This window comes from Plantibacter sp. CFBP 8798 (assembly GCF_014841195.1).
Taxonomy (GTDB): Bacteria; Actinomycetota; Actinomycetes; order Actinomycetales; family Microbacteriaceae; genus Plantibacter; species Plantibacter auratus.
In genome coordinates this window covers 1-54,735 of sequence record NZ_JACYTS010000002.1, presented here as the reverse complement: position 1 = coordinate 54,735, position 54,735 = coordinate 1, and the positions used below count along the sequence as shown (strand labels likewise).

The window sequence follows — 54,735 nt, the reverse complement described above, 5'->3', positions numbered from 1 at the left end:
TTCGCGAGCAGCAGGAGCGACTCGACGAGCCCCTGCATCCTGGCGCCCTCCTCGAGGACCGTCGAGGACAGCTCGGCCGGATCGACCCGGTCCGGGTGGAGCGCCGCCACCTCGGCGTACTGCCTGATCACCGCGAGCGGTGAGCGGAGCTCGTGCGAGGCGTCCGACACGAACCGCCGCTGCGCCGTCTGGGCGTCCTCGAGCCGCTCGAGCATGCCGTTCATCGTCCCGGCGAGGCGACCGATCTCGTCGCCCGTGGCGGGGACCGCGATCCGTCGGTGCAGCTCGCCCGCCCCCAGCTCAGAGACCTCGCGCCGGATCCGCTCCACCGGCGCCAGCGCACGCCCGACGAGCAGCCAGGTCAGCCCGCCGACGAGGGCGACGAGCACGGGCACCGCGATGAGGAGGAGCATCGACACGAGTCCGACGGCGTCGTCGGTCTCCTCGAGAGAGCGGCCCGCGAAGACGACGAGGTCACGGCCGTCGACGTCGACGTCCTCGCTGGCGAACAACACCGGCTCGTCGTCGACGACCGAGACGAACACGTCACCGTCCGGGATCGGCGTCGGGAGCTCGATCTCGTCGTCCGTCCGGTCCACGACACGGCCGTCCTCGACCAGGACCAGGAGCCGACCGTCGTCCTCGGGCAGCGTCGTCGCGTCCGCCGCGACCAGCTGCGCCGAGGCGCTCTCCGCCTCGGCCGATGCGCTCTGTTCGACGCCGGAACGGAGCGCTGCTGAGAAGAGGCCGACGAACGCCACGGAGCCGACCCCGAGGAACAGTCCGACCGCGAGCACCGATCCCAGTGCCGCGCGGGCTCGGACCGAACGCCACAGCCGCTGTCGGGGCGCGACCGTTCCGTGCGGCCCGCCGTCAGCCACGTCCGCCCGCCAACCGGTATCCGAACCCACGCACCGTCTCGATCGAAGCCCGCTCGAAGGGGCGGTCCACCTTGTTGCGGAGATGCCCGACGTAGACCTCGACGATGTTGGGATCGCCCTCGAAGTCGTCGTCCCACACGTTCTGCAGCACCTCGCGCTTCGACACCACCTCGCCGCCGCGTCGCATGAGGAACTCGAGGACCGCGAACTCGCGCGAGGTCAAGTCGATCGGGACGTCGCCCCGGTGGACCTGCTTCGACGCCGGGTCGAGCCGCAGTTCGCCGACCTCGAGCACCGCCGGCCGCTCCCGCGATCCACGTCGGACGAGTGAGCGGATCCGCGCGACGAGCACCGCGAAGGAGAAGGGTTTGCTCAGGAAGTCGTCGGCACCGGTGTCGAGGGCTTCGACCTGGTCCCAGTCGCCGTCCTTCGCCGTGAGCATGAGGATCGGGGTCCAGTCGCCCGCGTCGCGGAGCTGCTGACAGACGCGGTAGCCGCTGAGGCCCGGCATCATGATGTCGAGGATGATCGCGTCGTAGCGGTGTTCTCCGGCCATCCAGAGTCCGTCGACGCCGTTCGCCGCGACGTCCACGGCGAAGCCCTCCGCCTCGAGTCCCCTCCGAACGCCGTCGGCGAGTCGCACCTCATCGTCCACGACGAGTATCCGCATCCGGTGCGACCTCCAGGCTCCGTGCCGGTCGACGGTCGAGCGGCGCGTCCCAGTCTGGCGCGGACAAGCTGAAGCAGCGCTGAAGCGGGACGGTCCGGCGTGGACCCCCGTACGCTGGAGCGGTGCCAGTCCCCGCCGCCGCCGACCCGTGGGAGCAGTCCCTCGACGCGACGGACACGGCACCGGCGCGTCGCAGACTCCCCCTCTACGAGGCCGGCGCGATCCCCGTGCCGTTCGTCATCCGCGGCAACACCGAGCGGATCGCGCGGGACACACACTGGGACGAGCACTCCCACCCCACGCACGAGCTCCTGTGGAACGATCGCGGCGCATCCACCGCGACCGTCGGCGAGCGCGTCTGGACCGTGACCCCGCACCACGGTCTCTGGATCCCGGCCGGTGTCCGCCACACCGGATGGACCCCGGCCGGCACCTGGCAGCGGGCCGCGATGTTCAGCGTCGACCGCATCCCCGCGATCTCCGAGCAGCCGACCGCGGTGGAAGTGACGCCCTTGCTGCGTCTCCTGCTCGACCGGCTCGGCGACGCCGAGCTCGAGGACCGCGCGCGTGCCACCACCGAGGCGGCCATCGTGGACGTGCTGGAGCCGGCCGAGCACGAGCTGCTCCTCCGACTCCCCCGGTCGGCGCTCCTGACACCCATCGCCGAGCGGATGCGCACGAACCCGTCCGACACGACCTCGCTCGCCGAATGGGCCACCCGGCTGGGCGTGAGCACGCGGACGGTGACGCGCGCCTTCGAATCCGAGACCGGGTTGGGGTTCACCCGGTGGGTCGCCGCCGCGCGAGCTCAGCACGCGATCACCCGACTGACGGCGGGTGACAGCATCGACGAGGTCTCGACCGCAGTCGGGTACCGCTCGTCAACGGCGTTCGGGACCGCGTTCCGCCGCGTCACCGGCATGAGCCCCGGGCGATTCCGGAACCGCTGAGGACGGATCGATGCACCCGCGATCGGTTGTCCGATTCGCGAAGGAACACGTCGGATCCGCTCGATTGCGTCAGGGTGGGATGCCAGCTAACTTTGGTTAGGCAATCCTTCATCATCCCCTCCTCGCGTGTGACGCCGGCCGTTCACGGCCGCCATGCCGACCCCTCGACGACGTCCTCCGACGCCGTCGTTCGTCGTGCCCGCACGCAGGTGTCAGCCAGCAGCACCCGAAAGGACCCCATGCAGCGCGCATCACGTCTCGTCGCCCTCTCCACGGCGGCGTTCCTCACCATCGGCCTCGCGGCCTGCTCGTCGTCATCGGCCGAAGAAGGCACCGGCAGTGGCGACGGCTTCACGCCGATCACGATCGAGCACGCCCTCGGCACCACGACGATCGACGCCAAGCCGGAGCGCGTCGCCACCGTGAACTGGGCGAACCACGAGGTTCCACTGGCCCTCGGCATCGTGCCCGTCGGGATGGCCGCTGCGAACTTCGGTGACGACGACGGCGATGGCATGCTCCCCTGGGTCGAGGAGAAACTCGAAGCGCTCGACGCCGAGACCCCGGTGCTCTTCGACGAGACCGACGGGATCGACTTCGAGGCCGTCGCCGACACGAACCCCGACGTCATCCTCGCCGCCTACTCGGGGCTCACGCAGGAGGACTACGACACCCTCACCGAGATCGCCCCCGTCGTGGCCTACCCGGAGACCGCCTGGGGCACGTCCTGGCGCGACACCATCCTCTTCAACAGCGAGGCGATGGGCATGGCCGACGAGGGCGAAGCACTCGTGACGCAGCTCGAGGACGAGATCAGCGACGCGGCGGCGGCGTACCCGCAGCTCGAGGGCAAGACCGCGATGTTCCTCACCCACGTGGACACCAGTGATCTCAGCGAGGTCAGCTACTACACGACCCACGACACCCGCACCGCGTTCTTCGAGGACCTCGGCCTCGCGTTCCCCGAGAGCGTCGCGACGGCCTCCGCCGAGACCGAGTTGTTCTCCCTGACGCAGAGCGCCGAACAGGCCGACGCGTTCAGCGACGTCGACATCATCGTGACGTACGGCGGCGACGAGCTCATCGCGGCACTCGAGGCCGACCCGCTGCTGTCGCAGATGCCCGCCGTCGCGAACGGCGCCATCGTCGCCCTCCCCGGCACCAGCCCCCTCGGAACCGCCGCCAACCCGACGCCGCTCTCGATCTCCTGGATCCTCGACGACTACCTGAAGCTGCTCGCGCAGGCGGCTGACCAGGCGGCGTGATCACCGGTACCGCCACCCCACCCGCCTCGGGTGTCGCCGTCGTGCGACGCCCGAGGCGGGTTCGTGGGCTCTGGCTCCTCGTCGCGGCCCTCGTCCTCCTCGCCGCGATGCACCTCTCCGTCACCGTCGGATCGCGTGACGTGGAGTGGTCCGCCGTGCTCGGCGCCTTCTCGGGCGGCGTGGACGGGTTCGATCAGGCCGCGGTGGCCAAGCGCATCCCGAGGACGCTCCTCGCCGTCCTCGCCGGTGCCGCCCTCGGCGTCTCGGGAGCCGTCATGCAGGGCGTCACCCGGAACCCGTTGGCCGACCCCGGCATCCTCGGGATCAACCTCGGCGCCTCCCTCGCCGTCGTGACCGGTCTCGCATACTTCGGGCTCGCAGCGGCGAGCACCACCATCTGGGTCGCGATCATCGGCGCCGGAGCGACGGCCGTCTTCGTGTACACGGTCGGCTCGCTCGGCCGAGGTGGCGCGACACCGCTCAAGCTCGCTCTCGCGGGCGCCGCGACGTCCGCCGCGCTCGCCTCCGTCATCACTGCCGTCGTGCTGCCCCGCGGCGACATCTCGAGCAGTGTGCGGTCCTGGCAGATCGGTGGCGTCGGTGGTGCCACCGTCGTCCAACTCGAGCAGGTGCTGCCGTTCCTGGTCGTCGGGTTCCTCGTCTGCCTGCTGTCCGCACGCGGTCTCAACTCCCTCGCGCTCGGCGACGAGCTCGCCGCCGGCCTCGGTGAACGCGTCGCCATCGCACGCGGTGCGGCGGCCCTCGGTTCGGTGGTGCTCTGCGGGGCGGCGACCGCGGTCACCGGTCCCATCGGCTTCGTCGGGCTCGTCGTGCCGCATGCCTGTCGGCTCATCGTCGGCGTCGACCACCGGTGGCTCCTCCCCTTCTCAGCCGTCGTCGGGGCGATCCTCCTCACCGTCGCCGACGTCCTCGGCCGCATCGTCGCCCGCCCCGCGGAGATCGACGTGGGCATCATCACCGCGTTGATCGGCGCTCCGATCTTCATCGCGATCGTCCGTCGGCAGAAGGTGAGCGCCCTGTGACCGAGCGCCAACCCGTCGCGGCGCCCGGCCTCGGTGGACGGACGCCCTCGACCCTCGACCGCGTTGTCGGTGGACGCCGGGGGCGCCGCCGTCGCCGGGTCGCCGTCATGACCACCCTCGCCGCACTCATCGTCGCGGTCTTCCTGATCTCCCTGATGGTGGGCAACACCTTCTATCCGCCGAGCGACGTCGTGCGTGTCGTCCTCGGTCAGGACGTGCCGGGCGCCTCCTTCACCGTCGGACGGTTGCGGCTCCCCCGGGCGGTCCTCGCGGTCATCGCCGGGGCTTCGTTCGGTCTGGCCGGCGTCACCTTCCAGACGATGCTGCGGAACCCCCTCGCGAGTCCGGACATCATCGGCATCAGCGCCGGGTCGAGCGCGGCCGCCGCATTCGCGATCGTCACCCTCTCCCTCGGCGCGACCGAGGTGTCGGTCTTCGCCATCGTCGTCGGCCTCGCCGTCGCGGTCCTCGTGTACGTCCTCGCCTACCGCGGCGGCGTCGCCGGAACGCGACTCATCCTGATCGGCATCGGTGTCGCCGCCATGCTCGACAGTGTGACGACGTACATCCTGTCGCGGGCAGCCCAGTGGGACCTGCAGGAGGCGACCCGGTGGCTGACCGGCAGTCTCAACGGGACGAGCTGGTCGCAGGTCGGTCCGGTCGTCGTCGCGCTGCTCGTGCTCGGCCCCGTCCTCCTCGCCCAGTCCAGGAACCTCGCCGCGACCCGACTCGGCGACGACACCGCCGCCGCACTCGGCGTCCGCGTCGACCGGACCCGCCTGATCGTGATCGTCGCGGCAGTCGGCCTCATCGCGTTCGCGACAGCGGCGTCGGGCCCCATCGCGTTCGTCGCGTTCCTCTCCGGCCCCATCGCCTCGCGGATCGTCGGACGCGGCGGGTCGATGCTCATGCCCGCCGCGCTCGTGGGCGCCCTCCTCGTCCTCGTTGCCGATCTCACCGGGCAGTACCTCCTCGGCGCGCGCTACCCCGTCGGCGTCGTGACCGGAGTGCTCGGGGCACCGTTCCTGATCTGGCTCATCATCCGCACCAACCGCGCCGGTGGCTCGCTGTGACCGGCACGCCACCCGACCATCCCGGAGGCACCCTGTGACCACGGAACACCAGCTCCTCGTCGAGCGACTCGCACTCGGCTACGGCGACCGGACCGTCATCGACGGACTCGACCTCCTCGTTCCGCCCGGCCGGGTGACGGCGATCGTCGGCGCGAACGCCTGTGGCAAGTCGACGCTGCTGCGTTCGATGTCCCGCCTACTGACGCCTCGGAGCGGCCGCGTCGTCCTCGACGGTAAGGACGTGCACCGATTGCCGGCGAAGCAGCTGGCACGCACGCTCGGCCTGCTCCCCCAGTCGCCCATCGCACCGGAGGGGATCACGGTCGCCGACCTCGTCGGGCGAGGCAGACACCCGCACCAGGGCTTCCTCTCTCGTTGGAGCACCGAGGACGACGTCGCGGTCGCTGCGGCGCTCGACGCCACCGAGACGAGCGAGCTCGCGGACCGGCACGTCGACGAGCTGTCCGGCGGACAACGTCAGCGCGTGTGGATCGCGATGGCGCTCGCGCAGCAGACCGACCTGCTCCTCCTCGACGAACCGACCACCTTCCTCGACGTGAGCCATCAGGTGGAGGTGCTCGACCTCCTCACCGACCTCAACCGTTCCCGCGGGACGACCATCATCATGGTGCTGCACGACCTGAACCTCGCCGCACGTTACGCAGACCACCTCATCGCCCTTGCCGGTGGGCGCCTCCATGCGGCGGGGACACCCCACGAGGTGCTGACGGAGTCGACGGTGCGCGCGGTGTTCGGACTGCAGAACCAGGTCATCACCGACCCGACCTCGGGCAAGCCGCTCATGCTGCCGATCGGCCGTCACCACGTGACGGTCTGAACGGGGGCGTCACCGTCGACCGCGTCTAGGCTGGGCGCATGGGTGATGAGGACCGCAGGAAGCGAGCCGCCGAGCAGGAGGCCCGGGCTCTGCGGGCGCTCGAGTCCATCAGGAACGGCGGCGATCTCGGCAAGGAGACCCTCGACCTCTCGAACGAGTACTCCGACGGACTGCGCACCCGCGTCGCAACGTGGTTCCGTGGCGCGAGGCGCCGGAAGGACTGAGCGCCGTCAGTCCGCCTGCTCCGGGTGCACCGGGTAGTGGCTCGTGATGGAGACGCGGTTGAAGGCGTTGATGACGATCGCCAGCCACCGGACCGCGGCGATCTGACCGTTCGTGAGCGTCGACAGGTCGTCGTCCGGCAGTCGCCGGCGATGCTGCACGTCCGCGATGAGGGTGACGTCCTCGGTGATCGCGAGTGCGGCCTGCTCCACCGGGCTGAAGTACTCGCTGTCGCGCCAGGCGGACAGGATGGCGAGGCGTTCCGTGGTCTCGCCGAGCGCGATCGCGTCAGCGACGTGGAGACGCAGGCAGTACGCGCAACCGTTGATCTGCGAGGCCCGGATCCGGATCAGCTCGATGAGCCGCTTGTCGATGCCGGCGTCGAGAGCCGCGCGACCCGCGGCGCGGCCGGTCTCGACGAGCGCCTGATAGACCTCGGGTGATTCCTTGTCGAGCCAGACGTCGGCGCTCATGGGGTTCCTCTCGTCACTGGGCGGGTGCGGTCCCGCAGACCACTCCTCCAACGCTAACGCGCGTGGCGGGAGGACGTCAGCGTGGACGGTCTCGGTGATGCGTCACCGCGGCGGGATGTCCTGGCGCGTGACCGGCTCCGCCGGTGCGTCGCCGTGGGGTCGCAGTTCCACCCGACGACTGCCGCAGGCGGCGCACCGGAGGTAGCGCAGCGACCCCTCCGAGGTGGTGTGCGCCGACTCCGTCGCCCAGATGTGGCGGCAGGCGTCGACGGCGTTCGGCGCCGGTTCGGAGGACTGCGGGGGTGCGTCGAGGAGGGTCATGACTCCACCATGATGTAATGGCGTTATGCATCTCAACCCTTACGGCTCGTACGCCGTCCTCCTGGCCGCTTCGCTGGCGAACGACTGGCCCGACGACCGGGACGCCATCGTCGCCCGGACCCGGGAGCACGGAATGACGATGCCCTTCACCGAGGTCCCCCATGACCACGCCCGCGTCCGCCGGGTCGTCGACGAGTGGCTGACCGTCGTCGACGCGGCAGACGATCAGGCCAGGGCGGCCGCGCTCAACCGTCAGATGGCCGCTGCGGCCGCGTTCCCGCGGCTGACGGACCATGACGGCGAGGGGTGGCACCTGCACTACCGCGACGAGCACCAGGCGCTCCCCGAGGTCCTCGGCGCGGTGATCAGCGTCGGGACCGCCCTCCACCTGACGACGAGGGGGATGCAGCGTCTCGGTCGGTGTGCCGCGGGGACCGAACCCGGCGACACCTGCCGGCGGGTCGTCGTCGACGTCACCCGCAACGGTCGTCAGCGCTACTGCTCGGTGCGGTGCGCCAACCGGTCGGGCGTCCGCAGGCACCGCGCACGCGCGGGCGGCTCAGGCCGCTGATCGGGCGTCGGGCAACAGGAACCAGACGCTCGCTCCCCCGAGCCCCGACTCGTCGATCTCGATCCGGCCACCGTGCGCCTCGACGATGCGTCGACAGGTCGAGAGGCCGATGCCGAGGCCGGCGACCTCGCTCCCCGCCGCGCGTTCCATGAGGTCGAAGACGCGCTCACGCTGCTCCGGAGCGACACCAGGACCGTTGTCCTCGACCGCGACCAGCACCCCGGCGGAGACCCGCTCGGCCTGCACCAGCACGTGCGGGACGACTCCGGCAGCCGCACTGAACTTCACCGCGTTCGCGATCAGGTTCTGCAGCAGCGCGCCCAGCAGCGTCTCGTCGCCATGCACCTGGAAGGGCGTGTCGACGTCGACGGTCGCGCCGGTCGAGGTGATGGTCGCATCGAGGTCCTCGACCACCGAGGACACGAGCGGCCCGAGGTCGATCGGGGCGCGTCGCGGACGGGCGCCACCGATCCGGGCGAAGTCGAGCAGGTCGGTGATCATCGCCGCCATGCGGTCGGCGGCGGACTCGGCTCGCGCGAGCGCCTTCGCCGCGTGCGGCGCGTTCGCCATCTCCGGGCTGTCGGTCGCGAGCTCGAGGAACCCGGAGACCGCCATGAGCGGGTTGCGCAGGTCGTGGCTCACCTGGCCGGCGAACTGGGCGAGCTGCTCGTTGGACTGGCCGAGCTCGTAGGTGAGGCGGAGCAGCTCGAGGACGTCGACGACCTGCCTCGCGAGGAGGTCGAGCGCCTTGCCCTGTTCCGGAGTCAGCTCACGGACACGGTCGTCGAAGATGCACAGGGTGCCGATCGGGACGCCGGCGGGGGTGACGAGCGGGCTCGATGCGTAGAAGCGGACGTTGGCGAGCTCACCGGTGACGAAGGGGTTCGCCGCGAAGCGCGGGTCCTCACGAGCGTCTCGGACGATCGTCCGCACCTGCTGTTGGAACACGACCGCGCACATCGAGTCCTCACGCGAGCAGCTCGCTGGTTCCAACCCGACTGCAGCGATCTGGTGCTGGAACCGGTCGTCGATGATGTTGATGACGGCGGTCGGCACGCCGCACATCGCCGCGGCGAGGTGGACGAGGCTCTCGAGGTCCGTCTCGGGCGGACGACCGACGACCTGGTATTCGGCGATCGCGGAGCGCCTCGTGATGTCCTCTGCGGTGATCACGCGCGCCCTTTCGTCGTCGGAATCCGGAACGTGTCCATGCTACCCATCCAGGGCACATGCGCTGCCCCGACTGTCGGATACGTCCGGGATGTCCCACTCGCCACCCGGACGGTCGACCGTCGCTCAGGCGAGCTGCAGGCGCCTCCAGGCGAGTTCGGCGAGCACCGCGGCCTGCAGGTCCAGGACGTCGTCATCGAACACCGCGCGTTCGGAGTGCAGGGCGACGGAGCCCTCGTCCGGGGCGGCACCGACGAAGACGAGCGTGCCGGGGACCTCGTCGAGGATGTAGGCGAAGTCCTCCGACGCCATCGACGGCACCTCCTGGCGGACGACCCGGCCTGGCCCCACGAGTGCGTCGAGCGTGCTGAGGACGAACCGCGTCTCCTCCGGGTCGTTGACGGTGACGGGGTAGGACGCGATGAACGTCGACTCGAGGGTGCAGCCGTGCGCCTCGGCGATCGCGGTCAGCAGCTCAGGCAGCTGCTCGCGCACCGTCTCGAGCGTCGCCTTCGACAGCGTGCGGATGTTCGCCTCCAGGCTGACGGCTGAGGCGAGCACGTTGCTGGCCTCGGAGTCGCTACTCAGCCGGGTGATGGAGATGACGGCCTGGTCGGTGGCCGGGAGCCGACGGGCCGCGAGGGTCTGCACGGCGAGGATGAGGTGTGCGGCGACCGGCACCGGGTCGACGGCGAGGTGCGGGAAGGCCGCGTGACCGCCCGTCCCGCGGAGGGTGAGCTGCAACGCGTTGGCACTCGCCATCATCGCGCCCTCCCGCGTGACGAGCTGCCCGCGTGGGGTGCTGCAGTCGACGTGCAGCGCGTACGCCGCGACGGGTCGTTCTCCGGCGATGTCGAGCAGGCCTTCCTCGAGCATGAGCCGCGCGCCGGCCTGGCCCTCCTCCCCGGGCTGGAACATGAACACGACCGTGCCGGCGAGGTCGGCGCGACGGGCGACGAGCAGGCGGACGGCGCCGAGGAGACCCGCCATGTGGAGATCGTGGCCGCAGGCGTGCATGGCCCCGGAGGTCGACGCGAACGGCAGCCCGGTCGCCTCGGTGACCGGCAGACCGTCCATGTCGGCACGGAGCAACACGGTGGGGCCGGGGGCACCGCCCCGGAGGACGGCGACGACCGAGGAGAGCCCGGTGCCCGTCGTGACCTCCAGGCCGAGCCCCTCGAGTTCGCGCAGGATGATCCCCTGGGTCGTGGGCAGGTCGAGGCCGACCTCGACGGCCTGGTGCAGTTCGCGTCGGACGGCGATCAGCGCGTCGCGCAACGCGGTCGCATCCTCCTGGAAGCCGGTCATGAGCGGGCCCCCTCGTCCTGCGGCGAGCGCCGGTACACCTGCTCGCCGCGGATCCACGTCTCGGCCACCCGGACGGTGGCGATCTCGTCGGCGGGGACGGAGAAGACGTCGCGGTCGAGGACGGCGAAGCTGCCGTCGTATCCCGTGGCGATCCGGCCGACGCTGTCGAGCGGCGAGAGCAGGCCGGCTCGTCCCGTGTACAGCAGGAGCGCCTGGGCGACGCTGATGGCTTCCTCGGGGACGAAGTCGGCGCCGTTGTAGGCCTGGCGTCGGACGGCGGCCTCGACGGAGAGCATGACGTCGTCGGCGCCGCTCCAGGCGGTGGCCGGGCGGTCGGAGGAGAGCGCGAGCGGCCCGATGGTGCGGAACAACCGGGCGATCGGGTAGGCGTCGGGGACCTGTTCGGCGCGCAAGGCGAGCTCGTAGCCGTCGTATTCGGCGAAGAAGAACACGGTGTGGGTGGCGATCCCGAACGTCATGCGCGCGGAGCGGACCCGTTCGGCGTACTCCTCGCTGATGATGGTCGCGTGCTCGATGCGGACGGAGGGGATGCCCTCGAGCCAGGGCTCCTGGTCTTCGAAGAGGCTCGCGACGCGGTCGAGGGCGCGGTCGCCCATGGCGTGCACCGCGAGCTGGACGCCGTTGCGGCGAGCCCAGGCGCCGGCTGCGAGGACGTCGTCGTCCTCGACGAGTCGGAGTCCGTGGTCGCAGGATTCGGGATACGGTTCGGCGACCCAGGCGGTGCGGTTCGAGTAGGCCCTGTCGAGGACGACCTTCACCCCGCCGATGCGGATCCGCCCCTCGCGATCGTCCGGAGTGAGCTCGGCGAGTGGCGCGGAGGGGTCCCAGCCCGGGTAGAGGGCGACGCGGGTGCGGAGCCCCTTGGCGGCAGCGGCGCGGAAGGCGTCGAGGGGGTCGTGCAGTCGGTTGGACAGCAGGTCGCACACGGCGACGATCCCTCGCGAGGCCAGTTCCTCGCCGATCGCGACGAGCGAGGCGACCTGCTCGTCGCGTTCGGGCACCGGGATGAACCTGGCGACCGCGTCGACCGCGGCGATCTCGGTAAGGATGCCGTTCGGCTCGCCATCCGGTCCGCGTTCGAAACGCGCACCGGACGGGTCGGGCGTGGTGGCCGTGATGCCTGCGAGGCGGAGCGCCGCGGTGTTGCAGACGGCGGAGTGGGCGTCGCAGCGCCAGACGAGGACGGGGCGTTCGGTGGACACCGCGTCGAGGTCGGCCGTGGTCGGCATCCGTCCCTCGGGGAACTTCGTGTCGTCGAACCCGCGGCCGAGCACCCAGGCGCTCGGCACGGTCAGCGTCGCCTGGTGCTCTCGCAGCCGCTCCACGAGTCCGTCGATGGAGACCACCGACGGCGGGAAGCACTCGGCGGCAACGGCGGTGGCGGCCATGAGCGCCGGGTGGGTGTGGCTGTCCATGAGGCCGGGGAGCACGGTGCGTCCGCCGAGGTCGACCGAGGGTTCTCCCGCGACCGCGGACGCCTCCCCCACCCAGTCGAAGCGGCCGTCGACGATGCGGAACGCGGAGGCGAAGCCCGTCTCGTCAGTGCCGGTGAACACCCGGGCGTTCGTGAAGAGCTGCGAGCGGGTCGGCGTCGCGGTGGGTTGCGGTGTCACGGTGGGGGTCTCCGTCTCGGTATCAGCTGCCATCAGATCGCGCGCCAGGTGAAGCGACCGCCGAGCAGGGTCGCGGCGACCGGCATCGACCGCAGCCGCTCGGCGTCGGCGTCGAACGGGTCGAGGTCCGTGATGACGAGGTCGGCGGGCTGCCCGACCGCGATCGACGTCCGGACGCTCGCGGCCAGGGCCACGTCCAGCGGGAGCCGTTGCTCGGGGTGCCAGGCGTCGCGGCCGTCGCGACTCCGGCTCGTCGCGGAGGCGATCGCCTGCCACGGGTCGAGTGGCGAGACCGGAGCGTCCGAGCCGAGCCGGAGGTCGACACCTGCGCGGTGCAGGGATCCGAACGCGAAGGCGCGACCCGTGCGGCCGCTCCAGTGGCGGTCGGCGACGTCGCGGTCGTCCATCGCGTGCTCGGGCTGCACGCTCGCGATGAGCCCGAGGCTCGCGAACCGGGCGAAGTCCTGCTCGCGCACGAGCTGGGCGTGCTCGATGACGCCGCGCATCCCGAGCGCTTCGAAGGTGTCGAGGACCTCGGTGTTGGCTCGGTCGCCGATCGCGTGGACGGCCGCCTCGATCCCGGCGCCCCTCGCACGTTCCAGCAGTCGGCGGAGCTCGTCGACCGAGACGCTCTCGACACCGCAGGCGTGCGCACTCGACGGGTCGACGCCCGGATACGGGTCCCAGCACCAGGCGGTCCTCGTGTTGAGGGAACCGTCGACGACGACCTTGAGCCGCCCCATGGTGAGGAGTCCGGCCGGGTCGATCGCGTCGCCGGTGCGGAGTCCCGCCGCGATGACGGACTCCAGCCTGTCGGGCCACGCGGCGGCCTCGATCCGCAGGCTCGTCGCGCCGTCCGCGATGCGCTCGGACCATTCGCCGAGATTGTCGGTGTTCTCGAACTCGACGACCCCGACGACGCCGCGTCGGGCTGCCGAGTCGGCGGCGTCCCGGTAGGCGTGCGCGGCGAGTCCCGAGTGCTGGTCGATCCGCTGCAGCGCCTCGATCCACGGCGCTTCGGCAACGACCCCGCTCGCGTCGAGGTCCAGACCGAGTCGTCGCGCGGCGCGCGTGTTCATCCAGGCGCAGTGGAGGTCGCCGCTGATGAGGACGACGGGTACGTCCGATTCGGTGGCCTCCAGCGCGGCGAGCGTCGCCGGCTGCGCCCACAGGCCGTCGCGGAACCCGTACCCCATGAGGAACCCGTCAGTGAGGGGTGCATCGGTGTCGACCGCGCGACGGACGGCCGCGAGGACGTCGGCCGCGCTGGCGGTCTCCGTCAGGTTGATCCGTCGCCGCTGGATCACCCACTGGGTCATATGGACGTGGGCGTCCCAGAGCCCCGGTCCGATCGTGCGTCCGGCGACGTCCACGACCTCGCCGGACGCCGGGGCCGTCCCGGCCGGTCGGATCTCGGCGATCCGACCGTCGCGGACGAGGATGTCGACGGGCTCGCTACCGGAGGGTCGCGCGTTCCGGAGCGTGAGGTCGGTCGCGGTCACCGTGCCGGTGTCCCGTCGTCGGTGGTCGGCGCAGCTGTCCCTGCGTCGAGTCCGTGGAGGGCCGCCATGCGGGCTGCGAGGCTCGGGTTCCGGTACGGACCAGGCTCCCCGAGCGCCGTGATCACCCGTTCGACGACCTCGGCCGGTTTGTCCTGGCTCATCTTCTCCTTGGCCTCGAACCGGGTCACGCGCAGGCGGAATCCGACCGTCCCATGGACGATGCGTGCCGCGTACTCGCTGTTCGCGATCGTCCCGTTCATGAGGTACGGCTCGGGCAGCACACGCTCGAAGTGGGCGACGAGGCGGTCGAGCACCTGCAGGTTCTCCTCGTCCGAGAGCAGTTCGGGCACCCCGTACAGGTGCGCTACCGCGAAGTTCCAGGTGGGGACGGCCGGCGACGTGTCGTACCAGCTCGGCGACACGTACCCCTGGGGGCCGTAGACGATCACCATGGCCTCGTGCTGACCGAGCTCGTGCAGTCGCTCGTCCGGCCGCCCGACGTGGCTGAGGAGCACGATCCCGTCCTCGTCCTCCTCGAGCAGGACCGGATAGTGCGACGAGACGAGCCCACGACCGGGGACGTGACTGACGACCGTTGCCCAGGGGTGCTCGCGCACGAGTGCGCGGACCGCTTCGACGTCGCCCTGAACGTACTCGGTGGTGTGCCTCATCTGCCGCCTCCTGCGGTGCTCGGGGTGTCGACCGCGGACGCTGCGGCCGCCAGGGCCGTCGCCACGTTCGAGGGGGCTGCGACGCCCCGGACGCGCGCCAACCAGACGGTCGTCGCGGCGAGGGCCCCGAGGTCGAGCCCGGTCTCGATCCCGAGCCCGTGGAGCATCCACACGAGGTCCTCGGTTGCGAGGTTACCGGTGGCGCCCTTCGCGTACGGGCAGCGACCCAGGCCACCCACGGAGGAGTCGAACTCGGCGACGCCCAGCGAGAGCGCCGCGTACACGTTGGCGAGTCCCTGCCCGTAGGTGTCGTGCAGATGCAGCGCGACCGCCTCGACCGGGATCCCGGCGGCGAGCACGTCCCGGACGACCCGGGTCGTGAGCCCGGGCGTCCCCACCCCGATCGTGTCGCTGACGGCGACGGTCGAACACCCGGCGCGGTACAGCCGCACGGCTGCTTCGACGACCGTCGCCGGATCGACCGCACCCTCCCAGGGGTCCCCGAACGCCATCGACACGTAGCCGCGCACCGGCACCCCCTCCGCGGTCGCGGCGGCGACGACCTCCTCGGCCCGTTCGACGGCACCCTCGCGCGAGGTGTTGAGATTGGCCCTGGCGAACGACTCCGACGCGCTCACGACGACGGAGACCTCCCGGACACCCGCGTCGATCGCCCGATGGAGGCCGCGCAGGTTCGGCACGAGGCCGACCGCCCGCGCACCCGTCGGCACCTCGAGCCCCGCGACGAGCCGTTCCGCATCCGCGAACTGCGGGATCCAGGTGGCCGGCACGAAACTCGTCACCTCGAGGTCCAGCGACCCCGCCTCGTACAGGCGCCGACAGAGCTCCGCCTTCACCGCCGTGGGCAGGATGTCCGTCTCGGCCTGCAGCCCGTCGCGCGGTGCCACCTCGTAGACGCGCACCCGCGTCGGGAGGCCGTCCACCGGTTCGATCCGGGGCTGCGGAAGGCCGCTCATGCCGAGGTCCCCCGGAGCTCGTCGAGCACCTCGCGCGCGTGCTCGACCCGGATCCGCCGGTCGGCGACGATCCTCGCCGCGACCGCCCCGATCTCGTCCACGGTCGCGCCGGCGCTCGCCGCGATCGTCCGGGCGTGCAGGGTCATGTGTCCGCGCTGGATGCCTTCGGCGGCGAGCGCCCGGCACGCGGCCAGGTTCTGTGCAAGGCCCACCGAGGCGATGACGGCCGCGAGTTCCCGAGCCGTCTCCACGCCGAGGAGGGTCACGCCCGCCTGCGCCGTCGGGTGTGCCTTCGTCGCTCCACCGACGAGTCCGACGGCCAGTGGGACCTCGATCGTGCCGACGAGGTTCCCGTCGGCGTCCTGCTCGAATTGCGACAGCGCCGAATAGCGACCGGACCGCGCCGCGTGGGAGTGGCAGCCGGCCTCGACCGCCCGGGTGTCGTTGCCCGTCGCGAGGACGACGGCCGTGATGCCGTTCATGATGCCCTTGTTGTGCGTGGCCGCCCGATACGGGTCGGCCTCGGCGAACGCGCTCGCGGCGACGATGTCGGCGACGACCTGCGCACCACCGAGGAGGTCGGCGTCGAACACCGCCCTGGCACGGGTGATGCGCTGATCGGCCTTGTTCGTGAGGATCCGCAGGAGGGTCCGCGATCCGGCGATCTCGGCGATGCGGGGCGCGATCGCCTCGGCCATCGTGTTCACGGCGTTCGCGCCCATGGCGTCGCGGACGTCGACGTGGAGGTGGACGATGACCTGCGTCCCCACGCGCGTCGGCAGGATCCGCACGTCGATGTCGCGGGCGCCACCGCCGAAGGAGACGAGGATCGGGTCGAGCTCGTTCGCGAGGGCGAGCAGTTCGTCTCTCGCCTCGAGGACACGGAGCCGCGCGGCGTGCGGGTCGACCGCGTCGAGGATCTGGATCTGCGCGATCATGACGTCGCCCGACGACGACGTCCGGAACCCGCCGTGCACGCGCGCGATGCGGGCGGCGTTGGAGGCCGCGGCGACGACGCTCGGCTCCTCGGTCGCCATGGGGACGAGTCGGTCCTCGCCGTCGATGGTGAAGTTCGTCGCGACGCCCACCGGGACGGCGATGACGCCGACCACGTTCTCCACGAGGTGGTCCGCCTGGGCGATCGACAGGCCGGCGTCGGGTCGCAGTGCGGCGAGCGCCTCCGCCGCGATCCCGGCCCCCTCGGCGACGAGGTCGAGCCGCTCGTCCGGCGTGTGGTCGCGCAGCCCCTGGATTCGGCTGTTTCTCGGCATGGGTCGCCCTTCGGTACAGGCAGACACCGGATCCTCGGTGCTGCGGTCAAGACGACCCTAGGAGCGGCGATCGTCGACGACGATGGGTGGATGACTCAGCGGATCGGCGATCGTGTGGGTGGATCCCACACCCCGCTGGACCGGCCGTCGCTTTAGACTCCTGAGGGACCAGTCAGGAGACCCGATGCGAGAGCCTGCCGACGTGCGAACGGCCACCGACCTCGTCGACGCCGAACCCGTCCACGACACCGAGCGGGAGCTGATCCGGCTGCGACGCCGCGAGCACGAGCTCTCAGCCCTATTCTCGAGCGCCCGCGAACTGGCCGAGCTCCGCGACAGCGACGCCGTGCTCGCCAGACTCGTCCAGCGCGCCCACCAGATGATGGGCGTCGATCTGGCCTACCTGTCCGAGTTCGACCCGGTCACCCACGAGTTGCGGGTCCGCGAGACGAGTGGCTCCGTCAGCCCGTCGTTCCAGACGCTCCGCGTCCCTCCCGGGCGCGGGCTCGCGAGCGTCGTCGTCGAATCGCGCACGGCCCAGTGGGTCGCGGACTACTCCGACTACTCGACCGATCGACACGAGCGCGGCATCGACGACGCGGTCGCAGCGGAGGGGCTCGTCTCCCTGCTCGGCGTGCCGATGCTCACGAGCGATGACGTCCTCGGCGTCCTCTTCGTCGGCAACCGCGACCGGAAGGACTTCTCCCCCGACGAGGTCGCGCTCCTGGCGGCGCTTGCGGACCACGCCTCGGTGATCCTCCAGACCACGCAGACCCTCCGCGACCTGCAGGACTCCGAGGACGCCAGCCGACGGAACCTCGCGGACCTCACCGCCCACCTCGTCGAACGCGACCGGGCGAACACCGTCCACCAGGAACTCGTCCAGGCGGTCCTCGCCGGGGGCGGATTCGCACCCGTCGCGGACACGCTCGCGACGGCACTCGGCCGTGCGGTCGCCGTGACCGACGCGCAGGACCGGGTGATCGCAGCAGCCGGGCTCCCGCTCTCCCCCGGCATGCTCGACCTCGACGACGTCACGCGCGCGGCCATCACCGACAGCCGTCGCTCGGGCCACTGCGTCCTGGTCGCGAGCGGCGGTGTCGGAGCGGTCGCCGCCCTGTCCGCCGGCAGCCGGCACTTCGGAGCCCTCATCCTCGGTGACGGCGACTTCGAGCTCGGCGCCGTGGACCTCCGCACCGTCGAACGCGCGGCGCAGGTCGCGGCACTCCTCGAACTGCAGCAGGAGGCGGCCTCAGGCGCGGACCACCGGGTCCGCAGCGAACTCATCGCCGACCTCCTCGACGACGTGCCCGAACGCCGATCCGACGTCGAACGACGAGCCAGGCGCCTCGGTATCGACCTGCACGAACTCGACTCCCTGCTGCTCCTCGCCGTCCCGGGAGACCAGCAGACCACCGCCGCCCGAGCGCTCAGCCGCCGACTCGACGACCATGCGCTCGTCGGCGAGTACCGCGGGTACGTCGTCGCCGCACACTCCTCCGGCCGTCGGCCGCTCGACGCCGACGCCGTCCGCCGACACGTCGCCGGCAGCATCCAGCAACCCGTCGTCGCCGTCGTGCCCCGCACCGCTCCCGACGCCCTCACCTCCGCGTTCACCAGCGCGATGCGCACCGCCAGACTCATCGCCGCACTGGAACTCTCGGACCTCACCGCATCGACCGACGACTTCCTGCCCTACTCCGCGATCTTCGACACCGATGCGCGGGCGCTCGCCGACTTCTTGCGAGACACCATCGGACTCGTCCGGCGCTACGACGCCGAGCGGAACGCCGACCTGCTCGGGACGCTGCGTGCGTTCGTGCGGAACAACGCGAGCCCCACCCGCACGGCGCGCGCCCTGAACTTCCACACGAACACGATCCTCCAGCGGCTCGACCGGCTCGACCAGGTCCTCGGAGCCTCCTGGCGCGAGGACGAGCGCATGTTCCGGCTCGGCATCGCCGTCCGCCTCGATGAGCTCCGCGAGCAGTTGCAGGCCGGACGGTAGCCGGCCGCACTCGGACCGGCCTGCTCCGGGCCGAGCTCCGGATCAGCTCGCGGAGGTCGGCATCGGTGAGAGGCGGTCGGCGCTGCGGGCATGGGACGGGGCGAAGCTCGCGATGTGGTCGCTCGTCTCCCCGTCGAGCGCGAGCTCCGCGAGGATGCGTCCGAACGCGGGCGTGAATTTGAAGCCGTGACCGGCGGCGAGGGCGACGATGACGTCCGGGTGCTCCTCGAGCGGGCCGAGGACGAAGTTCCGGTCAGGGGTGAGCGCGTACTGGCAGGTCACCGTGCGGAGCTGGGGGCCCGACGCCGGCACGAGGTCCGCCATGAAGTCGGCCAGCTGCCCGGTGAGCTCCGGCGACGGGACGAAGGTGCGCTCCGCCGGCGACATGCGGTTCTCCGAGACGTCGCGTGCGGCCTTCACCGTCGGTTCCCCGAAGGTCGGGAAGCCGTAGTAGCACTCCTCGTCCTCCCAGATCCACACCGGGAACCGCTCGCGATCGAGCTGCTCGGCGTCGGCCGGGCGGAAGTAGGTGACCTGCTCCTGCATGACGTCGAGTGGGATCGCCGCGCCGAGGGGTTCGAGCAGCTCGTTGGCCCAGGCATCGGCGGCCAGGACGACCTTGCCGGCACGCACCGGGCCGCCGGAGGTCTGCACCACGACGCCGGATCCATCAGGGGTCAGCGCGTCGACCCGGGTGCGGTCGCGGATGTCCGCACCGAGCGCCCGAGCACGGAGCTGCAGCGTCGCGACGGTGCGCGCCGCGTGGGCGATGCCGGTGTCGGCGGTGTAGACCGTCTCCACGTTCTCGGGGATCCGGAACTGCGGCCACCGCGCGTGCACCTCGGCCGGCGTCAGCAGCTCGTGCGGGACCCCGCACTCCTCCAGCGCCGCGGTGAAGTCGGTGGCCGAGTAGGGCCCGTCGACGGGCAGGAAGATGACCCCGCCGGTGATGGTGAGCAACCGCTCGCCCGACTCCTGCTCGAGGTCGGCCCAGTCACGGTACGCCGACTGCGCGAGTCGCACGTACTGCGGAGCGCCGTACGACGTCCGGATGATCCGCGAGGTGTCGTGCGAGGCGCCGCGGACGTGCCCGAGTTCGAACTGCTCGAAGGCGACGACCTTCGCGCCCCGACGGGCGAGGTGGTAGGCGGCGGCACTGCCGAGAGCTCCCATACCGACAACCGCGACGTCGAACGATTCCATCCGGTGGTGCTCCCTCGTGCTTGCCCGATCGATTCAGGCAAGTGTGCTGGAGCGCCGGAGACCGGCCTATGGACCGTTGATCCAGGTTTTCGCGTCAGGAGTGTGCCGTGGCGACGGCCCCTCGCCGGGGTCAGCGCCCGCGGCGCCCCGAGAACAGTGCTTGGAGGAGTGGCACGACGGAGACCACCATGAAGACGGTGCCGAGCACGGCGTCGTCGGACCGGAGGACGGCTCCCGCGACGAGCAGCGCGGCGAACAGCACGGCCGAGACGACCCGGCCCGTCGTGCGGTCGAGCCGCGCGATCCGCTGTTCCAGTCTCGGGTTGGTGGTCGCGACCGTGCCGGCTTCGACCCGCGTGATGACCGCGTCGAGACGCTTCGGCAGGCGGACGGCGACCGTGGCGATGTCGAGTGCCTCGCGACCGAGATCCTGGACGACGTTGCCGCGTTCGTCACGGAGCAGCTGCGCGGCGTAGGGCTCGACGGAGTCCCAGAGGTTGAACTCGGGGTCGAGTGCGCTGCAGACACCGGAGGTGAGCGAGATCGCGCGGATGATGAGCAGGAAGTTCTCGGGCAGCTGGAACGGCAGCGTGCGGATGACCTCGCTGAACTGGTTGCCGAAGTCGCGGAACTCCTTCGGGTCGACGTCGCGCAGTTCCGCGAACCCCATGCCGCCGAAGCGTCCGAACAGCGCGGTCATGGCCCGCTCGAGCTCGGTCGTGTCGGCCGAGGGCAGGAGGACGCCGAGGTCTCGGATCGCGTCGACGAGGCCCTTGCCGTCGCGGGAGGCTGCGGCGATGAGGAGCTTCCGGAGGCCACGCCTCGTGGTCGGCGGGACCTCGCCCATCATCCCGAAGTCGATGAAGGTCAGCTTCCAGGGTCGCTCGCCCGGGGCGGCGTCGACCGGCGTCACGAAGATGTTGCCGGGATGCGGGTCGGCGTGGAAGAACCCGTTGGTGAAGAGCTGGTCGAACATGACGGCTGCGAACACGGGCGCCACGTCGACCGGGTCGATGCCAGCGGCGCGCAGGGCGTCCGCGTCGGTGATCTTGATGGCGGTGACGTCTTCGAGCGTCAGGACGCGCTGGGTCGTGCGCTCCCAGACCACCGCGGGCACGGAGACGCGGTCGTCGCCGGCGAAGTCGGCGGCGAACCGCTCAGAGCTCGCAGCCTCATGGAGGTAGTCGATCTCCTCGAGGCTCGTCGCGGCGAACTCCTCGACGAGTGCGGGCATGTCGACGCGGTCGGAGACGAGCCGGACGCGGCGCAACCAGCCGCCCACCTTGCGCAGGGCGGCGAGGTCGACGGTGACGATCTCGTCGATGCCCGGCCGCTGGACCTTGAGCACCACGGCGTCGAGCCCCGTGTCCGCGGCGAGCGCCGGAGCGAGCAGGGCGCGGTGCGCCTGGCCGAGCGAGGCCGCTGCGACGGGGCTTTCGTCGATGCCGGCGAAGACCTGCGAGAGCGGCACGCGGAGTTCCGACTCGGCGAGCGCGCGGATGCGAGGGAAGGCGACGGGCGGGACTTCGTCCTGCAGGCCTTCGAGCTCCTTCGTGATCTCCGGCGGGAGCACGTCGAGCCGCGACGACATGAACTGGCCGACCTTGATCATGAGGCCGCCGAGGTCCACGGCGAGCACGTGGAACCGTCGTGCGAACTTCTGCATCCGACGCGTGCGGGTCCGCTCCGTCAGCTTGATGAGCCCGAACCGCGGCAGGACGATCTCGAACCACCAGGCGGCGGCCAGGTGCCAGCTCGCGAAGCGGAGGATGCGACGGTACCGGGCGCGCCCGTGAGCGGGCGGACCGGCAGGAACGCCGGCCCGCCCGCTCATGGGGAGCTCGCCGAAACGGGACGCCGAGTCGCTGGGCGTCCCGCCGGTCGACGACACTCGGTCAGTCCTGGGCGAGGATCGCGTAGAGGCGCTTGCGAGCGTCGTCGAGGATGGTGACGGCCTGCTGGACCTGCTCGGGCGTTCCGGTGCGGCCGACCTGGGCTGCGGCCTGGGCCAGCTCGACGCCGGCCTTCGGCAGAGCGGTGAAGCCGGGGTGCTCGGACGACTCGGCGTTCTGCCACGGAGCGGATGCGCCAGACTCGGCGACCTCGTCGCGACCGGCCTCGGTCAGTGCGTAGGTCTTGCGGCCGCCCGACTCCTCGGCCGTGATGATGCCCTCGTCGGACAGCAGCTGCAGCGTCGGGTAGACCGAGCCTGCGCTGGGCTTCCACGAGCCGCCGCTGCGCTCCTCGATCTCGCGGATGACCTGGTAGCCGTGCATCGGCTGCTCGGCCAGGAGGGCCAGCACGGCGGAGCGGACGTCGCCGCGGCCGACGCGCGAGCCGGCGCTCTTCTCGAACTTCGAACGCAGCTGCTCCATCATCTGCCACATCCCGTCGGTACCGAAGCCGGCTCCGTTGCCGAAGCCTCCGCCGTTACCGAACCCTGCGCCACCGAATCCTGCGCCACCGCTTGGGAATCCACCCATGATTGCTCTCCTTCGTCGTACGTGAACGATGCTCAACGATATATCGGTGAAGCTGTGAACGATATGTGTAATCGGAAGATCATGATGGCGTAACGTCGCCCTCATGAGCCCCTGGACCGCAGCAGACATCCCCGATCAGCACGGCCGCGTCGCGATCGTGACCGGCGCGAACAGCGGGATCGGCGCGGTCACGGCCCGCGAGCTCGCCGCCCACGGTGCCGCCGTGATCCTCGCCTGTCGCGACACGGACAAGGGCGCGCGGGCCGCGGCGACGATGACCGGCGACGTCGAAGTGCGGCAGCTCGATCTCGCCGACCTCGCGTCCGTCCGTCGATTCGCCGACGGCGTCGAGCGGGTCGACGTGCTTGTGAACAACGCCGGCGTCATGGCCGTTCCCGAACGACGCACGGCCGACGGCTTCGAGATGCAGATCGGCACGAACTTCCTCGGGCCCTTCGCACTCACCGGCCTCCTGATCGACCGCATCACCACGCGGGTCGTGACGCTGTCGAGTGCTGCACACCGCGCCGGCAAGATCGACCTGGCCGATCTCAATTGGCGCAACCGGACGTATCGGCGCTGGTCCGCCTATGGCCAGTCGAAGCTCGCCGACCTCATGTTCTCGGCCGAACTGCAGCGACGCCTCACGGCGGAGGGTTCCTCGGTGCTGTCCGTGGCCGCACACCCCGGCTTCGCGTCGACCGAGCTCCAGTCCCACACCGAGTCCGCGCAGGGTCCGCTCCTCGCGTGGGGAACCCGGCTCCTCGGTCAGAGCGCTGAGATGGGTGCGCTTCCGACGCTCTACGCTGCGACGTCGCCCGACGTCGAGCCCGGCGGCTACTACGGTCCGAGCGGCTTCGGTGAGATGCGCGGTGCCCCGAAGCCCGTCGACCGGACCTCAGCGGCCCGCGACGAGCACGTCGCCGCTGAGCTCTGGAAGACGGCCGAGGCGCTCACCGGAGTCACCTACCCGTGAGCGCGCCCGGCCGTCCCGGCGTCACGCGGGAAGGCTCTCCTCGATCGCGGCGATGACCTCGGGGGCATCCGGCTCGGTGGTCGGACGGAAGCGGTGCACGGTGCCGTCGGGCGCGATGAGGAACTTCTCGAAGTTCCACTTGACGTTGCCGGCCTTGCCGTTGGCATCGGCGGTCTTCACGAGCTCCTGGTAGAGCGGGTGCCGGTTACGTCCGTTGACCTTCACCTTGTCCATCATCGGGAAAGTGACGCCCCAGGTGGCCGAGCAGTACTCGGCGATCTTCTCGTTGTCGCCGAGCTCCTGCAGGAACTGGTTGCTCGGGAACCCGATCACCGTGAAGCCGCGGTCGGCGTACTCCTTCTGGAGCGCCTCGAGCTTCTCGTACTGCGGTGCGAGGCCGCAGCGGCTCGCGACGTTGACCACGAGTTTGGCCTTCCCGTCCCACTCCGCGAGGGTCGTGTCCCGGCCGTCGAGGGTGGTGACGGGGATGGTGTCCAGATCGGTCATGGTGTGATGCCTCTCATCTGTCGAACGACGTCCTGCCCGTGCACTGGTGTGCGCAAGCGGATCCACTCCGAACGCTACTCGCCCAGGACACGGCCGACGCCCTTTCGTCAGTGCGTTCTCAGCCGACAGCCGTTGACACCGCCTGCCCGCCGGTGGATCGTGAGTGCAGCAGATCGGAGCAGGACATGGGACGCATCCACATCGACCTCTTCATAACCCTCGACGGCGTCGCTCAGGCGCCCGGCGGGCCGGAGGAGGACCCCAGTGACGGGTTCGCGTTCGGTGGCTGGCAGGCACCGCTCATCGACGAGGTCGACGGGGAGCAGATCGACGCCGGCATGGTGGGCATGGACGCCCTCCTGCTCGGGCGCCGGACCTACGACATCTTCGCCGGGTACTGGCCGCACCAGGAGGGCGGCCAGGACGACGGCATCGCCAGGCTCTTCAACCGTCTGCCGAAGTACGTCGCGTCACGCGAGCCGCGGGAGCTGAGGTGGGCGAACTCGACGCAACTCGGACCGGACCTCCCGGAGGCCGTTGGAGCACTGCGCGAGCGTCACTCGCAGATCCACGTCATCGGCAGCCTCGACCTCGTGCAGACCCTGCTCGCTGAGGCACTCTTCGATCAGCTGAACCTCTGGGTGTACCCGATCACGCTCGGCACCGGGAAGCGCGTCTTCGCCACCGGCACCGTGCCGTCCTCGCTGCGCCTGCTCGGCCCGGCGACCACCTCCCCCGCAGGGACCGTCCACCTCAGGTACGAACGGATCGACGGCACACCGGCCACCGGCGACATGGGCGACCCGCGATGAGCGCGTCGCACGAGGCATCGGCGCAGACGCCCGAAGCCGACACCCGCTTCGACACGGTCGTCGTCGGTGCCGGCGTCGCCGGGCTCGTCGCCGCACGACTCCTCGCGGCCGCCGGACGAACAGTGGTCGTCGTCGAGGCCCGTGACCGGGTCGGCGGGCGGGTGTCGACCGAGCGTCGCGACGGTCAGGTGACCGATCTCGGCGCATCGTGGGTGCACGGGGTGAACGACAGTGCGGTCGTCGCGGCAGCCGACGCGTTCGGGATGCGGACGGTCGAGTTCACCGTCGGCGGCTACCAGCCGGACAGCCGGCCGATCGCGTACTACGGGCCCGACGGCGAGCGCTTGTCGGACGCCGAGGCTCGCGGCTTCGCCGAGGACGTCCACGCGCTCGACGCGACGCTGCTCGGTGTCGTCGCCGAGTCCGCGCCGGACGCGTCCTACCGTGACGTGACCGAGGCGGCGCTCGCGCTGCAGGACTGGGACGCCGACCGGGCGCAACGGGTCCGCGAGTACCTGGAGCATCGTTCGGAGGAGCAGTACGGCGCGTGGATCGAAGATCTCGCGGCCCACGGGCTCGACGACGACGCGATCGACGGTGACGAGGTCGTGTTCCCCGACGGGTACGACGTGCTCCCCCGGCGATTGGCCGAGGGGCTCGATGTGCGCCTGGAGCACGTGGTGACGAATGTGCGGTGGTCTGCGGACGGCGTCGAGGTCACCGCGCAGGGACCGATGGGCGAGGTGGTGCTGCACACGGGCTCGGTGGTGGTGACGGTGCCGGTCGGGGTGCTGCAGTCGGACGAATTCGCGATCGATCCCCCGCTGCCGGAGCCGGTCGCCGGCGCACTCTCCCGGTTGCGGATGAACGCGTTCGAGAAGGTCTTCCTCCGGTTCGAGCGGCGATTCTGGGACGACGACGTCTACGCGATTCGACAGCAAGGCCCGGAGAGTCGACGCTGGCACTCCTGGTACGACCTCACGACGGCGCACGGATCACCGACGTTGCTGACGTTCGCCGCCGGCCCGACGGTCGCGGAGATTCAGGACTGGGACGAGTCGCGCGTCGTCGAGTCGATCCTCGAGCAGCTGCGGCGCCTGTACGGCGACCGCGTCGGGGAGCCGACGGAGGTGCACGTCACCCGGTGGCAGGACGACCCGTTCTCCCGCGGGTCCTACGCCTATATGACCGTCGGCTCGACGACGGACGACCACGATGCCCTCGCGACCCCGGTCGGCGGCGTCCTGCATCTCGCGGGTGAGGCGACGTGGACCGACGACCCCGCAACGGTGACGGCGGCATTCCACTCCGGCCATCGGGCGGCGGAGCGCGTCCTCGGTCAGTCCGTCCCGATCGATACCCTCTGGCGCGACGAGAGCGCAGTACCAGTCGTCAACCCGATCCGATAGCGACAACGAGTACGCTCTCGCGAGCGTCGAATGAGAGGAAACGTATGCGATTCATGATGTTCGTCCTCACGGACCCGGTGCCCGACGAACCGACCGACGACTCCGACGTCGACCACTGGGTCCAGGAGCTGGACACGACCAGGCGGCGGCTCCTCGGCGACGTGCTCGATCCGAGCGAGGCGCGCGGCGTCCGTGTCCGCGCCGGCGAGCGATTCGTCACCAACGGCCCGATCCCGGGTGCGACCGACACCCTCTGGGGCTTCGACATCCTCGAGTGCACCGACCTCGACGAGGCGATCGACATCGCGGCCCGCCACCCGATGGCCCGCAACGGTCGCCTGGAGCTGCGCCCGTTCCCTGCAACGAGCTGAACGGCACGCTGTCGAGACCGGGGGTCAGTACTCGCGCATCTCGTAGAACGGCAGATCGTTGCAGCCTGCCTCCAGTGCGTCTATCCGCCGCTCCATGGGTGTATCGAGTAGTCGCTCCAGCGGCGAGTTCGAAGCCCCTGCGGCGATCGCATCACACGTGGCGACGGCACGGAAGTGGGCCGGGTAGATGAAGATCGCCAAGACGATCGCAGCAAGGCTGAAAAGCAACAACCCCGGAGCGATGCCCCGTTCCTTCCGCTTGAGTTGGAATCCGACCCCGGCGATGATCGCTGCGATCGGCGCGAAGAGGGCCCCGGTAATGACGACACCCCCGAGCAAGGCGACGAGGGTAAGCCATACCTCTGGATTCCGCATTCGAACCTCCATTGGTTCCGATGCAGCTGATGCTCCTATCACGCCATGGCATCGACAACCCCCAAGGCGGGGGGGGCTGGCGAGCTGAGCGGTCCTCACGCCGACCAGGATCCTCGGCATCGGTCGAAGCATCGCCACCGACCTCGCCCGGGCTGGCGCTGTGGTCCTCCAGCCTGTGCGCTCGACCACGAGGGGCGAACACGTCGTCGAGCCGGTGGGGTGTCTCCAGCAACCTGTCGCACCCCGGCGTCTCCCCCCCCCCCCCCCACCAACCTGTTGGCCGCCCAGCCGGACATGGGCCGACAGCGCGACACCGGAGCCCGCCGTGTGGTCAGCCTGCTCTCACCCCTCGGCGTCGCAGGCACGGTGTCGAGTGCCGCTCAGCCCGCGCTCATGGCCGCGACGGCGCCGACCGCGCGAGGCGACGAGTTCTACGGCCCGGTCCGCACGATGGGTGGCCGACCCGCGCTCCTCCCGGCACCGTGGCCGCCGATGCGGAACCTGGACGACGCCCGTCGACTCTGGGACGAATCCGAGCGGCTCATCGGACGGTGACGCGGCGGCTGGGCGCTGGTCGGACGGCCGCCGCTCTGAGCACGCCCGCCGGAACCTGTGGCGGTCACCGCCACCCCGGGCGACCGGCGGCGTGCTTCGACGTGATTCGCATGGTCGCGCCCTACGGGAGCGGAGGCGTCCCATCCGCGCCGCGCGCGATGCGGAGCATCCGCGTCGCTGTCGCGTGGAGGAGTGCTCTGAGGTCTTCAGGCTCGTCGACGATCACCGCATGATCCCCCAGCCCGGCGATCGCCGCTGGAAGCCAGTCGAGGCGTTTGGCTCGGATCGAGACCCGATGCCAGGCAGGTGCGTCCTCGATCGGCTCTACGACGGCCACGCTCTCCGGGAAGTGGGCCAGGATCTGCGGGACGCTCGCCTGGATGCGCAACCGGACGTGCCATCGGTAGTCCGCCCCCGCGAAGCGATCGACGAGTGGAGGGCGCTCCGCTCGAACAATCGGGCCCGAGACGACGCCGGGCAACGTCCGCGCCGATCGGATGCGGTCGACCCGGAAGGTGCGCTCCTCCGCTCGCTCGACGTCGAACGCGTCCAGGTACCAACGACCGGCGTGGACGAGCAGGTCGAACGGATGCACCGTGCGACGCGAGGGCGTGTCCTCCGCGTCGCGGTAGCGCAATTCCACGGGGCGTCTCGCTCGGATCGCGTCCGACACGGTGAGCAGGACTCCCGCGTCGGGCACGTCGTGGCGCGTCGGTCTCCGTGCTGCGGCCTGCAGGACCGCCTCGAGGCGGTCCACGGATGCGGCCGGGAGGGATCGTCGGATCTTCGCGAGGGCGATCTGCGCTGCGAGATCCGGGGAGTCCGAGGACGACTGGGCTTCACTCAAGCCGAGGAAGACGGCGACCGCTTCCTCGTCAGTGAGCATGATCGGCGACACCTGTCGGCCGACGGCGAGGCGGTACCCACCGTAGCGACCGCGCACCGATTCGATCGGGACATCCATGTCCACGAGACGCTGCACCGAGCGGCGCACGGTCCGTTCGTCCACGCCCAACCGCTCGGCGAGCTCTGGCACGCTGCGGATCTCCGCGGACTGCAGCAGCTCGAGCAACTGCAGCGCTCGAGCAGTCGGCGAGCCGGCATATCCCATCACATGAGAATACCGGGCGAAAACGGCCCGGTATTGGCTCTATCGTCGTCACCGCCCCGCACCTGTGGGGGAAGATCACCAGCCAAGGAGACACGCATGCAACTCGCAGCCACCCGGATCATCACCGACGACGTCGACACCCTGGTCGCGTTCTACGAACGGGTCACTGGCGTGACCGCGGCACGCTTGCACCCACTGTTCGCCGAGGTGCGCACCGAAACCGGCACGCTCGCCATCGCTAGTTCAGCGACCATCCCACTGTTGGGTGAGAACGCCGCCGCGCCGCGAGCCAACCGATCCGTCATCCTCGATCTGCTCGTCGATGACGTCGACGCGGTCTACACGAGGCTGCAGGGCGTCGTGGAGACGTTCGTGAACGAGCCGACGAACATGCCGTGGGGCAACCGGTCGCTGCTGTTCCGCGACCCCGACGGCAACCTCGTGAACGTCTTCACCCCGATCACCACTGACGCCGGTGAACGCGTCGCATCGTGAACCTGCACCGGCCGGCTACGCCGGGATGACGCTCGGGATGAGTCGTGGCGCTGGAGGGAGCGGTCCGTGCCGGTCTGACGCACGCAGTCCGTCGATCACGAGCGCGGCGTAGCGTCGTGCGGCTCGGACGCGCTCCGTCTCCGTCGTACGTGAGAGTCCGCGAGCCGCGAGCAGGACCACGAGGAAGTCGTCGAGGACGAAGTCCGCGCGCAGCGCGCCGGCGTCGATGGCGCGACGAGCGACGGCGGTGATCGCGCGCACGGCCTGTTCACGCTGGGTCCGGAAGTCGACGGCATCGGGGTAGGCGGCGAGGAACGCGTCCGTGAACCCCTGGTTCCGAGCATTGAGGACCAGGACCTCCTCGATGATGCCGCGGAAGCCACGCCAGGGGTCGACGTCCGCGAGGGCGTCGACCACGATCGAGCGGCAGGCGTCGAGCTCGTTCACGAAGGCGGCTCTGACGAGATCGGCTTTGGTCGGGAACCGTCGGTAGAGGGTGGCCGGCCCGACACCGGCTCGGCGGGCGATCTCTCGCATCGTCACGTGAAGGCCGTCGGTCCCGAACAGTTCGCGGGCTGCGGCGAGGACGCGGTCACGGTTCTCCTGCGCGTCGGAACGCAGATTCTGAGGCAGTGTGGCGGGCATGTGTCTCACATTACTCAAGTGGACGGGTGCGTCCGTTACGTTGCGGGAGGCGGGTCAGATCCCCCGCCGCGAAACGGAGTGCACCCATGCGCGCAGTGATCATCCGGACCTTCGGTGAACCGAGTGGGATGGAGGTGACGGACCTGCCCGTCCCCACGCCCGGGGCCGGTGAGGTCCTCGTTCGAACGGAGGCCGCAGGCGTCGGCGGGGTCGACGTCGTGATCCGCCGGGGCGGTATCGCTGAAGCCGCCAGGGACTCGGGGATGATCCCGGGAAGTGAAGCAGCCGGTGTCATCACCGCGACCGGGCCCGACGTCGACTCCGCGTGGTTCGGTCGACGGGTCTGGGCGTTCACGGGGACCTCGGGCGCGTACGCCGAGTACGTGATCGCGCGCGCCGACGAGATCGTCGAGCTGCCGTCCGACCTGACGCCCGTCCAGGCGGTGACGCTGGGCAGCGCGTTCCCGGTCGCGCACTTCGCGCTCGAACGCGCTCGCCTGACCGAGGGCGAATCCGTCCTCGTGCGCGGGGCCGCCGGGAGTATCGGCCTGGCCGGCGTCGAGCTGGCCGCTCGTGCCGGCGCCGGCGTCATCGCCGTCACCACCTCATCCTCCGAACGCGGGGAACGTCTGCGGGCGTTCGGTGCAACCCACGTGCTCGACCGCTCCGGCACAGGCGATGCGGACGCCCCGGCGGAGTTCGACGTCATCCTCGACATCGTCGGCGGGCCCAACCTCCCCCGGTTCATCGAGCGGCTCTCGCCGAACGGCCGCCTGATCGCCGTGGGCGTGGTGGGCGGGTTCCCGCCCGCGGACTTCGGCACGGCTCTCCTGGCCGGCTTCCGCCGATCGATCACCTTCGGAACCCTGAGCCTCGACACCGTGCCGCGCGCGGAACTCGCCCGGGTGCGAGCCGAGGTGTTCGACGACGCCGTCCGAGGCACGCTCTCACCGGTGGTCCACGACGCCCTGCCGCTGAGCGACGCAGCCGAGGCGCACCGTCTCATGGACGCCGGGGACGTGTTCGGGCGCATCGTGCTCGTCCCCTGAGTCGGCTGACGAGGCAGGCACCGATCCGCCACCGCTACAGCCAGATCGTCGCCAGCCAGATCTCGACGGCGGCGAGCACCAGCAGGGCGACGTTCAGCCCGAGTACCCGGATCTCGCCGCGAGGCACGTGCAGGGTGATACCACCGATCTGCACCAGCACCAGCCCGACCGCCGCAGCGACGGTCAACCAGGTGAGGACGCCCACGAGCGGAGGCAGGATGAGGCCGACCACGCCCAGCACTTCGAGCAGTCCGATCACTCGAACCGCCGAGAGCGGCATGCCGTCGACCCACGCCATCATCGGGCGGAGTTGCTCTGCCGAGCGGACGAGCTTCATGCCGCCCGAGTACAGGTACAGGACCGCGAGCAGTCCTGCGACGATCCAATAGGCGATGACCATCAGCTACCTCCGTGGGTGCGTGTCGCGATGGTTACGATGAGTAACCGACGCAAGTGTGGACCGGCTCGGACCGGCGTACAAAAGGCACACGCGTGTGACCGAGCCGCGAGGGGTGCCGTGTTCCGCTACGCGAGGCTGTGTTCCGTCCGGGGCGACCAGGGCAAGGCCATCCGCTCACTCCTGGACCGCATCGCCGACAAGTGGGCGCTCCTCCTCATCGCGACGCTCCATGACGGGCCGTTCCGCTTCACGGAGCTCGAGCAGCGCATCCCGGGCATCTCCCGACGCATGCTCACCCTCACCCTCAGGAACCTGGAACGCGACGGGCTCGCCACCCGCACCACCTTCGCAGAAGTGCCGCCGCGGGTCGAGTACGAGCTGACGGACCTCGCGCAATCGCTCATCCCCCATGCGGTGGGACTCGCCGAGTGGGCCGGAGAGCACGTCCCCATGATCGAAGCGAGTCGAACGGCATACGACGAGCGGTCCTGACCACCTGCCCGCGCTGCGGGCCAACGAAAAAGTCCCGGAAACCAGATGGTTCCCGGGACTTCATGGTCGGGCTGACAGGATTTGAACCTGCGACCCCTTGACCCCCAGTCAAGTGCGCTACCAAGCTGCGCCACAGCCCGATGCCATCTCCGCGGGCGGAGAAGACAACTCGAACAGTCTAGCGGATTCCGAGAGCGCTCCGTGACACGGCTCCGGCGACCACGGCCCGGCCCAGACAGGCCGCATTCGTCGGGTGGGAGGTCTCCCCTGCCCGCCCCCGCACGGGGCACGCTACCGTGACTCGTCCGCGCCCGCGTGACAGGACGAACCGACCGATCCGGTCACCCGACGAAGGACCCCAATGCGCTACAGCCACTACTGGAAAGAGGTCCGCGTCGCGGCCCTGACCGCCCTGCCCGTCGCGATCGTCTCCGGCATCGTGCAGGTCAGCCGCAACACGCCGATCGACGATGCCGTCATCGGCGGCGCCATCACGTTCGTCGCGCTGTCACTGCTCATCCCCGTCGTGCGCCACTGGCTGCACCCCGAGTCCCGCGGCTGACCCTGCGGCACGTCAAAGTCCTCGCGGCACGTCTTGCACGACGTGCCGCGAGGACGGGCACGTGCCCGGAGGCCGGCGCTACTCGGCCTTGCGATCCGCGACGAGCTGATCGCGCACTTTACGCCGCAGCACCTTGCCGATGAGCGACGTCGGCAGCTCGTCGAGCTGCACGACCCGCTTCGGCACCTTGTACGCCGTGAGGCGGGTCCGGCAGTAGTCGCGCAACGAGCCGGCGTCGAACACCGTTCCGGCACGCATGACCACCGCGGCCGTCACGTCCTCGCCACCGGAATCGCGCGGCAGGCCGACCACAGCGGCCGACTCGACGTCCGGGTGAGACAGGAGCGTCTCCTCCACCTCCGACGGGCTCACGTTGAACCCGCCGGTGATGATGAGCTCCTTCACCCGGTCGATGACCGTCACGAAGCCGTCCGCCGACACCGTCACGATGTCGCCGGTCCGCAACCAGCCACCCTCGAGCAACGCCTCGCGCGACTCGTCCGGACGACCCCAGTAGCCCTGGAAGACCTGCGGACCACGGAGCAGCAGCTCGCCCGACTCCCCCGCCGCACGATCGACCGTCGGGTTCTCGGGATCGACGACGCGGATCTCGGTGCTCGGGAACGGCACACCCACGGTGCCCGGCCGACGCGACGGACCGATCGGGTTGCCGAGTGCCACCGGCGACGATTCCGTCATCCCGTAGCCCTCGACGAGCAGACCGCCGGTCGCCTCCTCCCACCGCGTGACCGTCGACACCGGGAGGCTCATCGCCCCGGAGATCGCGAAGCGGACACTTGTCAGGTCGACGCCCTTGCGGCTCGACGCACGCGACAGCGCGTCGTAGATGGGCGGCACCGCCGGCAGGAACGTCGGCGGGGACTTCTTCGCCGCCGTGAGCACCAGCTCCAGGTCGAACTTCGGGAACAGCACGAGACGCGCCCCGATGCTCATGGCGAACGTGAGGCACAGCGTCATGCCATAGGCGTGGAACAGCGGCAGGACTCCGTAGAAGACCTCGCCACCTTCGCTCAGGCCCGGCACCCACGCGCGTCCCTGCTCGGCGTTCGCCCGCAGGTTGCGATGCGTCAGGATGGCGCCTTTCGGCGCCCCGGTCGTCCCACTCGTGTACTGCAGGAGCGCGGTGTCGTCGAGCGTCGGACGCACGACCCGCTTCGACAGCTTCCGTCCGCCGATCAGTCGCTCCCACGGGAGCACGTGCTTCGCCGACGGGGTCGCGGTCATCGCCGCACGCGACTCGCGCGCACGCTTCACCGGCAACCGGAGCGCGAGACGCTTCGACAACGGCAGAGCCTGGGTGATGTCGACCGAGACGATGCGGCCGCGCATCACGTCGGCCGGAAGGTCGGCCACGAGGTCGTAGACCTTGTCCCACACGATCGCGACGTGCGCGCCGTGGTCCTCGAACTGATGCCGCAGCTCACGAGCCGTGTAGAGCGGGTTGTGCTCGATGACCGTCGCGCCGAGCCGGAGCGCCGCGTAGAAGGCGACGACGTGCTGCGGGCAGTTCGGCAGCACGAGCGCCACGCGGTCGCCCGGCTTCACGCCGAGCTTGCGGAGCCCTTCAGCCGCTCGCGCGACCTGTTCGCCGAGCTCGCTGTAGCTCGTCTCGGCACCGAAGAACTCCAGGGCGATGCGATCACCGAAGCGCTTCACCGAGGTGTCGAGCAGGTCGACGAGCGTCTCGGTGACCTCGTCGATGTCGGCGGGCACGCCACTGGCGTAGGACGACAGCCACGGCCGCTCGGCCAGACGCTGACGCTGGGCCTCGCCGGCCTCGGTCGGCTCCGACGACTGCCCGCCCTCACGCTGCTCGGCTGTGTTTCCTCGATGGTCCACGACGATCCTCCAGATGACACCCGTGCGCACCGCACGCATGCCTCCACCCTAGGCGGGCGCGTATGCCCGACCGGGGATGCGACCGGACCGCTTGACAAGCTCCAAAGCGACACCGGTGAATCGCCCGAGGAGTCGTGGAACAACGCCAGAAGCCGGCCACCCGAAGGCGACCGGCTCCCGATGGTCCAGCGACTCAGACGGCGTCGGGTGACGCGGGCGTCTTCGGCTGACGCTTCGCGGCCGCAGCCGCGTTGTCGGACATCGCCTGCTGGAGGTTCTCCCCCAGCGCGCCACCGGCGACCCCGCCCAGGAGGGCGGACAGGTCGAGCCCGGTGATGTCCTTGACGACCTTCGGAACCTCGCTGACCACCTGGCCGACCGTCTTCGTGACGGCCGACGCGCCCTCGGTCGAGATGACCGTGAGGTTCGAGATGTTCCCGAGCGGCTCGGACACGGCACGGGTGATCTCAGGCAGACGGGCGATGATCTCGGACGCGAGCCCGGCCTCACCGTACTTCTTCAGCGCCTCCGCCTTCGCGTCGATCGCCTCGGCCTCCGCCAGACCCTCCGCGGCCACAGCCGACGCCTTCGCGTCACCCTGGGCGCGGATACCCTCGGCCAGGGCGATCTGCTTGTCGCGCTCAGCGGTACCCGCGAGACGCACGGACTCCGCAGCCGCCTGGGCGTCCTGCACCGCCGCGACCTTGTTCGCCTCGGCGATGGTCTTGCGCTTGAACGCGTCGGCTTCCGTTGCGGCATTGGCCGCATCTCGGGCCGCCTGCGCGCGCTGGACCGTCGCGTACGCGTCGGCCTCGGCCGGCTTGCGCACCTCGATGTCGAGGCGCTCCTGCTCCACCTTCGCCTTCTCGGCGAGCGCCTCACGTTCCTGCTCCGCGACCAGGCGGTCCTGCTGAGCCGTGGCGAGCTGACCCGAGGCCTCGGCCTCGGCGTTCGCGCGGTCGGTCTCCGCCTTGATGGTCGCCTGCTTGAGGCTCAGGGCCTTCTGGCGCTCCGCGACCTGCTCCGCCGCTTCGATCCGCGCGAACTCGGACGCACGAGCGGTCTCGGCCTCCTTGATCTCCGCGTTCTGCCGGGCGAGTGCGTTCTCCGCTCGACCGAGGTCGGCGAGGTAGTTGGTGCCCGGCGTCGAGATGTCGGAGATGTTCAGCAGGTCGACCTGGAGGCCTTGCTCGGCGAGATCCGTCTTGGTCGCCTCGACCACCGCTTCGGACAGGGCGTTGCGGTTGGAGATGATCTCCTTGATCGGCATGTTGCCGATGATGGACCGCAGCGACCCTTCGAGGGACTGCTGGATGATCTGCGTCAGCGACCCCTGCTGCGAGAGGAAGCGCTGCGCGGCACGGCGCACACCCTCCGGCGTGCCGGACACCTTGAAGTTCACGCTCGCCTGGATGGCGACCTTGATGAAGTTCGTGTCGACGCCCTCCACGACGATGCCGATCTGGCGCTGCTCGAGCGAGATCGGGAAGCCCTGCTGCAGGATCGGCCAGATGAACACGCGCCCACCGATGACGACGCGCTGACCACCATCGGGCTCACCCGTCTTGGCGCCGGCCCCCCGACCGACGATGACGAGCGCCTGGTTCGGCGGTACGCGCTTGATCCGTCCGGCGACGAACGCGACGATCGCGAGCGCCACCACGACGAGTGCGATCACGGCGATCACCGTGATGTTGGTGGTGATGAAGTCCATAGGGCAGGTGCCTTCCCCTCGAGGGCGTGCTGGTGGATGGATGGAATCAGGGCTGCGTGTCGGCAGCGGCTCCGCTCGATGCGGGTTCGACCTTGACGCGGGAGCCCTGGAGCTCGACCACGCGGATTCGACTGCCGGTCTCGATCCGGGTGTCGGAGAAGGCGAGGCGCGTCTCGATCTCGTGCGGACCGTCGAGGCTCACCTCGCCGAAGGAGGCCGAGATGGTCGACCGGGCGACGCCGTAGAGACCGAGCGGTGAACTCGGCGTGCCGTCCTCCGAGCGCTTGAAACTCCGGATCATCAGCTGGACGCCGACAAGCACGAGGACACCGATGACGGCCGAGATGACGTACGCGGACCAGACGGGCAGCCCGTTCGCGAGCACGATCGCACCGACCGCACCGAAGACGGTGAACGCGCTCCCGAGCGCGGTGGCCGAGACCGCCCCGTCCAGGAAGTCGAAGATCTCACCGAAGACCAAGGAGATGAGGACGATCACGAGACCGACGGCGCCGACGATGATGAACAGGGTCATGGCACCAACCCTACTGAACGCCCAGACGGAGTGCGGGAAAGCGGTCTCCCGTGACGGCGCCGACGGTCTGCAGGCTCCTGTGGAGCGACTGCCGCTGCCCTCAGCTGATTTCGTCGAGCAGCTCCGTCAGCCAGCCGGCACCGCGCGTCGTCGCGCCCAGACCCTCGACGCGTTCCCGCAGCTCACGGTCGGAGGTGACCACGACGACCGCGCCGTCGAGCCCACGGACGACGTCCACGATCGCGTCGTCGCCACTCCCCGCCGCGTCGACGACCGAGACGCCCGCCCGCAGCTCGTGACCGGGCTCTCGCACGCTGTCATCGGTGTGGACGCCGCGGGCCTGTCCTTCGACGACGGCGACGTAGGCCGGCCACCAGCGGTTGAAGTCGAGGTCGAGCGCCTGGGCGTCGAGTCCCTCGTGCGCGAGGCGGACGAGTCGCGCGACGAAACGCTGCGCGGCACCCGCACGGTCCTTCCACCACCCGTCCGGTCGCGACCCGACTACGTTCGCCACGTCGACGACGACCGTGACGCGGCGCTCGAGCTGCGACCGCAGGCCGGGCCACGAATCGGCGAAACCGGGGTGCAGGGGCAACGCCTCGACCTCGTCGAGCGGCACCCAGGCGAGGGCGATGCTCTCCGGGTCGGAGACCACTGGTTCGAACGGCTCGACCGCCTCGACGATCACCGTCGTGTACGACCAGAATCCGAGATCGAGCACGGAGTCGAACCGTAGCTCGATCGACTCGGCGGGGACACCCGCCTCCTCGTACGACTCGCGGACCGCACCGTCGACAGCGCTCTCGAACTGGTGACGCGCACCGCCCGGGATGCCCCAGGTGCCGCCGAAGTGGCTCCAGCCGGCCCGGTGCTGCAGCAGCACGCCGCGCTCTCGATCGTGCACCAGGAGTCCGGCTGCACCGAACCGTCCCCAGTACTTCCGGCCGTCTCCGGATTCGACCCAGGCATCCCCGGCGTCCCGGACGGGGCCGCCGGGAGGATGCGCATCAGTCATTGGACCAGCCTGGCACGAAACGCTGTGCGCCACCCCCTTGCCCAGGGTCATCTCCACCGCACGTGCGGAATATGTTATATATTGAACTCCAGTATTGCATCGGCCGCGCTCGCGCCCGCCGTATCGAACCCACGCGAAGGACCCTCATGGATGCACGTCAACGCCGGACGCGGGCACGGCTCGCGCGCACGATCCTGCAACTCGCCGCAGAACGTCCCACCTCCGAGATCTCCGTCTCGGAGATCGCCGCACGCGCCGGCATCAACCGATCGACCTTCTACCAGCACGCGGCGGCGCCGTGCGAGCTGCTCGAATCGGTCCTCGCCGAGGAGCTCACCGAACTGAGCATGACCCATCTGGCGACCGTCTCCGCGGACGACGCCCCGGCGGCGATCACCCGGGCCACGGTCGCCGCGCTCCGCCACATCGACGAGCGCGCCGACATCTACCGCATCGGTCTCGGCGACGACCTCATCGGCGCGAGTCTGCAGCCCATGCTCAACCGGGTCTTCACCTCGACGGTGCTCGACATCTTCGAACGCGGGGCGATCACCCTCCCCCACGCCGAATGCCTGAGCGAGGAACAGCGCGAGTTGTTCATGCGATCAGCGGCGCACTTCGTCGCCGCCGGCTCCGTCGCGAGCTTCCGTGTCTGGCTCGACACCCCAGCACCACGCGACGTCGAGTCGTTTCTCGAGGTCATCCGTGAACTGCTCCCGAGCTGGTGGCCGTTCGAGACCGAACACGGGCCCGCCCTGGCGCCCGCGGACGAGTCCGCCCTCGCTCGCTCCTGATCACGCCTCGACCACGACGACGAAGGCCCGGGACCACTCGATGGAGTGGTCCCGGGCCTTCGTCGTCGCCGTCCGGCAGACGGACGCGGTGGATCAGCGCTGGCGCTTCTCGCGGACGCGCATGTTGACGTTGATCGGTGTGCCCTCGAAGCCCCAGATCTCGCGCAGGCGACGGATCACGTAACGACGGTAACCGGGGTCGAGGAACCCGGTCGTGAAGAGCACGAAGGTCGGCGGACGGCTCGCGGCCTGCGTGCCGAACAGGATGCGGGGCTGCTTGCCACCACGCAGCGGGTGCGGGTGTGCCGCCGTGAGCTCAGCGAGGAAGGCGTTGAACTTACCCGTGGGGATACGCATGTCCCACGACTCGAGTGCGACCTCGAGGGCCGGGACGAGACGCTCCAGGTGTCGGCCCGTGCGCGCGGAGATGTTGACGCGAGGCGCCCACGACACGTGCGAGAGGTCCTGTTCGATCTCGCGCTCCAGGTACTTCCGGCGTTCGTCGTCGAGCTGGTCCCACTTGTTGAAGGCGAGCACGAGGGCACGACCGCTCTCGAGGACGAGATCGATGATCCGCACGTCCTGCTCGCTGATCACCTCGGTGACGTCGATGAGGACGACGGCCACCTCGGCCTTCTCGAGCGCCGTGCTCGTGCGGAGCGACGCGTAGAAGTCGGCACCCTGCGACAGGTGCACGCGACGACGGATACCGGCGGTGTCGACGAAGCGCCAGATCTTGCCGCCGAGCTCGATCTGCTCGTCGACCGGGTCGCGGGTGGTCCCGGCGAGGTCGTTGACGACGACGCGCTCCTCGCCTGCGGTCTTGTTGAGCAGGCTCGACTTGCCGACGTTCGGGCGCCCGAGGATCGCGACGCGGCGGGGTCCGCCGAACTCGTCCTTCGCGACGGCCGAGACCTGCGGGAGGACCTTGAGGATCTTGTCGAGGAGGTCGGCGACACCACGACCGTGGATCGCGGAGACCGGGTGAGGCTCGCCGAGGCCGAGGTTCCAGAGCGCTGCGGCCTCCGGCTCCTGACGGGCGTCGTCGACCTTGTTGGCGACGAGGAAGACGGGGCGTCCGGTCTTGCGGAGCAGCTTGACGACCTGCTCGTCGGTCGCCGTGGCGCCGACCATGGCGTCGACCACGAAGATCACGACGTCGGAGAGGTCGATGGCGATCTCGGCCTGGGCCGCGACGGACGCGTCGATCCCCTTGGCGTCGGGCTCCCAGCCACCGGTGTCGACGACCGTGAAGCGACGGTCGTTCCACTCGGCCTTGTAGTTGACGCGGTCGCGGGTGACACCGGGGGTGTCCTCCACGACGGCTTCACGACGGCCGAGGATGCGGTTCACCAGCGCGGACTTGCCCACGTTCGGGCGACCGACGATCGCCACGACGGGCAGCGCCGGCAGGAAGCGGATCTCGTCCGGGTCCTCCGTCGCGCCGTCGAGGATGTCGAGGTCGTCGCCCTCGAGGTCGTAGTCGGCCAGGCCGGAGCGGAGGGACGCGGCCCGCTGGGTCGCGAGCTCCTCGTCCATGTCCTGGAGGCGGTCCGCGAGGTCGTCGGGGCCTCCGTCGAACTGCTCGTCATCGTGAGCCATGGGAGTTCCTTGCTGTGAGGGATTCGGTGACGCGGACGACCGCGTCGACCGTCTCGTCGAAGTCGATGTGCGTGGAGTCGACCGTGGTCACTCCGTCCGCCGCGTTCATGAAGTCGACGACCCTGGAGTCCGCCCGATCACGCCGCTGCAGTTGTTCCGCGACGTCGCCGGCAGGGTGGCTCTCGAATTCCGCTGAACGCCTGGCCATTCTAGCCGCTTCGGATGCCGTGAGCAGGATCCGAGCCTGAGCATCCGGTGCGACCACCGTGGTGATGTCGCGTCCCTCGACGACGATGCCCGGGCGGTCGACGTCGGCGATGAGGGATCGGAAGGTCTCGTTGATCCACGCACGCACCTCCGGGACACGGGCGACGGCGGACACGACGGCCGTCACGCGGGGGCCGCGGATCTCGTCGGTGACGTCGCGATCCCCGAGCGTGAATGCGGTCACGTCCGGATCGAGGGAGACGGTGAAGGCACCACCGAACGCGTCGAGCGAGCCGATCACCGCCGCCGAGTCCTCGGGGTCGACGTCCGCATCGAGCGTGTGGAGCGCGAGCGCGCGGTACCAGGCGCCCGTGTCGAGGTAGCGGTAGCCCAGCCGACGGGCGACGGCCTTGCTCACGCTGGACTTGCCGCTGCCGGCCGGTCCGTCGATCGCGACCACGACGGGTGCGTCCGGCGTCGTCGACGCGTCGGTGCTGGTGGGGTGCTGTTCGGTCATGTCTCTTCCTATACTTCCGCGATGCGCCAGCCGCGCGACTCGAGGTCGTCGACGGTGCGCTGCTTGACCTCGGGGAGGACCTGGACCTCCGCGAGACCGATGTTCGCGCCGGGCGAGTGCTCCAGTCGCAGGTCTTCGATGTTGACGCCGATCTCGCCGAGCTCCGTGAACAGGGCGCCCAGCTGGCCGGGGCGGTCGTCGAGGAGGACGACGATGCTCGCGAACCGGCGGTTCTGGCCGTGCTTGCCGGGGAGCCGTGCGACGCCGGTGTTGCCGGCGGCGATCGTGTCCGCGATCGTGCGGCGAGCGCCCGGCACCTCCGGGTCCCGGAGTGCCGAGATGACCGACGCGAGGTCGGTGGACAGCTGCTCCAGCACCGGGAGGACCTCGGCGTGGTTGGCGCTGAGGATCTGGACCCAGAGCTCCGGTGCGCTCGAGGCGATGCGGACGGTGTCGCGCAGGCCCTGTCCGGCGAGCTGGATGGCGCCTTCCTCGGCATCCTGCAGTTGGGCGGCCAGGAGGCTCGCGACGAGTTGCGGCGTGTGCGAGACGAGCGCGACGAAGCGGTCGTGCTCGTCGGGCGTCATCTCCATGGGGATGGTGCCGAGGTCGAGCGCGAGGCCCTCCACCTGCGACAGCGCCCAGGCGGGCGTCTCGGCGTCGCGGCAGATCACCCAGGGGCGGCCGAGGAAGAGGTCGGCTCGCGCCGAGATCGCTCCCCCGCGCTCACGGCCGGCGAGCGGGTGGGAACCGATGTACCGGGTGAGGTCGACGCCGCGCTCGAGCAGCGCCCGGTACGGTTCGAGCTTCACGCTCGCGACGTCGGTCACGACGGCGCGCGGGAACGCGGCGAGTTCAGCCTCGATGACGCGGGCGGTGACGTCCGGTGGGACGCAGATGACGACGACGGACGGGTCGTCGGTGGGTTCCGCAGCTCGACCCGCGCCGTAGTCGATGGCGAGGCGCAACTGGCTGGGCGACGCGTCGTCGAGGATGATGTCGACGCCCTTGGCACGCAGTGCGAGTCCGATGCTCGCGCCGAGGAGGCCGGCTCCGACGATGCGGACCGACCCCTGCACGCGCGCGGGCGCGGAACTCAGGTCGCTCATGCCGTCGGCTCCGACGCCTCCGCTGCCGTGCCGTCGGCCGCGCGGGCTTCAGGACCGTGAGCGCGGGCGATGGTCAGGATGGCGCCGAGTTCGTCCTTGCTCAGCTCGCGCAGCTGGCCGGATCCGAGGGTGCCGAGGTGCAGGGGGCCGAACTGACGACGCACGAGGTCGACGACCGGGTGGCCGACCGCGTCGAGCATGCGACGGACGATGCGGTTCCGCCCGGAGTGCAACGTGAGCTCCACGAGGCTGAACCCGTCCTCGGTCCCGAGCAGGCGGGCCTTGTCGGCGGAGATCGGTCCGTCCTCGAGCTCGATGCCCGCGGTCAGCTTCGCGAGGACCTGCGCGGTCACCTTGCCGGTGACCTTCGCGATGTACGTCTTCTGCACACCGAACGACGGGTGCGCGAGCACGTGCGCGAGGTCGCCGTCGTTGGTGAGGATGAGCAGACCGCTCGTCTCGGCGTCGAGGCGGCCCACGTTGAAGAGCCGTTCCTCGTACTGCTCGGTGAAGCGGCGCAGGTCCGGGCGACCGCGGTCGTCCTTCAGCGAGCTGTAGATGCCCACCGGCTTGTTGAGCATGAGGTAGCGCTTCGAGGCGTCGAGCTGGATGGCGCTGCCGTCGACGGACACGAGGTCGTGCTCCGGATCGATCCGCGAGCCGAGCTCGGTGACGACGACGCCGTTCACCTCTACACGGCCGTCCTCGATGAGTTGCTCCGACACACGCCTGGAGGCGACGCCGGCGTTCGCCAGCACCTTCTGCAAGCGGATGCCCTCTGATTCAGTGCTGGTCACTGTCGAATCCTTCCCGGCCATCGTCGAGCAACGGCGAGATCCGCGGCAGCTCCTCGATGGCGTTGATACCAAGTTGGGTGAGCAGGAGATCGGTGGTGCCGTAGTTGATGGCACCCGTCTCACTGTCGGTGAACATCTCCGTGATGAGTCCGCGCCCGAGGAGGGTGCGGACGACGGAGTCGACGTTGACGGCGCGGATCGAGGCGATCGCGCCGCGGCTGATCGGCTGCTTGTAGGCGATCACGGCCAGGGTCTCGAGCGCCGCCTGCGACAGCTTCGTCGGGTTCTGGGTCACGACGTAGTCGGTGACGAGCGCGTCGTAGTCGGCTCGGACGTAGATCCGCCAGCCGCCGCCGACCTCGCGGAGTTCGAACCCGCGTCGGACGCCACCGCGTTCGCCGTCGTAGTCGGCGACGAGTTCGGCGATGGCCCGTCGGACGGCGCCGACCGGGACGTGCACGGCGGCGGCCAGGTTCACGAGGCTCTGCGGTTCGTCGGCGACCATGAGGATCGCCTCGAGCGCACGCGGGACGTCCGGTGCGGGCACCGGCGCGGGCTCGGCCGGCAGGCCCTGAGCGGCGTCCGTCGGCCGCTCGATCGACTCGGGTGTCGCGTCAGGCATCGTAATCGGCTCCCAGGTTGGCGAGGCTGTCGTCGTTCCAGGTCTCGGCCGTCCAGCGCAGCGTGAGCTCGCCGAGCGGTTCGATCTGCTCGAAGGACAGCGCCGCGTGTCGGTAAAGTTCGAGCACAGCGATGAAGCGCGCGATGACCACACCCTTCAACTCCGCGCCGGCGATGAGCTCGCGGAAGGTGTGGGACCCGCCGCGGCGCAGGATGGCGACGACGTGCGCCGCCTGCTCCCGGATGCTCACGAGCGGTGCGTGCAGGTGGTCGAGACCGACGGTCGGCACCTCGCGCGGCGTGAACGCGAGCGTCGCGAGGGCGCCGAAGTCCTGCGCGGTCAGCGTCCAGACGAGTTCCGGGGTCTGCTGACGGTACTGCTCCTCCAGCCGGACCGCCCGGAAGTGGCGCGCCGCCTCCAGGTCGAGGCGCTCCGCGAACCACGCCGACGCCTGCTTGAACGCGCGGTACTGCAGCAGGCGCGCGAACAGCAGGTCACGCGCCTCCAGCAGGGCGACGTCCTCCGCGTCGACGAGCTCACCCTGCGGCAGCAGCCCCGCGATCTTGAGGTCGAGCAGGGTGGCCGCGACGACGAGGAACTCGCTCGCCTGGTCGAGTTCGTCGTCGGCCTCGAGCGTGCGCAGGTAGGCGATGAACTCGTCGGTCACGCGGCTGAGCGAGACCTCGGTGATGTCGAGTTCGTGCTTGCCGATGAGGGTCAGCAGGAGGTCGAAGGGCCCTTCGAAGCCCTCGAACGACACCCGGAACGACGGTGCCGGTGTTGGGTCGACGGTCGTCGCCTCAGCGGAGCGCGAGCCGGTGTCGCCGGCCGGAGGGAGGACGGCCACGGGCGTCCGCGCGGGATCAGGCGATCGCGCCACGGGAGATGAGCTCTCTCGCGAGCTGACGGTAGGCCTTCGCGGCGGCGTGCTCCGGTGCGAACTCGGTGATCGGGGTTCCGGCGACGCTCGCGTCGGGGAACTTCACGGTCCGGCCGATGACCGTCTCGAGGACCTTCTCGCCGAAGGCGTCGACGACGCGCTCGAGGACCTCTCGCGAGTGCAGGGTCCGGGAGTCGTACATGGTGGCGAGGATGCCGTCGAGCTCGATCGCCGGGTTGAGGCGGTCGCGCACCTTGTCGATGGTCTCGATGAGCAGCGCGACCCCGCGGAGCGCGAAGAACTCGCACTCGAGCGGGATGAGCACCCCGTGGCTGGCGGTGAGGGCGTTGACCGTGAGCAGGCCGAGCGAGGGCTGGCAATCGATCAGGATGACGTCGTAGTCGTCGGACACCTTGCGGAGCACCCGGGCCAGGATCGTCTCGCGCGCGACCTCGTTGACGAGGTGGACCTCAGCGGCCGAGAGGTCGATGTTGGCCGGGAGCACGTCGAGACCCTCGATGGCGGTGTGCTGGATGACCTCGGCCGGGTCCTTCACGGTGCCGAGCAGCAGGTCGTACACGGTGTTGGAGTCGTGGGTGGAGATGCCGAGACCGGCGGACAGCGCACCCTGCGGGTCGAAGTCGACGACGAGCACCCGGCGGCCGTATTCGGCCAGCGCGGCGGACAGACTGATGGTGGTCGTCGTCTTGCCGACGCCACCCTTCTGGTTGCAGAGCGAGATGATGCGTGCCGGACCGTGCTGCGCCAGTGTGGGCGGCACCGCGAACTCACGACGCGGGCGGCCGGTCGGGCCGTTCGGGTTCAGTTCGGCGGCGGTCTTGCGCGCAGAATCCTGCACTGCGCTCGTGTGCTTCGTACCGGCCACCGGTGTTGCCTCGCTCCCGCTTGCTGTCGTTCGAGTGACGAGTCTACCGGGCCACGGGTCAGGCCTGCGGTGCCGCTCCGCCCGTGGTCCATCTGGCCCGGGGATGGGACTGGGTGTACACGTCGCGGAGGTTGTCGACCGTCACCAGCGTGTACAGCTGCGTCGTCGCCACCGAGGAGTGACCGAGGAGTTCCTGCACGACGCGGACGTCGGCTCCGCCCTGCAGGAGGTGCGTCGCGAAGGAGTGTCGGAGGGTGTGCGGCGAGACGTGCGATTCGAGTCCTGCGCGCTCGGCGGCGCGTTGGAGGACGAGCCACGCGCTCTGGCGGGACAGTCGCGCACCGCGCTGCCCGAGGAAGAGCGCCGGCGTGGACCGGCCGAGGCCGGAGAAGACCGGCCGGACGCGCACCAGGTAGCGGTCGACGGCGTCACGGGCGAAGCTGCCGAGCGGCACGATCCGCTGCTTGCCGCCCTTGCCGAGGAGCCGCACGATGTCGGTGTCGATGACGTCGTCGACGTTCAGGCCGACGGCCTCGGAGACGCGGGCTCCTGTCGCGTAGAGCAGTTCGAGGAGCGCCTTGTCGCGGACGGCGAGCAGGTCGTCGCCGTCGGTCGTCTCGAGCAGTGCACGGACCTGTTCGATCGTGATCGCCTTCGGGAGCCGCCCCGGGAGCTTCGGCGGGCGTACCTCGCGCGCGACGTCGACCTCGACGAGCTGTTCGTCGAGCAGGAACCGGTGGAGACCGCGGATGGACGACAGCACCCTGGCGAGCGAGGACGCGCGCACCGGCTGACCCTCCGGTGTCCGGAGCGACGCCGTGTACTCCGACACGTGCGCAGCGGTGACGGCCGGTGCCTCGACGACACCGTGCGCGCCGAGCCAGGCGAGGTAGCCCTCGAGATCCCGCCGGTAGGCGGCCTGCGTGTTGGCCGACAGGCCGCGCTCGATCGCGATGTGCCGCAGGTAGTCGGCGACCGCGCGATCGAGCGCCACGCCTCAGGCTCCGCCCGGCCCGATCGTGGAGTCGCCGCTGTCGCGCAGCGTCGACCACCCGCGATCGCGAGCCGCAGCGGCCGTGAGGACGCCGAGCATCAGGATCGAGTTGTGGAGCCGGCCGTCGAGCACCGCGGCCACGGCGTCGTCGAGGGGCACCCACTCCACGAGGATGTCCGCCTCCTCTTCAGCACGGGCGAAGGCCTCGGCGGTCGCGGTGAGGTCACGCGCGAGGTAGATGCGGATCGACTCGTTGCTGCCACCGGGCGTCGTGTAGAACTCCGTCAGCAGCTGGAGCGAACCGGCGACGAGGTCGGCCTCTTCCTCCAGCTCGCGGCCCGCGGCCACGGCCGGGTCCTCCCCCGCGATGTCGAGCAGGCCGGCCGGCAGCTCCCAATCGCGCTCACCGATCGGGTGGCGGTACTGCTGGATGAGCAGGACGCGCTCGTCGGCGTCGAGCGCCAGCACCGCGACCGCACCGGTGTGGTCGACGAACTCGCGCACGACCTCGCCGTCGCCGTAGCGGAACGTCTCCCTGCGGATGTCCCACACCTTGCCCGCGAACGCGCGCTCGGAGGACACCACCTCGACGGGGTGCGGCTCGTCGCGCAACGACGCGGCGTCGCCGATCGACTCAACCATTGGCGACGTCGAACAGGCGGCTCGCCTGCTGGCGCTCGAGCGAAGCACCGACGAGGCCGGCGAACAGCGGGTGCGCGTGGTTCGGGCGCGACCGCAGCTCGGGGTGCGCCTGCGTCGCGACGTAGAACGGGTGCACCTCGCGCGGCAACTCGACGTACTCGACCAGCGTGCCGTCGGGCGACAGACCGGAGAACTGGAGGCCGGCGTCCGCGATCTGCTGGCGGTAGCCGTTGTTCACCTCGTAGCGGTGACGGTGACGCTCGGACACCTCGTCCGCACCGTACAGCTCGGCGACGATCGAGCCCTCGTCGAGCTTCGCCGCGTACAGACCGAGGCGCATCGTGCCGCCGAGGTCGCCGCCCGCGATGATCTCGACCTGCTCGGCCATCGTCGCGATGACGGGGAACTGCGTGTCGGGGTCGAACTCGGAGGAGCTGGCGCCCTCGAGCCCGACGACGTTCCTGGCGTACTCGATGACCATGCACTGCAGTCCGAGGCACAGGCCGAGCACCGGGATGCCGTTCTCGCGGGCGAACTTCAGGGCGCCGAGCTTGCCTTCGATGCCGCGGATGCCGAAGCCACCGGGGACGCAGATGCCGTCGACGTCGGAGAGCGCCTTGATCGCTCCCTCGACGGTCTCGCAGTCGTCGGACGGGATCCAACGGATGCTGACCTTGGTGTCGTGGGCGAAGCCGCCGGCCTTGAGCGCCTCGGTCACCGACAGGTAGGCGTCGGGCAGGTCGATGTACTTGCCGACGAGGCCGATGGTGACGGCGTGCTTCGGGTGGTGGACGGCCTCGAGGAGGTCGGCCCAGCCGCTCCAGTCGACCTCGTTGGTGACGAGACCCAGGCGGTCGGCGATGTACGCGTCGAGGCCCTGGTCGTTCAGCATGGTGGGGATGTCGTAGATGCTCGGGACGTCGACCGCGTTGACGACCGCGTCCTCGTCGACGTCGCACATGAGCGCGATCTTGCGCTTGTTGCTCTCGGTCACCGGGCGGTCGCTGCGGAGCACGAGTGCGTCGGGCTGGATGCCGATGGACCGGAGAGCTGCGACCGAGTGCTGCGTCGGCTTCGTCTTCTGCTCACCGGAGGCGCCCATGTACGGCACGAGGGACACGTGGACGAAGAACACGTTGTTCCGGCCGAGCTCGTGGCGGATCTGGCGAGCCGACTCGATGAACGGCTGCGACTCGATGTCGCCGACCGTGCCACCGATCTCGGTGATGATCACGTCGGGCTGGGGCGTCTCGGACGCCTGGAGGCGCATGCGGCGCTTGATCTCATCCGTGATGTGCGGGATCACCTGCACGGTGTCGCCGAGGTACTCGCCGCGACGCTCCTTGGCGATGACGGTCGAGTAGATCTGACCGGTCGTCACGTTCGCGGCCTGGCTCAGCTCGATGTCGAGGAACCGCTCGTAGTGGCCGATGTCGAGGTCGGTCTCGGCGCCGTCGTCGGTCACGAAGACCTCGCCGTGCTGGAACGGGTTCATCGTGCCCGGGTCGACGTTGAGGTAGGGGTCGAGCTTCTGCATGACCACTCGGAGCCCGCGCGCCGTCAGCAGGTTGCCGAGGCTGGCTGCGGTGAGCCCCTTGCCCAACGAAGAAACGACACCACCAGTCACGAAGATGTGCTTGGTCGTGCCGTTGGAGCCCGAGACGATGCCGTCGATCGGAGAGTTCAGGTTGCCCGCTTCAGAAATATTCACCACGGGCTTTTATCCTACCATCCAGTTCGGGTTCATGTGTCGCTTCCGTCGCGGTCGCATCGTCAGGAGGCTGCGAGGGCGAGCAGTTCGCGGGCGTGGGCGAGGCCGCTGTCGGACTCCGCGAGCCCGGAGAGCAGCCGCGCCATCTCCGCCTCCCGCTCGGCGCCGACGAGCTGGCGCACACTCGAGGCCGTCACCGAACCGTCTCCGCCCTTGACCACGCTCAGGTGGTTGTTGGCGAAGGCCGCGACCTGCGCGAGGTGGGTGACGACGATCACCTGCGAGCGCTCGGCGAGGGCCGCGAGGCGACGCCCGATCTCGATCGCCGCGGCTCCGCCGACACCGGCGTCGACCTCGTCGAACACGAAGGTGGGCACGGGATCCGCACCGGCGATGACGACCTCGAGGGCGAGCATCACGCGGGACAGCTCTCCACCCGAGGCGCCCTTGCCGAGCGGTCGGGGCTCGGCACCGGCGTGCGGCCGGAGGAGGAAGGCGATCACGTCCTTGCCGTGCAGCGTGAGGTCGTCGCGATCGGACACCTCGACGACGAGCTCCGCCTCGGCCATGGCGAGCGAGCGCAGTTCCGCGCTCGCGGCTGCGCCGAGTCGAGCGGCGGCTTCGACCCGGACGGCGCTCAACGTCGCGGCGGCGGCGTCGACCTCCCCGGACAGTCGTTCGACGTCGCCCTCGAGCTGGGTGATGCGGTCGGAGTCGCCGTCGAGTTCCATCAGGCGGGTGCTGCCCGTCTCGAGCAGGTGCAGGACGTCCTCGGGCGACGGACCGTACTTCCTGGCGAGCGTCGCGAGGGTCGCGCGGCGCTCCTGGACGACCTCGAGTTCGCGAGCGCCGTCCTCGTCGAGTCCGGCGAGGTAGCTCGAGAGCTCGGCGGCGATCTCAGCAGCCAGGTAGCTCGCGTTGGCGACACTCGCGGCGATCGCGCCGAGGGCGGGATCGTGCACCGAGGCCCGGTCGAGCTGCCGCCGCGCGCCTTCGAGCAGTCCGACGACGTCGCTCTCCTCGCCGGCCTCGGCCGAGACGAGCTCTCGGGCGCCGGCCGCCGAGAGGCGGAGCTCTTCGAGGTTCGTCAGTCGATCTGCGCGCTCGGCGAGCTCGGCGTCCTCGCCGGGCTGTGGGTCGGCCTGCTCGATCTCGGCGAGCGCGACGCGCAGCTGCTCGGCCTCGAGGAGTCGCGTGTCGCGCTCGTTCGTCAGGGTCTCGAGTTCCGTCCGCAGCTCCAGGAGCTCCGTGTAGCACCGCTGGTAGTCGCCGAGAGCACGCTGGAGCGGTTCGCCGGCGAAGCGGTCCAGGGCGTCCCGCTGGGCCGGCGCGGCCCGCAGTCGGATCTGATCGGACTGCCCATGCACGACGACGAGCTGCTCGCCGAGTTCGGAGAGGATCCCGATGGGGGCCGTGCGGCCACCGACGATCGCGCGGCCGCGGCCCTCGGCGGTCACGATCCGACCGAGCAGCAGCTCTGCGGCATCACCCGCGGGATCGAGGTCTCCCCCGGCCTCGCGGACGCGCTCGGCGACCGCGCCGTCGCCCGGCACCAACCAGCGTCCTTGGACACTCGTCTGCTTCTGGCCCGCTCGCACGACGCCGCTGTCCGACCGCTGTCCGAGGAGCAGCCCGAGGGCGGTGACGACCATCGTCTTGCCTGCGCCGGTCTCGCCCGTCACGGCGGTGAAGCCGGGACCGAGCGGGAGTGTCCCGGACGCGATCACGCCGAGGTCGCGGATCTCGATCTCCTCGATCATGCGGTGCCCTCCTGATCGCTGTGGTGTCGGGTGGCCGTGGAGGCCGGGAGGTGGATCGTGCCGGTCATCGGCTCCTCGCGTCCGATGGGGCCACGCCAACCGGTGACCGGTAGCCGGAACTTGTTGACGAGTCGATCGGTGAAGGTGCTCTCGTGGAGGCGTGCGAGGCGGACCGGCACCGAGGAGCGTCTGACGACCACCCGGGCGCCCGGCTGGAGGTCCTTGGCCCGGCGTCCGTCGCACCAGAGCACGCCGAGGCCGTCGGTGCGTTCCAGCACCTCGACGGCGAGGGACGACTCGGGGCCGACCACGAGCGGCTTCGCGAACAGGGCGTGCGCGCTGAGCGGGACGAGGGTGATGGCCTCCACCGACGGCCACACGACCGGGCCGCCGGCCGAGAAGTTGTAAGCGGTGGAGCCGGTCGGCGTCGAGATGACCACCCCGTCGCACCCGAAGGAGGAGAGCGGACGCTGATCGACCTCGATCACGACCTCGAGCATGCGTTCCCGGCTCGCCTTCTCGACCGTGGCCTCGTTGAGCGCCCACGTCTCGTAGACGACCTCCGCGCCGACCTTGACCCGGACGGAGAGCGTCATGCGCTCCTCCACGAAGTAGTCGCGACGCACGACCCGTTCGACCGTCTCGGCGAGGTCGTCGCGCTCGCTTTCGGCGAGGAAGCCGATGTGGCCGAGGTTCACCCCGAGCAGCGGCGCCGCCGATCCTCGCGTGACCTCGGCCGCTCGCAGGATCGTGCCGTCGCCGCCGAGGACGATCGCCAGTTCGATGTCGCCGAGGGAGACCTCCTCGTCGAGGATGGAGACGACGTCGAGATCCGGGTCGACGGCGATGAGGTCGGCCCGCTCCAGCGCGCTGAGGACCGGGCGGACGCCCGCCTCCAGGAGCAGCCTGGACACGAGCACGGCGGCATCGCGTGAGTCGTCGCGACCGGTGTGCGCGACGACCAGGATGTTCCGCGCCGCGACCGCAGGATCGGTGGAATGTGCCATCGGGTTACGCTCCAGCCATCGAGGTGATCTGCTGCATCCATTCTGTCGGATTGGTTCCGTGCTCCGCCGATATCCACACCACGTACTCGCGGTTGCCGTGGGTGCCGACGATCGGCGACGGGATGAGCCCGGCCGTCCCGAGCCCGAGGTCCCAGGCCGCCCAGAGGACGCCTGCGACGGCGTCGGCACGGAGCGCGGGATCGGTGACGACGCCCTCACGGACGCCACCACGACCGACCTCGAACTGCGGTTTGACGAGCAGGACGAGTTCCGCCGGTGACTCGACGACCGACACGAGTGCCGGGAGCACCTGCGTGAGGGAGATGAACGAGAGGTCGCCGACCACGAGCGACGGACGCTCGTCCAGACCGGTGAGGTCGCTCAGCTGCTCCGGCGTCAGGAAGCGGACGTTGCACCCCTCCACGACCTGCACCCGCTCGTCTGCTCGGAGCTGCGGCACGAGCTGGTCGTGCCCGACGTCGAGGGCGATCACCCGACGCGCTCCACGCTCGAGCAGGACCTGGGTGAATCCGCCGGTGGAGGCGCCTGCGTCGAGGACGAGTGCGTCGTTGACGACGACCGGGAAGGCGTCCAGGGCGGCGAGCAACTTGTGGGCGGCGCGACTCACGTAGTGGTCGGCGCCGGCGACGACGACGCGAGCATCCGGGTGGACCCGGTGGGAGGCTTTGACGATCGTGCGGTCGTCGACACTCACGAGGCCGTCGGCGATGAGCTGAGCCGCATGGGTCCTGGAGCGGGCGAGTCCTCGCGCGGCGAGGGCGGCGTCGAGGCGGGCGGGCTGCGCGGCGCCGTTCGGCGAATCGGCTGTGGCCGACGGTTCGGGTGTGTTCTCCATGCGCTACGCCGAGGTCTTCGGCGAGTCGCTCCCCTCGAGCGTCGCCCGCAGTTCGTCGACGAGCTGGCTGTATGCGGCGGCCCGCTCCTCGAGCGGCTGCTCGTCGATGAGGTGGACGCGGGACACGAGGCCGTCGGTCGGGTGCTCCGGTTCGTTCGTCACAGGGCAACCCTACCGGCCGCCGCCGTCGCCGCCCCCGGGAACCGCTGTGGGCGAACACCCGTGGCGACCCGCGCTTCCCGAGGGGTGCGCATCACTCCGCGTACAGGCGCTCCGGGACGTTGAGCCCGTAGATGGCACGGCCGGACGCCCAGATCGCGGCGCACGCGGCACGCAACAGGTCGATCCGGGAGGGGCCGTCGGACTCCACCACGACGTCGTTCCCACGGATCCGCACCGTGGCCGCACCGACCGTCGCCGCCTTGCCGTCGCGCGACATGGTGGTGGCCGGATACGGCTCGTGCAGCTGCCGCAGGTCCTCGAGGATGAAGGTCGGCCGGGAGTGCTGATCGGCCGCGAGGACGTGCTTGGCTCGATCGATGCCGGTCAGGACGAGCGCTGACGCGATCCCGGCGCGGTTCGCGCCGAGGATGTCGGTGTCGAGTCGGTCGCCGATGAAGAGCGGCTTCGATGCGCCGAAACGCACCTTCGCCTCGTCGAAGATCGGTACCTCCGGCTTCCCGGCGACGGTCGCCAGACGGCCGACCGCCGTGTGGACGGCCGACACCAGCGTGCCGTTTCCCGGAGCGATCCCGCGAGCTTGCGGGATGGTCCAGTCCGTGTTGGTCGCGACCCACGGCAGCTCGGAGCCGTCGGCGGTCGGCGTCTGCAGTGCGAACGCCGCTTCGGCCAGCTGCGACCAGCCGACCTCGGGAGCGAAGCCCTGGATCACCGCAGCCGGCGAATCCTCAGCGGAGCGGGTGACGACGAAGCCACCCTTCTCGACCTCGTCGACGAGCCCGGCGCCACCGACGACCAGGATCGTGGACCCGGCGGGCACCAGGCCCGCCAGCAGCCGGACCGCGGCCTGAGGGCTCGTGACGACCTCTGCCGGCGCGACACTGAGACCGAGGTCGGTCAGGTGCTGCGCGACGGAGGCGTCCGTCCGGGAGGCGTTGTTCGTGATGTATCCGACGCGAACGTGTTCCGCCGCCAGGTTCAGCGACTCGACTGCGTGCGGGATCGGATTCGGGCCGGCGTAGACCACGCCGTCCAGATCCGCGAGGACCACGTCGACGCCGTCGAGCGGGGTCACGGGCTTAGGCCTTCTCGTCAGCAGCGGACTCACCGGACGGCTCCTCCCCGGGCTGATCGTCGGATTCAGGGGCATCAGCCGTGGGCGACCCCGGTTCGTCGTCGAACTCGAGGAACTCCTCCACGACCACCATCGTCTCGCCCTCGTCGTCCGCAGCGGACTGCTCGAGCGCCTCGGAGGCGATCATCGCCCGGTCGTGCCAGACGGCCGCCTCCTCCTCACGGCCGAGGACCTCGAGGGTCTCGGCGTACGCGTTGAACAGCGCCGGGCTGTAGGAGAAGGCCCGCTTCGGGTCGAGCTGTGGGATCTGGAGCTCGAGCAGCGCGTCCTCGGTCTGCCCGAGGTCGAGCCGGGCACCCGACATCGCGATCGCGAGGGCGACGCGGACCGGCACGTCGAGGGTCGAGCGATCGACGGACCGTCCGAGTTCCAAGGCACGCTCCGGTCGGCCGACGCCGCGTTCACTGTCGACCATGAGCGGCAGCTGGTCGTCCTTGCCGGAGATACGGCGATAGGTACGCAGCTCGCGAAGCGCGAGGGCGTAGTCGCCGGTCTCGTACGCGGTGATGGCGAGGGTCTCGCGGACCATCGCGATCCGGCCGGCCCGACGGGCGGCGGACATCGCGTGGAGGTGGGCCAACGCAGGATCATTGTCGATCAGTCGCGCCGCCATCGCCAAGTGCTGCGCGACGCCGTCGGCGTTCTCCTTGCTCAGGGTCTTCAGCTCGTTTCGTGCACCCTTGTCGAGGTCCTGCGGCGTGACGTCGTCAGGGATCTCCGGGTCGTCGTGGCGTGGACGGATCGACTTGAGCTCGAACGCGATGCGCTCTTCCTCGGTCAGCTCGCGCTCGCGTCGGAACGCGTCGCGGTCGCCGCGGGCCGGAGCGCCATCGCGCGTCCACAGCTCGCGTCCACCGCTGTCGCGCCCGCGGTCGGGACGGCCACCTCGCTCAGAGGAGTGTCCACGGTCGGTCCGGTTTCCGCGGTCCTGACGATCTCCGGAGGACGGACGGTCACCGCTGCGTGCGGGACGGTCGGACCGCTGCGGACGATCCCCCGACGACGGACGATCCTGCTGCCAGGCGGGACGGTCCGCGCGTTGCGGACGATCGCCGGACGCTGGCCGATCCTTCTGCCAAGCCGGGCGGTCCGAACGCTGCGGACGATCTCCGGATGACGGACGGTCACCACTGCGCGCGGGACGGTCCGAGCGCTGCGGGCGGTCCCCGGACGCCGGGCGATCGTTCTGCCAAGCCGGACGATCCGAACGCTGCGGACGGTCCCCTGATGACGGACGGTCACCGCTGCGTGCTGGACGGTCGGATCGCTGCGGACGGTCCGTGCGTGGACGATCGTTCCTGGGCGCATCGGACCGCTGTGGGCGGTGGGTGCCACGAGCGCGATCATCGCGTCGCGGAGCACCACTGTTCCCACGGTTGTCACCGGAAGATCTCGGAGGACGTCGCTCACCCTTGTCGGGCTGGTCTGCTGACTGGTCACTCACGATGATCTCCACGGTGCTCGGACGCCGTCACCCGGCGTCAACCTACTGTTGAATTCTTGTCCCACGGTACCCGTGAAACGACGACTTCACGCACAAAGCGTGTTAACGCAAAATGGCCACCCAAGAACCTTGGGTGGCCATTTCAACGAAGAAGTCCGGCGGTGTCCTACTCTCC

At 70.1% G+C, this 54,735-nt stretch carries 58 protein-coding genes and 1 tRNA gene (1 of these 59 only partly in view); 19 read left to right on the top strand and 40 right to left on the bottom strand.

The window, feature by feature from the left end:
• Both IFU30_RS20860 and IFU30_RS07350 read right to left on the bottom strand, forming a co-directional pair.
• A protein-coding gene (locus IFU30_RS20860) for an ATP-binding protein (protein ID WP_192004830.1) crosses the window boundary here: on the bottom strand, window positions 1-911 show its 5' portion. 478 nt of this gene lie to the left of the window's left edge; only the first 911 of its 1,389 coding nucleotides appear in the window; the start codon lies at window positions 909-911; its stop codon lies off the left edge, out of view.
• Window positions 874-1,551 carry a response regulator transcription factor gene (locus tag IFU30_RS07350; RefSeq protein ID WP_079706060.1) on the bottom strand — a complete coding sequence of 226 codons (678 nt, stop codon included), beginning with the start codon at window positions 1,549-1,551 and terminating at the stop codon, window positions 874-876. The genes IFU30_RS20860 and IFU30_RS07350 overlap by 38 nt, the downstream gene beginning before the upstream one ends.
• A gap of 122 nt (window positions 1,552-1,673) precedes the next feature.
• Here IFU30_RS07350 and IFU30_RS20855 point away from each other — a divergent pair, with 122 nt between their 5' ends.
• The 6 genes from IFU30_RS20855 to IFU30_RS07320 all read left to right on the top strand — a co-directional run bounded on the left by IFU30_RS20855 (window position 1,674) and on the right by IFU30_RS07320 (window position 6,944).
• Complete coding sequence (locus IFU30_RS20855; protein ID WP_192004829.1) at window positions 1,674-2,501, top strand: helix-turn-helix domain-containing protein; 828 nt, start codon at window positions 1,674-1,676, stop codon at window positions 2,499-2,501.
• Window positions 2,502-2,740: 239 nt separating this feature from the next.
• Window positions 2,741-3,766 carry an iron-siderophore ABC transporter substrate-binding protein gene (locus IFU30_RS07340; protein ID WP_192004828.1) on the top strand — a complete coding sequence of 342 codons (1,026 nt, stop codon included), beginning with the start codon at window positions 2,741-2,743 and terminating at the stop codon, window positions 3,764-3,766.
• The gene (locus tag IFU30_RS07335) at window positions 3,766-4,809 is read left to right on the top strand and encodes a FecCD family ABC transporter permease (RefSeq protein WP_342450862.1); all 1,044 of its coding nucleotides are present in this window, start codon (window positions 3,766-3,768) and stop codon (window positions 4,807-4,809) included. The genes IFU30_RS07340 and IFU30_RS07335 overlap by 1 nt, the downstream gene beginning before the upstream one ends.
• Window positions 4,806-5,882 carry a FecCD family ABC transporter permease gene (locus IFU30_RS07330; protein WP_236555478.1) on the top strand — a complete coding sequence of 359 codons (1,077 nt, stop codon included), beginning with the start codon at window positions 4,806-4,808 and terminating at the stop codon, window positions 5,880-5,882. The genes IFU30_RS07335 and IFU30_RS07330 overlap by 4 nt, the downstream gene beginning before the upstream one ends.
• Before the next feature lie 34 nt (window positions 5,883-5,916).
• Window positions 5,917-6,720 carry an ATP-binding cassette domain-containing protein gene (locus IFU30_RS07325; RefSeq protein ID WP_192004827.1) on the top strand — a complete coding sequence of 268 codons (804 nt, stop codon included), beginning with the start codon at window positions 5,917-5,919 and terminating at the stop codon, window positions 6,718-6,720.
• A 38-nt stretch (window positions 6,721-6,758) separates the two neighbouring features.
• Window positions 6,759-6,944, top strand: a complete 186-nt coding sequence (locus IFU30_RS07320; protein WP_192004826.1) for a hypothetical protein — start codon at window positions 6,759-6,761, stop codon at window positions 6,942-6,944.
• 6 nt (window positions 6,945-6,950) lie between these two features.
• Here IFU30_RS07320 and IFU30_RS07315 read toward each other — a convergent pair whose 3' ends face one another.
• Both IFU30_RS07315 and IFU30_RS07310 read right to left on the bottom strand, forming a co-directional pair.
• Complete coding sequence (locus IFU30_RS07315; RefSeq protein ID WP_079706065.1) at window positions 6,951-7,415, bottom strand: carboxymuconolactone decarboxylase family protein; 465 nt, start codon at window positions 7,413-7,415, stop codon at window positions 6,951-6,953.
• 102 nt (window positions 7,416-7,517) lie between these two features.
• The gene (locus IFU30_RS07310; protein ID WP_192005480.1) at window positions 7,518-7,736 is read right to left on the bottom strand and encodes a hypothetical protein; all 219 of its coding nucleotides are present in this window, start codon (window positions 7,734-7,736) and stop codon (window positions 7,518-7,520) included.
• A gap of 25 nt (window positions 7,737-7,761) precedes the next feature.
• Here IFU30_RS07310 and IFU30_RS07305 point away from each other — a divergent pair, with 25 nt between their 5' ends.
• Window positions 7,762-8,307: a CGNR zinc finger domain-containing protein gene (locus IFU30_RS07305; protein ID WP_124769443.1), complete on the top strand. Its 546-nt coding sequence runs from the start codon at window positions 7,762-7,764 to the stop codon at window positions 8,305-8,307.
• Here IFU30_RS07305 and IFU30_RS20645 read toward each other — a convergent pair.
• The 7 genes from IFU30_RS20645 to IFU30_RS07270 all read right to left on the bottom strand — a co-directional run bounded on the left by IFU30_RS20645 (window position 8,296) and on the right by IFU30_RS07270 (window position 16,840).
• Complete coding sequence (locus IFU30_RS20645; protein ID WP_159878928.1) at window positions 8,296-9,480, bottom strand: sensor histidine kinase; 1,185 nt, start codon at window positions 9,478-9,480, stop codon at window positions 8,296-8,298. The two genes, IFU30_RS07305 and IFU30_RS20645, sit on opposite strands and share 12 nt — an antisense overlap.
• A gap of 123 nt (window positions 9,481-9,603) precedes the next feature.
• Window positions 9,604-10,785 (bottom strand): M20 metallopeptidase family protein, encoded by a 1,182-nt coding sequence (locus IFU30_RS07295; protein WP_192004825.1) that lies wholly within the window; start codon window positions 10,783-10,785, stop codon window positions 9,604-9,606.
• On the bottom strand, window positions 10,782-12,452 hold the full coding sequence (locus IFU30_RS07290) for an amidohydrolase (RefSeq protein WP_192004824.1): 1,671 nt from the start codon (window positions 12,450-12,452) through the stop codon (window positions 10,782-10,784). Before IFU30_RS07290 ends, IFU30_RS07295 begins: the two co-directional genes overlap by 4 nt.
• On the bottom strand, window positions 12,452-13,921 hold the full coding sequence (locus IFU30_RS07285; RefSeq protein WP_192004823.1) for an amidohydrolase family protein: 1,470 nt from the start codon (window positions 13,919-13,921) through the stop codon (window positions 12,452-12,454). The genes IFU30_RS07290 and IFU30_RS07285 overlap by 1 nt, the downstream gene beginning before the upstream one ends.
• The gene (locus IFU30_RS07280) at window positions 13,918-14,592 is read right to left on the bottom strand and encodes an FMN-binding negative transcriptional regulator (RefSeq protein WP_192004822.1); all 675 of its coding nucleotides are present in this window, start codon (window positions 14,590-14,592) and stop codon (window positions 13,918-13,920) included. The genes IFU30_RS07285 and IFU30_RS07280 overlap by 4 nt, the downstream gene beginning before the upstream one ends.
• Window positions 14,589-15,569, bottom strand: coding sequence for a hydroxymethylglutaryl-CoA lyase (locus IFU30_RS07275; protein ID WP_192004821.1), 981 nt, complete (start codon window positions 15,567-15,569; stop codon window positions 14,589-14,591). Before IFU30_RS07275 ends, IFU30_RS07280 begins: the two co-directional genes overlap by 4 nt.
• A complete protein-coding gene (locus IFU30_RS07270; protein WP_192004820.1) occupies window positions 15,566-16,840 on the bottom strand; it encodes a hydroxymethylglutaryl-CoA reductase, degradative in 1,275 nt (424 codons plus the stop codon). The genes IFU30_RS07275 and IFU30_RS07270 overlap by 4 nt, the downstream gene beginning before the upstream one ends.
• Window positions 16,841-17,042: 202 nt before the next feature.
• Here IFU30_RS07270 and IFU30_RS07265 point away from each other — a divergent pair, with 202 nt between their 5' ends.
• Window positions 17,043-18,848, top strand: a complete 1,806-nt coding sequence (locus tag IFU30_RS07265) for a GAF domain-containing protein (protein WP_197977461.1) — start codon at window positions 17,043-17,045, stop codon at window positions 18,846-18,848.
• A gap of 42 nt (window positions 18,849-18,890) precedes the next feature.
• Here IFU30_RS07265 and solA read toward each other — a convergent pair whose 3' ends face one another.
• The 3 genes from solA to IFU30_RS07250 all read right to left on the bottom strand — a co-directional run bounded on the left by solA (window position 18,891) and on the right by IFU30_RS07250 (window position 22,438).
• Window positions 18,891-20,051 (bottom strand): N-methyl-L-tryptophan oxidase, encoded by a 1,161-nt coding sequence (solA, locus tag IFU30_RS07260; protein WP_192004818.1) that lies wholly within the window; start codon window positions 20,049-20,051, stop codon window positions 18,891-18,893.
• Between the two features lie 130 nt (window positions 20,052-20,181).
• Window positions 20,182-21,885 (bottom strand): ABC1 kinase family protein, encoded by a 1,704-nt coding sequence (locus tag IFU30_RS07255; protein WP_192004817.1) that lies wholly within the window; start codon window positions 21,883-21,885, stop codon window positions 20,182-20,184.
• A 61-nt stretch (window positions 21,886-21,946) separates the two neighbouring features.
• Entirely contained in the window at window positions 21,947-22,438 is a 492-nt protein-coding gene (locus IFU30_RS07250) for a PadR family transcriptional regulator (RefSeq protein ID WP_192005415.1), read from the bottom strand.
• Between the two features lie 199 nt (window positions 22,439-22,637).
• On the opposite strand from IFU30_RS07250, the gene IFU30_RS07245 reads away from it, so the two are divergent.
• A complete protein-coding gene (locus IFU30_RS07245; protein ID WP_192004816.1) occupies window positions 22,638-23,510 on the top strand; it encodes an oxidoreductase in 873 nt (290 codons plus the stop codon).
• Window positions 23,511-23,531: 21 nt separating this feature from the next.
• Here IFU30_RS07245 and IFU30_RS07240 read toward each other — a convergent pair whose 3' ends face one another.
• Window positions 23,532-24,017 (bottom strand): glutathione peroxidase, encoded by a 486-nt coding sequence (locus tag IFU30_RS07240; protein WP_056005205.1) that lies wholly within the window; start codon window positions 24,015-24,017, stop codon window positions 23,532-23,534.
• A gap of 185 nt (window positions 24,018-24,202) precedes the next feature.
• Here IFU30_RS07240 and IFU30_RS07235 point away from each other — a divergent pair, with 185 nt between their 5' ends.
• The 3 genes from IFU30_RS07235 to IFU30_RS07225 are packed head-to-tail and all read left to right on the top strand — an operon-like array spanning window position 24,203 to window position 26,609.
• The gene (locus IFU30_RS07235; protein WP_192004815.1) at window positions 24,203-24,829 is read left to right on the top strand and encodes a dihydrofolate reductase family protein; all 627 of its coding nucleotides are present in this window, start codon (window positions 24,203-24,205) and stop codon (window positions 24,827-24,829) included.
• Complete coding sequence (locus IFU30_RS07230; protein ID WP_192004814.1) at window positions 24,826-26,238, top strand: flavin monoamine oxidase family protein; 1,413 nt, start codon at window positions 24,826-24,828, stop codon at window positions 26,236-26,238. Before IFU30_RS07235 ends, IFU30_RS07230 begins: the two co-directional genes overlap by 4 nt.
• Window positions 26,239-26,282: 44 nt before the next feature.
• Window positions 26,283-26,609 carry a YciI family protein gene (locus tag IFU30_RS07225; protein ID WP_192004813.1) on the top strand — a complete coding sequence of 109 codons (327 nt, stop codon included), beginning with the start codon at window positions 26,283-26,285 and terminating at the stop codon, window positions 26,607-26,609.
• A 24-nt stretch (window positions 26,610-26,633) separates the two neighbouring features.
• On the opposite strand, the gene IFU30_RS07220 is transcribed toward IFU30_RS07225, so the two are convergent.
• Entirely contained in the window at window positions 26,634-26,984 is a 351-nt protein-coding gene (locus IFU30_RS07220; RefSeq protein ID WP_192004812.1) for a hypothetical protein, read from the bottom strand.
• 294 nt (window positions 26,985-27,278) lie between these two features.
• Here IFU30_RS07220 and IFU30_RS07215 point away from each other — a divergent pair, with 294 nt between their 5' ends.
• Window positions 27,279-27,539: a hypothetical protein gene (locus tag IFU30_RS07215; RefSeq protein ID WP_206757115.1), complete on the top strand. Its 261-nt coding sequence runs from the start codon at window positions 27,279-27,281 to the stop codon at window positions 27,537-27,539.
• A 121-nt stretch (window positions 27,540-27,660) separates the two neighbouring features.
• Here the strand turns inward: IFU30_RS07215 and IFU30_RS07210 are convergent, their stop codons facing one another.
• The gene (locus IFU30_RS07210) at window positions 27,661-28,650 is read right to left on the bottom strand and encodes a helix-turn-helix transcriptional regulator (protein WP_192004810.1); all 990 of its coding nucleotides are present in this window, start codon (window positions 28,648-28,650) and stop codon (window positions 27,661-27,663) included.
• A gap of 96 nt (window positions 28,651-28,746) precedes the next feature.
• Between IFU30_RS07210 and IFU30_RS07205 the strand changes: the two genes are divergently transcribed.
• Entirely contained in the window at window positions 28,747-29,145 is a 399-nt protein-coding gene (locus tag IFU30_RS07205; RefSeq protein ID WP_192004809.1) for a VOC family protein, read from the top strand.
• 15 nt (window positions 29,146-29,160) lie between these two features.
• On the opposite strand, the gene IFU30_RS07200 is transcribed toward IFU30_RS07205, so the two are convergent.
• The gene (locus IFU30_RS07200; protein ID WP_124769462.1) at window positions 29,161-29,790 is read right to left on the bottom strand and encodes a TetR/AcrR family transcriptional regulator; all 630 of its coding nucleotides are present in this window, start codon (window positions 29,788-29,790) and stop codon (window positions 29,161-29,163) included.
• A gap of 86 nt (window positions 29,791-29,876) precedes the next feature.
• Between IFU30_RS07200 and IFU30_RS07195 the strand changes: the two genes are divergently transcribed.
• Window positions 29,877-30,839, top strand: a complete 963-nt coding sequence (locus IFU30_RS07195; RefSeq protein ID WP_192004808.1) for a zinc-dependent alcohol dehydrogenase family protein — start codon at window positions 29,877-29,879, stop codon at window positions 30,837-30,839.
• A 34-nt stretch (window positions 30,840-30,873) separates the two neighbouring features.
• On the opposite strand, the gene IFU30_RS07190 is transcribed toward IFU30_RS07195, so the two are convergent.
• Window positions 30,874-31,239: a DoxX family protein gene (locus IFU30_RS07190; RefSeq protein WP_137241554.1), complete on the bottom strand. Its 366-nt coding sequence runs from the start codon at window positions 31,237-31,239 to the stop codon at window positions 30,874-30,876.
• Window positions 31,240-31,356: 117 nt separating this feature from the next.
• On the opposite strand from IFU30_RS07190, the gene IFU30_RS07185 reads away from it, so the two are divergent.
• On the top strand, window positions 31,357-31,731 hold the full coding sequence (locus IFU30_RS07185) for a winged helix-turn-helix transcriptional regulator (RefSeq protein ID WP_342450821.1): 375 nt from the start codon (window positions 31,357-31,359) through the stop codon (window positions 31,729-31,731).
• A gap of 63 nt (window positions 31,732-31,794) precedes the next feature.
• Here the strand turns inward: IFU30_RS07185 and IFU30_RS07180 are convergent.
• Window positions 31,795-31,871 (bottom strand) — tRNA-Pro (locus tag IFU30_RS07180).
• A gap of 221 nt (window positions 31,872-32,092) precedes the next feature.
• On the opposite strand from IFU30_RS07180, the gene IFU30_RS07175 reads away from it, so the two are divergent.
• Window positions 32,093-32,293: a hypothetical protein gene (locus tag IFU30_RS07175; RefSeq protein WP_079706094.1), complete on the top strand. Its 201-nt coding sequence runs from the start codon at window positions 32,093-32,095 to the stop codon at window positions 32,291-32,293.
• A gap of 78 nt (window positions 32,294-32,371) precedes the next feature.
• Here the strand turns inward: IFU30_RS07175 and IFU30_RS07170 are convergent, their stop codons facing one another.
• The 4 genes from IFU30_RS07170 to IFU30_RS07155 all read right to left on the bottom strand — a co-directional run bounded on the left by IFU30_RS07170 (window position 32,372) and on the right by IFU30_RS07155 (window position 37,417).
• Window positions 32,372-34,192 (bottom strand): long-chain-fatty-acid--CoA ligase, encoded by a 1,821-nt coding sequence (locus tag IFU30_RS07170; protein ID WP_137241552.1) that lies wholly within the window; start codon window positions 34,190-34,192, stop codon window positions 32,372-32,374.
• 154 nt (window positions 34,193-34,346) lie between these two features.
• Complete coding sequence (locus IFU30_RS07165; protein ID WP_064295482.1) at window positions 34,347-35,867, bottom strand: flotillin family protein; 1,521 nt, start codon at window positions 35,865-35,867, stop codon at window positions 34,347-34,349.
• Between the two features lie 46 nt (window positions 35,868-35,913).
• Window positions 35,914-36,402 (bottom strand): NfeD family protein, encoded by a 489-nt coding sequence (locus IFU30_RS07160; protein ID WP_064295483.1) that lies wholly within the window; start codon window positions 36,400-36,402, stop codon window positions 35,914-35,916.
• 100 nt (window positions 36,403-36,502) lie between these two features.
• Window positions 36,503-37,417, bottom strand: a complete 915-nt coding sequence (locus IFU30_RS07155) for an NUDIX domain-containing protein (RefSeq protein WP_192004806.1) — start codon at window positions 37,415-37,417, stop codon at window positions 36,503-36,505.
• Between the two features lie 146 nt (window positions 37,418-37,563).
• On the opposite strand from IFU30_RS07155, the gene IFU30_RS07150 reads away from it, so the two are divergent.
• The gene (locus tag IFU30_RS07150) at window positions 37,564-38,211 is read left to right on the top strand and encodes a TetR/AcrR family transcriptional regulator (protein WP_192004805.1); all 648 of its coding nucleotides are present in this window, start codon (window positions 37,564-37,566) and stop codon (window positions 38,209-38,211) included.
• Between the two features lie 93 nt (window positions 38,212-38,304).
• On the opposite strand, the gene der is transcribed toward IFU30_RS07150, so the two are convergent.
• The 16 genes from der to IFU30_RS07070 form a co-directional block, all read right to left on the bottom strand.
• On the bottom strand, window positions 38,305-39,813 hold the full coding sequence (gene der, locus IFU30_RS07145) for a ribosome biogenesis GTPase Der (RefSeq protein ID WP_085514417.1): 1,509 nt from the start codon (window positions 39,811-39,813) through the stop codon (window positions 38,305-38,307).
• Window positions 39,800-40,537: a (d)CMP kinase gene (cmk, locus tag IFU30_RS07140; RefSeq protein ID WP_064295487.1), complete on the bottom strand. Its 738-nt coding sequence runs from the start codon at window positions 40,535-40,537 to the stop codon at window positions 39,800-39,802. The genes der and cmk overlap by 14 nt, the downstream gene beginning before the upstream one ends.
• Window positions 40,538-40,545: 8 nt before the next feature.
• Window positions 40,546-41,646: a prephenate dehydrogenase gene (locus IFU30_RS07135; RefSeq protein ID WP_159879004.1), complete on the bottom strand. Its 1,101-nt coding sequence runs from the start codon at window positions 41,644-41,646 to the stop codon at window positions 40,546-40,548.
• Window positions 41,643-42,464 carry a pseudouridine synthase gene (locus IFU30_RS07130; protein WP_086475416.1) on the bottom strand — a complete coding sequence of 274 codons (822 nt, stop codon included), beginning with the start codon at window positions 42,462-42,464 and terminating at the stop codon, window positions 41,643-41,645. Before IFU30_RS07130 ends, IFU30_RS07135 begins: the two co-directional genes overlap by 4 nt.
• A complete protein-coding gene (gene scpB / locus IFU30_RS07125) occupies window positions 42,430-43,065 on the bottom strand; it encodes an SMC-Scp complex subunit ScpB (protein WP_137241546.1) in 636 nt (211 codons plus the stop codon). The genes IFU30_RS07130 and scpB overlap by 35 nt, the downstream gene beginning before the upstream one ends.
• Window positions 43,058-43,912, bottom strand: coding sequence for a segregation and condensation protein A (locus IFU30_RS07120; RefSeq protein ID WP_191941182.1), 855 nt, complete (start codon window positions 43,910-43,912; stop codon window positions 43,058-43,060). The genes scpB and IFU30_RS07120 overlap by 8 nt, the downstream gene beginning before the upstream one ends.
• Before the next feature lie 16 nt (window positions 43,913-43,928).
• Window positions 43,929-44,804 carry a ParA family protein gene (locus tag IFU30_RS07115; RefSeq protein WP_071260744.1) on the bottom strand — a complete coding sequence of 292 codons (876 nt, stop codon included), beginning with the start codon at window positions 44,802-44,804 and terminating at the stop codon, window positions 43,929-43,931.
• A gap of 85 nt (window positions 44,805-44,889) precedes the next feature.
• The gene (gene xerD / locus IFU30_RS07110) at window positions 44,890-45,825 is read right to left on the bottom strand and encodes a site-specific tyrosine recombinase XerD (RefSeq protein WP_192004804.1); all 936 of its coding nucleotides are present in this window, start codon (window positions 45,823-45,825) and stop codon (window positions 44,890-44,892) included.
• 3 nt (window positions 45,826-45,828) lie between these two features.
• The gene (locus tag IFU30_RS07105; RefSeq protein ID WP_192004803.1) at window positions 45,829-46,467 is read right to left on the bottom strand and encodes an NUDIX domain-containing protein; all 639 of its coding nucleotides are present in this window, start codon (window positions 46,465-46,467) and stop codon (window positions 45,829-45,831) included.
• Entirely contained in the window at window positions 46,460-48,172 is a 1,713-nt protein-coding gene (locus IFU30_RS07100; RefSeq protein ID WP_441005551.1) for a CTP synthase, read from the bottom strand. Before IFU30_RS07100 ends, IFU30_RS07105 begins: the two co-directional genes overlap by 8 nt.
• A 68-nt stretch (window positions 48,173-48,240) precedes the next feature.
• On the bottom strand, window positions 48,241-49,938 hold the full coding sequence (recN, locus tag IFU30_RS07095) for a DNA repair protein RecN (protein WP_124769479.1): 1,698 nt from the start codon (window positions 49,936-49,938) through the stop codon (window positions 48,241-48,243).
• Window positions 49,935-50,945 (bottom strand): NAD kinase, encoded by a 1,011-nt coding sequence (locus IFU30_RS07090; protein ID WP_159879012.1) that lies wholly within the window; start codon window positions 50,943-50,945, stop codon window positions 49,935-49,937. Before IFU30_RS07090 ends, recN begins: the two co-directional genes overlap by 4 nt.
• 4 nt (window positions 50,946-50,949) lie before the next feature.
• Entirely contained in the window at window positions 50,950-51,801 is an 852-nt protein-coding gene (locus IFU30_RS07085) for a TlyA family RNA methyltransferase (RefSeq protein ID WP_192004802.1), read from the bottom strand.
• Between the two features lie 3 nt (window positions 51,802-51,804).
• Entirely contained in the window at window positions 51,805-51,963 is a 159-nt protein-coding gene (locus IFU30_RS07080) for a hypothetical protein (RefSeq protein ID WP_162852287.1), read from the bottom strand.
• A 91-nt stretch (window positions 51,964-52,054) separates the two neighbouring features.
• The gene (locus tag IFU30_RS07075) at window positions 52,055-53,131 is read right to left on the bottom strand and encodes an HAD-IIA family hydrolase (protein ID WP_079706107.1); all 1,077 of its coding nucleotides are present in this window, start codon (window positions 53,129-53,131) and stop codon (window positions 52,055-52,057) included.
• The gene (locus tag IFU30_RS07070) at window positions 53,061-53,696 is read right to left on the bottom strand and encodes a hypothetical protein (protein ID WP_249404728.1); all 636 of its coding nucleotides are present in this window, start codon (window positions 53,694-53,696) and stop codon (window positions 53,061-53,063) included. Before IFU30_RS07070 ends, IFU30_RS07075 begins: the two co-directional genes overlap by 71 nt.
• A gap of 147 nt (window positions 53,697-53,843) precedes the next feature.
• Between IFU30_RS07070 and IFU30_RS07065 the strand changes: the two genes are divergently transcribed.
• On the top strand, window positions 53,844-54,233 hold the full coding sequence (locus tag IFU30_RS07065; protein ID WP_192005479.1) for a hypothetical protein: 390 nt from the start codon (window positions 53,844-53,846) through the stop codon (window positions 54,231-54,233).
• The last annotated feature ends 502 nt before the right edge of the window (window positions 54,234-54,735 follow it).

What these genes read in the sequence shown, in the direction of transcription:
- IFU30_RS07290 (WP_192004824.1), bottom strand. Translation starts at nt 12,452, where the DNA reads ATGGCAGCTGATACCGAGACGGAGACCCCCACCGTGACACCGCAACCC.
- IFU30_RS07305 (WP_124769443.1), top strand. Translation starts at nt 7,762, where the DNA reads ATGCATCTCAACCCTTACGGCTCGTACGCCGTCCTCCTGGCCGCTTCG.
- IFU30_RS07200 (WP_124769462.1), bottom strand. Translation starts at nt 29,790, where the DNA reads ATGCCCGCCACACTGCCTCAGAATCTGCGTTCCGACGCGCAGGAGAAC.
- IFU30_RS07235 (WP_192004815.1), top strand. Translation starts at nt 24,203, where the DNA reads ATGGGACGCATCCACATCGACCTCTTCATAACCCTCGACGGCGTCGCT.
- IFU30_RS07245 (WP_192004816.1), top strand. Translation starts at nt 22,638, where the DNA reads ATGAGCCCCTGGACCGCAGCAGACATCCCCGATCAGCACGGCCGCGTC.
- IFU30_RS07270 (WP_192004820.1), bottom strand. Translation starts at nt 16,840, where the DNA reads ATGCCGAGAAACAGCCGAATCCAGGGGCTGCGCGACCACACGCCGGAC.
- der (WP_085514417.1), bottom strand. Translation starts at nt 39,813, where the DNA reads ATGGCTCACGATGACGAGCAGTTCGACGGAGGCCCCGACGACCTCGCG.
- recN (WP_124769479.1), bottom strand. Translation starts at nt 49,938, where the DNA reads ATGATCGAGGAGATCGAGATCCGCGACCTCGGCGTGATCGCGTCCGGG.
- IFU30_RS07195 (WP_192004808.1), top strand. Translation starts at nt 29,877, where the DNA reads ATGCGCGCAGTGATCATCCGGACCTTCGGTGAACCGAGTGGGATGGAG.
- IFU30_RS07295 (WP_192004825.1), bottom strand. Translation starts at nt 10,785, where the DNA reads ATGACCGGCTTCCAGGAGGATGCGACCGCGTTGCGCGACGCGCTGATC.
- IFU30_RS07220 (WP_192004812.1), bottom strand. Translation starts at nt 26,984, where the DNA reads ATGCGGAATCCAGAGGTATGGCTTACCCTCGTCGCCTTGCTCGGGGGT.
- IFU30_RS07085 (WP_192004802.1), bottom strand. Translation starts at nt 51,801, where the DNA reads ATGGAGAACACACCCGAACCGTCGGCCACAGCCGATTCGCCGAACGGC.
- IFU30_RS07255 (WP_192004817.1), bottom strand. Translation starts at nt 21,885, where the DNA reads ATGAGCGGGCGGGCCGGCGTTCCTGCCGGTCCGCCCGCTCACGGGCGC.
- IFU30_RS07155 (WP_192004806.1), bottom strand. Translation starts at nt 37,417, where the DNA reads ATGACTGATGCGCATCCTCCCGGCGGCCCCGTCCGGGACGCCGGGGAT.
- IFU30_RS07240 (WP_056005205.1), bottom strand. Translation starts at nt 24,017, where the DNA reads ATGACCGATCTGGACACCATCCCCGTCACCACCCTCGACGGCCGGGAC.
- IFU30_RS07275 (WP_192004821.1), bottom strand. Translation starts at nt 15,569, where the DNA reads ATGAGCGGCCTTCCGCAGCCCCGGATCGAACCGGTGGACGGCCTCCCG.
- IFU30_RS07105 (WP_192004803.1), bottom strand. Translation starts at nt 46,467, where the DNA reads ATGGTTGAGTCGATCGGCGACGCCGCGTCGTTGCGCGACGAGCCGCAC.
- IFU30_RS07165 (WP_064295482.1), bottom strand. Translation starts at nt 35,867, where the DNA reads ATGGACTTCATCACCACCAACATCACGGTGATCGCCGTGATCGCACTC.
- IFU30_RS07350 (WP_079706060.1), bottom strand. Translation starts at nt 1,551, where the DNA reads ATGCGGATACTCGTCGTGGACGATGAGGTGCGACTCGCCGACGGCGTT.
- IFU30_RS07320 (WP_192004826.1), top strand. Translation starts at nt 6,759, where the DNA reads ATGGGTGATGAGGACCGCAGGAAGCGAGCCGCCGAGCAGGAGGCCCGG.
- IFU30_RS07215 (WP_206757115.1), top strand. Translation starts at nt 27,279, where the DNA reads ATGGGCCGACAGCGCGACACCGGAGCCCGCCGTGTGGTCAGCCTGCTC.
- IFU30_RS07205 (WP_192004809.1), top strand. Translation starts at nt 28,747, where the DNA reads ATGCAACTCGCAGCCACCCGGATCATCACCGACGACGTCGACACCCTG.
- IFU30_RS07250 (WP_192005415.1), bottom strand. Translation starts at nt 22,438, where the DNA reads ATGTGGCAGATGATGGAGCAGCTGCGTTCGAAGTTCGAGAAGAGCGCC.
- IFU30_RS07090 (WP_159879012.1), bottom strand. Translation starts at nt 50,945, where the DNA reads ATGGCACATTCCACCGATCCTGCGGTCGCGGCGCGGAACATCCTGGTC.
- scpB (WP_137241546.1), bottom strand. Translation starts at nt 43,065, where the DNA reads ATGCCTGACGCGACACCCGAGTCGATCGAGCGGCCGACGGACGCCGCT.
- solA (WP_192004818.1), bottom strand. Translation starts at nt 20,051, where the DNA reads ATGGAATCGTTCGACGTCGCGGTTGTCGGTATGGGAGCTCTCGGCAGT.
- IFU30_RS07175 (WP_079706094.1), top strand. Translation starts at nt 32,093, where the DNA reads ATGCGCTACAGCCACTACTGGAAAGAGGTCCGCGTCGCGGCCCTGACC.
- IFU30_RS07280 (WP_192004822.1), bottom strand. Translation starts at nt 14,592, where the DNA reads ATGAGGCACACCACCGAGTACGTTCAGGGCGACGTCGAAGCGGTCCGC.
- IFU30_RS07340 (WP_192004828.1), top strand. Translation starts at nt 2,741, where the DNA reads ATGCAGCGCGCATCACGTCTCGTCGCCCTCTCCACGGCGGCGTTCCTC.
- IFU30_RS07170 (WP_137241552.1), bottom strand. Translation starts at nt 34,192, where the DNA reads ATGCGTGCGGTGCGCACGGGTGTCATCTGGAGGATCGTCGTGGACCAT.
- IFU30_RS07150 (WP_192004805.1), top strand. Translation starts at nt 37,564, where the DNA reads ATGGATGCACGTCAACGCCGGACGCGGGCACGGCTCGCGCGCACGATC.
- IFU30_RS07310 (WP_192005480.1), bottom strand. Translation starts at nt 7,736, where the DNA reads ATGACCCTCCTCGACGCACCCCCGCAGTCCTCCGAACCGGCGCCGAAC.
- IFU30_RS07135 (WP_159879004.1), bottom strand. Translation starts at nt 41,646, where the DNA reads ATGAGCGACCTGAGTTCCGCGCCCGCGCGCGTGCAGGGGTCGGTCCGC.
- IFU30_RS07225 (WP_192004813.1), top strand. Translation starts at nt 26,283, where the DNA reads ATGCGATTCATGATGTTCGTCCTCACGGACCCGGTGCCCGACGAACCG.
- IFU30_RS07130 (WP_086475416.1), bottom strand. Translation starts at nt 42,464, where the DNA reads ATGGCCGGGAAGGATTCGACAGTGACCAGCACTGAATCAGAGGGCATC.
- IFU30_RS07230 (WP_192004814.1), top strand. Translation starts at nt 24,826, where the DNA reads ATGAGCGCGTCGCACGAGGCATCGGCGCAGACGCCCGAAGCCGACACC.
- IFU30_RS07160 (WP_064295483.1), bottom strand. Translation starts at nt 36,402, where the DNA reads ATGACCCTGTTCATCATCGTCGGCGCCGTCGGTCTCGTGATCGTCCTC.
- IFU30_RS07075 (WP_079706107.1), bottom strand. Translation starts at nt 53,131, where the DNA reads ATGCCCCTGAATCCGACGATCAGCCCGGGGAGGAGCCGTCCGGTGAGT.
- IFU30_RS07190 (WP_137241554.1), bottom strand. Translation starts at nt 31,239, where the DNA reads ATGGTCATCGCCTATTGGATCGTCGCAGGACTGCTCGCGGTCCTGTAC.
- IFU30_RS07315 (WP_079706065.1), bottom strand. Translation starts at nt 7,415, where the DNA reads ATGAGCGCCGACGTCTGGCTCGACAAGGAATCACCCGAGGTCTATCAG.
- cmk (WP_064295487.1), bottom strand. Translation starts at nt 40,537, where the DNA reads ATGACCGAACAGCACCCCACCAGCACCGACGCGTCGACGACGCCGGAC.
- IFU30_RS07210 (WP_192004810.1), bottom strand. Translation starts at nt 28,650, where the DNA reads ATGGGATATGCCGGCTCGCCGACTGCTCGAGCGCTGCAGTTGCTCGAG.